The 57,671-nt window shown below is 47.7% G+C and carries 49 protein-coding genes and 1 pseudogene (2 of these 50 cut by a window edge); 39 read left to right on the top strand and 11 right to left on the bottom strand.

All coding sequences use genetic code 11. The annotated features are described in order from the left end of the window. From uvrA to GPK90_RS03135, 9 genes are all read left to right on the top strand, one after another. Nucleotides 1-2,176, top strand: the 3' portion of a protein-coding gene (gene uvrA, locus GPK90_RS03175; protein ID WP_215702134.1) for an excinuclease ABC subunit UvrA. 674 nt of this gene lie to the left of the window's left edge; the window shows 2,176 of its 2,850 coding nt (coding positions 675-2,850); its start codon lies off the left edge, out of view; the stop codon is at nucleotides 2,174-2,176. A 337-nt stretch (nucleotides 2,177-2,513) separates the two neighbouring features. Next, complete coding sequence (gene iadA / locus GPK90_RS03170) at nucleotides 2,514-3,662, top strand: beta-aspartyl-peptidase (protein ID WP_117470439.1); 1,149 nt, start codon at nucleotides 2,514-2,516, stop codon at nucleotides 3,660-3,662. Between the two features lie 373 nt (nucleotides 3,663-4,035). Beyond that, nucleotides 4,036-5,580, top strand: a complete 1,545-nt coding sequence (gene guaA / locus GPK90_RS03165) for a glutamine-hydrolyzing GMP synthase (RefSeq protein WP_215702133.1) — start codon at nucleotides 4,036-4,038, stop codon at nucleotides 5,578-5,580. A 78-nt stretch (nucleotides 5,581-5,658) separates the two neighbouring features. Next, on the top strand, nucleotides 5,659-5,799 hold the full coding sequence (locus GPK90_RS03160) for a hypothetical protein (RefSeq protein WP_215702132.1): 141 nt from the start codon (nucleotides 5,659-5,661) through the stop codon (nucleotides 5,797-5,799). 707 nt (nucleotides 5,800-6,506) lie between these two features. Then, entirely contained in the window at nucleotides 6,507-6,902 is a 396-nt protein-coding gene (locus GPK90_RS03155) for a PDDEXK family nuclease (RefSeq protein ID WP_215702131.1), read from the top strand. Nucleotide 6,903: 1 nt separating this feature from the next. Beyond that, nucleotides 6,904-8,667 carry a Mu transposase C-terminal domain-containing protein gene (locus GPK90_RS03150; protein WP_215702130.1) on the top strand — a complete coding sequence of 588 codons (1,764 nt, stop codon included), beginning with the start codon at nucleotides 6,904-6,906 and terminating at the stop codon, nucleotides 8,665-8,667. Beyond that, nucleotides 8,664-10,175, top strand: coding sequence for an AAA family ATPase (locus tag GPK90_RS03145; RefSeq protein WP_215702129.1), 1,512 nt, complete (start codon nucleotides 8,664-8,666; stop codon nucleotides 10,173-10,175). The genes GPK90_RS03150 and GPK90_RS03145 overlap by 4 nt, the downstream gene beginning before the upstream one ends. Continuing rightward, nucleotides 10,175-11,407 (top strand): TniQ family protein, encoded by a 1,233-nt coding sequence (locus tag GPK90_RS03140; protein WP_215702128.1) that lies wholly within the window; start codon nucleotides 10,175-10,177, stop codon nucleotides 11,405-11,407. Before GPK90_RS03145 ends, GPK90_RS03140 begins: the two co-directional genes overlap by 1 nt. Nucleotides 11,408-11,476: 69 nt before the next feature. Next, entirely contained in the window at nucleotides 11,477-12,322 is an 846-nt protein-coding gene (locus GPK90_RS03135; protein ID WP_215702127.1) for a hypothetical protein, read from the top strand. A gap of 50 nt (nucleotides 12,323-12,372) precedes the next feature. Here GPK90_RS03135 and GPK90_RS03130 read toward each other — a convergent pair whose 3' ends face one another. After that, nucleotides 12,373-13,446, bottom strand: a complete 1,074-nt coding sequence (locus GPK90_RS03130; RefSeq protein ID WP_215702126.1) for a toprim domain-containing protein — start codon at nucleotides 13,444-13,446, stop codon at nucleotides 12,373-12,375. Between the two features lie 982 nt (nucleotides 13,447-14,428). Here GPK90_RS03130 and GPK90_RS03125 point away from each other — a divergent pair. From GPK90_RS03125 to GPK90_RS03065, 13 genes are all read left to right on the top strand, one after another. Continuing rightward, on the top strand, nucleotides 14,429-14,863 hold the full coding sequence (locus tag GPK90_RS03125; protein WP_215702125.1) for a replication/maintenance protein RepL: 435 nt from the start codon (nucleotides 14,429-14,431) through the stop codon (nucleotides 14,861-14,863). Continuing rightward, complete coding sequence (locus GPK90_RS03120; RefSeq protein ID WP_215702124.1) at nucleotides 14,850-15,161, top strand: hypothetical protein; 312 nt, start codon at nucleotides 14,850-14,852, stop codon at nucleotides 15,159-15,161. Before GPK90_RS03125 ends, GPK90_RS03120 begins: the two co-directional genes overlap by 14 nt. Nucleotides 15,162-16,157: 996 nt before the next feature. Next, nucleotides 16,158-20,216, top strand: a complete 4,059-nt coding sequence (locus GPK90_RS03115) for an InlB B-repeat-containing protein (RefSeq protein ID WP_215702123.1) — start codon at nucleotides 16,158-16,160, stop codon at nucleotides 20,214-20,216. Nucleotides 20,217-20,298: 82 nt separating this feature from the next. After that, nucleotides 20,299-20,898 carry a sortase gene (locus GPK90_RS03110; protein ID WP_215702122.1) on the top strand — a complete coding sequence of 200 codons (600 nt, stop codon included), beginning with the start codon at nucleotides 20,299-20,301 and terminating at the stop codon, nucleotides 20,896-20,898. A 28-nt stretch (nucleotides 20,899-20,926) separates the two neighbouring features. Further along, nucleotides 20,927-21,436: a PAS domain-containing protein gene (locus GPK90_RS03105; RefSeq protein WP_215702121.1), complete on the top strand. Its 510-nt coding sequence runs from the start codon at nucleotides 20,927-20,929 to the stop codon at nucleotides 21,434-21,436. Nucleotides 21,437-21,701: 265 nt separating this feature from the next. After that, entirely contained in the window at nucleotides 21,702-21,935 is a 234-nt protein-coding gene (locus GPK90_RS03100) for a hypothetical protein (RefSeq protein ID WP_147353644.1), read from the top strand. A 125-nt stretch (nucleotides 21,936-22,060) separates the two neighbouring features. Continuing rightward, a complete protein-coding gene (locus GPK90_RS03095) occupies nucleotides 22,061-23,110 on the top strand; it encodes a PHP domain-containing protein (protein WP_215702120.1) in 1,050 nt (349 codons plus the stop codon). Between the two features lie 897 nt (nucleotides 23,111-24,007). Then, nucleotides 24,008-24,268 carry a type II toxin-antitoxin system Phd/YefM family antitoxin gene (locus GPK90_RS03090; RefSeq protein ID WP_118297493.1) on the top strand — a complete coding sequence of 87 codons (261 nt, stop codon included), beginning with the start codon at nucleotides 24,008-24,010 and terminating at the stop codon, nucleotides 24,266-24,268. Further along, entirely contained in the window at nucleotides 24,258-24,485 is a 228-nt protein-coding gene (locus GPK90_RS03085; protein ID WP_215702119.1) for a type II toxin-antitoxin system RelE/ParE family toxin, read from the top strand. Before GPK90_RS03090 ends, GPK90_RS03085 begins: the two co-directional genes overlap by 11 nt. Before the next feature lie 477 nt (nucleotides 24,486-24,962). Then, entirely contained in the window at nucleotides 24,963-25,697 is a 735-nt protein-coding gene (locus tag GPK90_RS03080) for a class I SAM-dependent methyltransferase (protein ID WP_118605188.1), read from the top strand. Between the two features lie 155 nt (nucleotides 25,698-25,852). Further along, nucleotides 25,853-26,122 (top strand): hypothetical protein, encoded by a 270-nt coding sequence (locus GPK90_RS03075; protein WP_215702118.1) that lies wholly within the window; start codon nucleotides 25,853-25,855, stop codon nucleotides 26,120-26,122. Between the two features lie 180 nt (nucleotides 26,123-26,302). Further along, the gene (locus GPK90_RS03070; RefSeq protein WP_118530106.1) at nucleotides 26,303-26,896 is read left to right on the top strand and encodes a ClpP family protease; all 594 of its coding nucleotides are present in this window, start codon (nucleotides 26,303-26,305) and stop codon (nucleotides 26,894-26,896) included. A 234-nt stretch (nucleotides 26,897-27,130) separates the two neighbouring features. Further along, nucleotides 27,131-28,501: a type IV secretory system conjugative DNA transfer family protein gene (locus tag GPK90_RS03065; protein ID WP_215702117.1), complete on the top strand. Its 1,371-nt coding sequence runs from the start codon at nucleotides 27,131-27,133 to the stop codon at nucleotides 28,499-28,501. 134 nt (nucleotides 28,502-28,635) lie between these two features. Here GPK90_RS03065 and GPK90_RS03060 read toward each other — a convergent pair whose 3' ends face one another. Next, on the bottom strand, nucleotides 28,636-29,766 hold the full coding sequence (locus GPK90_RS03060; RefSeq protein WP_118530102.1) for a TM1812 family CRISPR-associated protein: 1,131 nt from the start codon (nucleotides 29,764-29,766) through the stop codon (nucleotides 28,636-28,638). Nucleotides 29,767-30,235: 469 nt separating this feature from the next. Here GPK90_RS03060 and GPK90_RS19730 point away from each other — a divergent pair, with 469 nt between their 5' ends. From GPK90_RS19730 to udk, 3 genes are all read left to right on the top strand, one after another. After that, the gene (locus GPK90_RS19730; RefSeq protein WP_405579226.1) at nucleotides 30,236-30,421 is read left to right on the top strand and encodes a YgdI/YgdR family lipoprotein; all 186 of its coding nucleotides are present in this window, start codon (nucleotides 30,236-30,238) and stop codon (nucleotides 30,419-30,421) included. Between the two features lie 99 nt (nucleotides 30,422-30,520). After that, a complete protein-coding gene (locus tag GPK90_RS03050; RefSeq protein WP_118297490.1) occupies nucleotides 30,521-31,441 on the top strand; it encodes a carbohydrate kinase family protein in 921 nt (306 codons plus the stop codon). A gap of 55 nt (nucleotides 31,442-31,496) precedes the next feature. Beyond that, on the top strand, nucleotides 31,497-32,117 hold the full coding sequence (gene udk / locus GPK90_RS03045; RefSeq protein ID WP_118530100.1) for a uridine kinase: 621 nt from the start codon (nucleotides 31,497-31,499) through the stop codon (nucleotides 32,115-32,117). Nucleotides 32,118-32,249: 132 nt separating this feature from the next. Here the strand turns inward: udk and GPK90_RS03040 are convergent, their stop codons facing one another. Next, nucleotides 32,250-33,296, bottom strand: coding sequence for a transglutaminase domain-containing protein (locus GPK90_RS03040; RefSeq protein WP_118321689.1), 1,047 nt, complete (start codon nucleotides 33,294-33,296; stop codon nucleotides 32,250-32,252). 537 nt (nucleotides 33,297-33,833) lie between these two features. Here GPK90_RS03040 and GPK90_RS03035 point away from each other — a divergent pair. After that, nucleotides 33,834-35,237, top strand: coding sequence for a uracil-xanthine permease family protein (locus GPK90_RS03035; protein WP_118530098.1), 1,404 nt, complete (start codon nucleotides 33,834-33,836; stop codon nucleotides 35,235-35,237). A gap of 216 nt (nucleotides 35,238-35,453) precedes the next feature. Here the strand turns inward: GPK90_RS03035 and GPK90_RS03030 are convergent, their stop codons facing one another. The 5 genes from GPK90_RS03030 to GPK90_RS03010 form a co-directional block, all read right to left on the bottom strand. Then, on the bottom strand, nucleotides 35,454-36,524 hold the full coding sequence (locus GPK90_RS03030; protein WP_215702116.1) for an NTP transferase domain-containing protein: 1,071 nt from the start codon (nucleotides 36,522-36,524) through the stop codon (nucleotides 35,454-35,456). A gap of 232 nt (nucleotides 36,525-36,756) precedes the next feature. Beyond that, nucleotides 36,757-37,143 (bottom strand): winged helix-turn-helix domain-containing protein, encoded by a 387-nt coding sequence (locus GPK90_RS03025; RefSeq protein WP_118530094.1) that lies wholly within the window; start codon nucleotides 37,141-37,143, stop codon nucleotides 36,757-36,759. Between the two features lie 132 nt (nucleotides 37,144-37,275). Continuing rightward, nucleotides 37,276-38,256, bottom strand: coding sequence for an ABC transporter ATP-binding protein (locus GPK90_RS03020; protein WP_215702115.1), 981 nt, complete (start codon nucleotides 38,254-38,256; stop codon nucleotides 37,276-37,278). A 5-nt stretch (nucleotides 38,257-38,261) separates the two neighbouring features. Further along, nucleotides 38,262-39,272: a FecCD family ABC transporter permease gene (locus GPK90_RS03015; RefSeq protein WP_215702114.1), complete on the bottom strand. Its 1,011-nt coding sequence runs from the start codon at nucleotides 39,270-39,272 to the stop codon at nucleotides 38,262-38,264. After that, nucleotides 39,232-40,338 (bottom strand): ABC transporter substrate-binding protein, encoded by a 1,107-nt coding sequence (locus tag GPK90_RS03010; RefSeq protein ID WP_215702113.1) that lies wholly within the window; start codon nucleotides 40,336-40,338, stop codon nucleotides 39,232-39,234. The genes GPK90_RS03015 and GPK90_RS03010 overlap by 41 nt, the downstream gene beginning before the upstream one ends. Nucleotides 40,339-40,536: 198 nt before the next feature. On the opposite strand from GPK90_RS03010, the gene GPK90_RS03005 reads away from it, so the two are divergent. The 4 genes from GPK90_RS03005 to GPK90_RS02990 all read left to right on the top strand — a co-directional run bounded on the left by GPK90_RS03005 (nucleotide 40,537) and on the right by GPK90_RS02990 (nucleotide 45,039). Next, a complete protein-coding gene (locus GPK90_RS03005; protein ID WP_215702112.1) occupies nucleotides 40,537-41,322 on the top strand; it encodes an FAD binding domain-containing protein in 786 nt (261 codons plus the stop codon). 113 nt (nucleotides 41,323-41,435) lie between these two features. Then, nucleotides 41,436-41,900 carry a (2Fe-2S)-binding protein gene (locus tag GPK90_RS03000; RefSeq protein WP_215702111.1) on the top strand — a complete coding sequence of 155 codons (465 nt, stop codon included), beginning with the start codon at nucleotides 41,436-41,438 and terminating at the stop codon, nucleotides 41,898-41,900. 95 nt (nucleotides 41,901-41,995) lie between these two features. Further along, nucleotides 41,996-44,404 carry a xanthine dehydrogenase family protein molybdopterin-binding subunit gene (locus GPK90_RS02995; RefSeq protein ID WP_215702110.1) on the top strand — a complete coding sequence of 803 codons (2,409 nt, stop codon included), beginning with the start codon at nucleotides 41,996-41,998 and terminating at the stop codon, nucleotides 44,402-44,404. Between the two features lie 161 nt (nucleotides 44,405-44,565). Beyond that, nucleotides 44,566-45,039 (top strand): type IV pilin protein, encoded by a 474-nt coding sequence (locus GPK90_RS02990; protein WP_118530084.1) that lies wholly within the window; start codon nucleotides 44,566-44,568, stop codon nucleotides 45,037-45,039. Here the strand turns inward: GPK90_RS02990 and citX are convergent. Together citX and citC are read right to left on the bottom strand one after the other, a co-directional pair. Then, entirely contained in the window at nucleotides 44,996-46,531 is a 1,536-nt protein-coding gene (gene citX, locus GPK90_RS02985) for a citrate lyase holo-[acyl-carrier protein] synthase (RefSeq protein ID WP_215702109.1), read from the bottom strand. The two genes, GPK90_RS02990 and citX, sit on opposite strands and share 44 nt — an antisense overlap. A gap of 92 nt (nucleotides 46,532-46,623) precedes the next feature. Then, the gene (gene citC, locus GPK90_RS02980) at nucleotides 46,624-47,655 is read right to left on the bottom strand and encodes a [citrate (pro-3S)-lyase] ligase (protein WP_215702108.1); all 1,032 of its coding nucleotides are present in this window, start codon (nucleotides 47,653-47,655) and stop codon (nucleotides 46,624-46,626) included. A gap of 243 nt (nucleotides 47,656-47,898) precedes the next feature. On the opposite strand from citC, the gene GPK90_RS02975 reads away from it, so the two are divergent. The 4 genes and pseudogenes from GPK90_RS02975 to GPK90_RS02960 form a co-directional block, all read left to right on the top strand. Beyond that, nucleotides 47,899-48,939 (top strand): tRNA dihydrouridine synthase, encoded by a 1,041-nt coding sequence (locus tag GPK90_RS02975; RefSeq protein ID WP_118530078.1) that lies wholly within the window; start codon nucleotides 47,899-47,901, stop codon nucleotides 48,937-48,939. Nucleotides 48,940-48,956: 17 nt separating this feature from the next. Next, on the top strand, nucleotides 48,957-49,424 hold the full coding sequence (locus tag GPK90_RS02970; RefSeq protein ID WP_118530374.1) for an LURP-one-related/scramblase family protein: 468 nt from the start codon (nucleotides 48,957-48,959) through the stop codon (nucleotides 49,422-49,424). A 54-nt stretch (nucleotides 49,425-49,478) separates the two neighbouring features. Then, entirely contained in the window at nucleotides 49,479-49,901 is a 423-nt protein-coding gene (locus tag GPK90_RS02965; protein WP_215702107.1) for a PaaI family thioesterase, read from the top strand. A 33-nt stretch (nucleotides 49,902-49,934) separates the two neighbouring features. Beyond that, nucleotides 49,935-50,645 (top strand): annotated as a pseudogene (locus GPK90_RS02960) (iron-containing alcohol dehydrogenase); the annotation flags it as partial. A gap of 61 nt (nucleotides 50,646-50,706) precedes the next feature. Here the strand turns inward: GPK90_RS02960 and GPK90_RS02955 are convergent. Then, a complete protein-coding gene (locus GPK90_RS02955; protein WP_142411861.1) occupies nucleotides 50,707-51,390 on the bottom strand; it encodes a helix-turn-helix transcriptional regulator in 684 nt (227 codons plus the stop codon). A 464-nt stretch (nucleotides 51,391-51,854) separates the two neighbouring features. On the opposite strand from GPK90_RS02955, the gene GPK90_RS02950 reads away from it, so the two are divergent. The 5 genes from GPK90_RS02950 to GPK90_RS02930 form a co-directional block, all read left to right on the top strand. Then, a complete protein-coding gene (locus GPK90_RS02950; RefSeq protein ID WP_118530071.1) occupies nucleotides 51,855-52,193 on the top strand; it encodes a hypothetical protein in 339 nt (112 codons plus the stop codon). A 37-nt stretch (nucleotides 52,194-52,230) separates the two neighbouring features. Continuing rightward, nucleotides 52,231-53,019: a polysaccharide deacetylase family protein gene (locus GPK90_RS02945; protein ID WP_215702106.1), complete on the top strand. Its 789-nt coding sequence runs from the start codon at nucleotides 52,231-52,233 to the stop codon at nucleotides 53,017-53,019. A gap of 23 nt (nucleotides 53,020-53,042) precedes the next feature. Continuing rightward, on the top strand, nucleotides 53,043-54,377 hold the full coding sequence (locus GPK90_RS02940) for a replication-associated recombination protein A (protein WP_215702105.1): 1,335 nt from the start codon (nucleotides 53,043-53,045) through the stop codon (nucleotides 54,375-54,377). Between the two features lie 455 nt (nucleotides 54,378-54,832). Next, nucleotides 54,833-56,698: a transcription termination factor Rho gene (gene rho, locus GPK90_RS02935; RefSeq protein WP_215702104.1), complete on the top strand. Its 1,866-nt coding sequence runs from the start codon at nucleotides 54,833-54,835 to the stop codon at nucleotides 56,696-56,698. Nucleotides 56,699-56,935: 237 nt separating this feature from the next. Next, on the top strand, nucleotides 56,936-57,671 hold the 5' portion of the coding sequence (locus tag GPK90_RS02930; protein ID WP_215702103.1) for an IclR family transcriptional regulator. Its footprint extends 41 nt past the window's final position; 736 of the gene's 777 nt are visible here — the first part of the coding sequence; the start codon lies at nucleotides 56,936-56,938; its stop codon lies off the right edge, out of view.

The raw sequence follows: 57,671 nt of genomic DNA, 5'->3' as shown, positions 1-57,671 counted from the left end.
GGTGATGAAGCTGTCCGACGGTCTGATGATCGTGGATGTAGCTGGCGGCGAGCCGATCAACTTCAGCCAGAGCTTTTCCTGCCCGGACTGCGGGATCAGCATCGAGGAGGTGGAGCCGCGAAGCTTCTCCTTTAATAACCCGTTCGGCGCCTGCCCGGACTGTTTTGGGCTGGGATATAAGATGGAATTTGATGAGGATCTGATGATCCCGGATAAGTCCTTGAGTATCAACGAGGGAGCGATCGTCGTCCTTGGCTGGCAGTCCTGCGCGAAGCCGGGAAGCTTTTCAAGGGCGATTCTGGATGCCCTGGCGGCAGAGTATCACTTTGATCTTGATACTCCGTTTAAAGATTATCCGAAGGAAGTCCATGATATCCTGATCTACGGAACCGGCGGAAAGGAAGTAAAGGTTCACTATACAGGACAGCGCGGAACCGGCGTTTACGACGTGGCCTTTGAGGGCCTGATCGAGAACGTGAACCGCCGTTACCGGGAGACGTTCTCCCAGGCCAGCAAGGCAGAGTACGAGAGTTTTATGCGGATCACACCGTGTACCACCTGTCATGGACAGCGCTTAAAGCAGTCTTCTCTGGCAGTGACGGTAGGTGGGCTGAATATTTACGAGGCTACGAATATGTCCATCGTAAAATTCAGGGAGTTTATCGATGATCTGAAGCTATCTGAGATGCAGAAGATGATCGGTGAACAGATTTTAAAGGAAATCCGGGCGAGGATCAGCTTCCTGATCGATGTGGGACTGGATTATCTGTCCTTATCCCGGGCGACGGGTACCCTTTCCGGCGGCGAGGCACAGCGAATCCGTCTGGCGACCCAGATCGGCTCCGGACTTGTGGGGGTTGCCTATATCCTTGATGAGCCGAGTATCGGACTGCACCAGAGAGATAACGATAAGCTGTTGAAAACGCTGGAACATCTTCGGGATCTCGGAAACAGTGTGATCGTCGTGGAACACGATGAGGATACGATGCGGGCGGCGGACTGTATCGTGGATATCGGTCCTGGAGCCGGGGAACACGGCGGAAATGTGGTCGCTGTGGGAACGGCAGCCCAGATCATGAAGTGTAAGGAATCGATCACCGGTGCGTATTTAAGCGGCCGGATCAAAATTCCGGTGCCGAAGGAGAGAAGAAGCCCCACAGGCTGGATCAAAATCCGCGGCGCGAGGGAAAATAACCTGAAAAACGTTGATGTGGATGTGCCGCTTGGAATTATGACCTGCGTGACCGGTGTGTCAGGATCGGGAAAGAGCTCCCTGATCAACGAGATCCTCTATAAGGCGCTGGCGAAAAAACTGAACCGCGCCCGGACGATCCCGGGAGACCACGACGGAATCGACGGCGTGGAGCAGCTGGATAAGATCATCGCCATCGACCAGTCTCCGATCGGAAGAACGCCGCGATCGAATCCGGCGACCTACACTGGTGTGTTTGATCTGATCCGTGATCTTTTTGCGGCGACTACCGACGCAAAGGCGAAGGGATACTCAAAGGGACGGTTCAGCTTCAATGTAAAGGGCGGCCGATGCGAGGCTTGCAGCGGTGACGGAATCATCAAGATCGAAATGCATTTCCTGCCGGACGTCTATGTGCCCTGTGAGGTCTGCGGCGGAAAGCGGTATAACCGTGAGACTCTGGAAGTGAAGTATAAGGGAAAGAGCATTTACGATGTGCTGAATATGACTGTGGAGGAGGCGTTAAAGTTCTTTGAGAATGTGCCGTCTATCGCGAGAAAGATCGCGACATTGAACGATGTGGGACTTTCCTATATCCGTCTTGGACAGCCCTCAACGGAGCTTTCCGGCGGAGAGGCGCAGCGGATCAAGCTCGCCACAGAGCTTTCCAGACGCGGAACCGGAAAAACAATCTATATCCTCGATGAGCCGACGACAGGACTCCACTTCGCGGATGTCCATAAGCTGGTGGAAATCTTAAGAAAGCTTTCCGAAGGTGGAAATACGGTGGTTGTGATCGAGCACAATCTGGATGTGATCAAGACCGCAGATTATATTATCGACATGGGACCGGAAGGCGGAGATCGCGGCGGTACTGTGATCGCGAAAGGAACGCCGGAGGAGATCGTGAAGGTTCCGGAGTCTTATACGGGGCAGTATGTCAAGAGGTATCTCGAGAACGGAGATGCCGGTTCAGACGAGTAAAGGTTACTTTTCATGGGTAGGAATTTTCTGAACTGAAAATTCCGTATGATACCGTTATGACCGCGGATTTTGCCGATTCGGAATGCGAAGCATCGGCAAAATCCTGTTACCGTGCGCGGGCATGGAGTGCCCGTGTACGGTAACGAGTAAAGAAATGAAAGTTTTGAATCATCACTTGGAATACTTCCGGCGGTATGTTATACTAAAATAATAAGAAAATCATAATTGCCCGACAGTAATTTCTATTACAGTTCAGCCGTACGCTGGTTTGTCTGAACTGAATTTCCTGTTATCGGGTAGTTATGTAAAACAGGGATCACACAGGAGGAATAAGCCCATGCTGTTAGTAAAAAACGCAAAAGTTTACGCACCGGAATATCTCGGAGTGAAGGATATCCTGATCGCCGGAGGAAGGATCGAAAGAATTGCGGATCATCTGCCGGAGTATGAGGGATGTGAAGTAATCGACGGAACCGGAAAGATCGTGACTCCGGGTATTATCGACCGTCATGTCCATGTGACCGGAGGCGGCGGAGAAGGAAGCTTCCACACTCAGGCACCGCAGGTCCAGCTGTCCAGCCTGATCAAGGGTGGTGTTACAACTGTACTTGGACTTTTGGGAACTGACGGAATCAGCAGAAGTGTGGAGAATCTTTTAGCAAAGGTAAAAGCGTTGAAAGAAGAGGGAATTTCCGCTTATGCGATCTGCGGAGCCTATGGTTATCCGAGTACGACCGTGACCGGAAGCGTCAGCAAGGACATTATGTTTATCGATGAGATCCTTGGAGTGAAGCTTGCGATCTCTGATCACCGTGCGCCGAATATCACGACAGAGGAACTGATCCGTCTGGCCAGTGATGTCCGCACCGCAGGAATGCTGAGTGGAAAACCTGGATTTATCTGCCTTCACATGGGCGGAGACAAGAGAGCATTGAAACCGGTATTTGAGGCATTAGAGCGCACCTCGATCCCGCCGAAAACATTTCAGCCGACTCACGTGGGACGCAACGCGAACCTCTTAGAGGATGCGTTTAAGTTCGCGAAGATGGGCGGAACGATCGACCTCACCTGTGGGGAATCTGAAAGCAAGTTCCACTCTGTTGCAGATGCTGTCAAGAAAGCGAAAAAAGAAGGGGTTCCAATGGAGAAGGTGACCATGAGCTCCGACGGACAGGGAAGCTGGTCTAACTATGATGCAGAAGGAAAACTTGTGGAGATAGGCGTTTCCGATGTGGATACGATCTACCGTCAGATCGTCTACATGGTAAAAGAAGAAAATATGGATTTGGAGGAACTTCTGGCTCTCGGAACTAAGAATCCGGCGATGGCTCTGGAATTATATCCGAAAAAGGGTGCTGTGAAGGAAGAAAGTGATGCGGATATCCTGATCATGAATGAAGATCTCTCTCTTGATACGGTGATCGCTATGGGCGTGCCTATGATGAGAGATGGAAAAATCCTTAAAAAGGGAACGTATGAGAAATAATGTTGCTGCCTGCGCGAGGTGCAAATGTGCCTGACTATGTACAGGAACCTTCATAGTTACTTTTCATGGGTAGGAATTTTCTGAACTGAAAATTCCGCACAATACAGTGGTGGTAGTGGATTTTGCCGATTCGGAATGCGAAGCATCGGCAAAATCCTGTTACAGTGCGCGGGCAAGGAGTGCCCGTGTACTGTAACCCTTCATACTCATTAAAGTACAGGTTTTGAGGGAAAGCACTTGCCAAGTTTCCATGAATCCCTTATAATTAGTTCCAAATAGGAAAATTTATATCTGTCCGGCATTCCGGCACAAATCGATGCGGATTGCCGGGCAGTTATCAAGAAGTACATGCACATATTTCAGGAGGCACCCGATGAATCAGGAAAAAATTATTGTTATCGACTTCGGCGGCCAGTACAATCAGCTGGTTGCCCGTCGTGTCCGTGAATGCCATGTATACTGTGAGATCTACTCCTACCGGACTCCGATCGAACAGATCAAGGCAATGAATCCGAAAGGAATCATCTTAACCGGAGGTCCGAACAGCGTTTATGAGGAAGGTGCTGCTACATGCAGCAAGGAACTGTTTGAGATGGGCGTTCCGGTACTCGGACTCTGCTACGGCGCGCAGCTGATGTCCCACATTCTCGGCGGACATGTATGCAAGGCACCGGTCCGTGAGTACGGCAAGATCGAAGTGACTGTGGATAAGACAAGCAAGCTTTTCGGAGATGTATCCGAGAAGACGATCTGCTGGATGAGCCACAATGACTACATCGAGAAAGAAGCACCTGGATTCAGAATCGTCGCACATACTCCGGACTGCCCGGTTGCAGCCGCGGAATGTGCGGAAAAGAAATTATATGCGATCCAGTTCCATCCGGAGGTTCTTCATACTCAGGAAGGTACAAAGATGCTCCACAACTTCATCTACGAAGTCTGCGGATGTGCCGGAACATGGAAGATGGATGCATTTGTCGAGAACAGCATCAAGGCGATCCGTGAGAAGGTTGGAAACGGAAAAGTTCTTTGCGCGTTATCCGGTGGAGTTGACTCTTCTGTTGCAGCCGTTATGCTCGCAAAGGCAGTCGGCGACCAGCTCACCTGTGTATTCGTTGATCACGGTCTTCTCCGCAAGAACGAGGGAGACGAGGTCGAGGAAGTATTCGGACCGAACGGCCCGTATGATCTGCACTTTATTCGCGTAAATGCCCAGCAGCGTTTCTACGATAAATTAGCTGGCGTTGAGGAGCCGGAGAGAAAGAGAAAGATCATTGGCGAAGAGTTTATCCGCGTATTCGAGGAAGAGGCAAAGAAGATCGGCGCCGTTGACTTCCTGGTACAGGGAACAATTTATCCGGACGTTGTTGAGAGTGGCCTCGGCGGAGAGTCCGCAGTGATCAAATCCCACCACAATGTCGGAGGACTTCCAGATTATGTTGATTTCAAAGAGATCATTGAGCCGCTCCGCGACCTCTTCAAGGACGAGGTTCGTAAGGCTGGTCTGGAACTCGGAATTCCGGAGAAGCTCGTATACCGTCAGCCGTTCCCGGGCCCGGGACTTGGTATCCGTATTATCGGCGCCGTAACACCGGAGAAAGTAAAGATGGTACAGGAGGCTGACGCGATCTACCGCGAAGAGATCGCAAAGGCAGGAATCGACCGCAATATCGGTCAGTACTTCGCAGCACTGACTAATATGCGCTCCGTAGGCGTTATGGGTGATGAGAGAACTTACGACTACGCGATCGCGCTGAGAGCCGTAAATACGATCGACTTCATGACCGCAGAGGCAGCAGAGATCCCGTGGGATGTCCTCGGAACCGTCGCAAGCCGAATCGTCAACGAAGTGCCGCACGTAAACCGCGTACTGTATGACTGCACGGGGAAACCGCCGGCTACGATTGAGTTTGAGTGATGAAATTGTTCTCGTCCCACCCAGACTCATCCAAGTGTCCGAGTGAAAAAGAACATAAAAAATATGAAGCAGAGTCAGATGAATTTCAAAGAAATTCGTCTGGCCCTGCTTCTTTTTTTGCAGCTGCATCCACTCTATGCATCCCGGTTCCAAGCCACCAATCCCTTCTCTTCAATCCAGAAAACAATCGGGAAAACAGGAAAAAGGCTTGGTTTATAAGGCTTAGATCGGATTGCTGAATGGAACAGAGGCAGAAGAGGCTTGGAGGCAGAGACAGACGCAGAGGTCATTGAATCCGAAAACTGAAAGTTGAATATAGAAGAAAATGTTGTAGGATTGCCGCTATGAAAAGGGAAAGAGGCTTGGTTTTTTCTCGTCCCGGAAGGTCGATTTTCGGGTGGACAAGAGGGTGATTCTTGGTGGGACGAGAACATAGTATCTCGAAATAATTGGAATTATTTCGAGAAAATGGCTTTTGGGCTTGGAATCAAATCGAGATTTTGGCTTTTCGGGCTTGGTGGAGAACCAATTTCTGGGAATAAATATGACCGGAAATTCGCTGTAAAGCTAATTTCTGGAAGAAATAGCAACCAGAAACTCGGAGTAAATACTAATTTCCGGGAATAAATATGGCCGGAAATTCCATGGACATCCAATTTCTCGAAATAAATAGGGCGGAATTTCGATGGACATCCAATTTCTCGGAATAATTATGCCTGGAAATTCGATGAATATCCAATTTCTGGAAGAAATAGCGACCAGAAACTCAGAATAAATCCAAAAACTCGGAATAAATATGCCGGGAATTTCGATGTAAATTGCAAAAACTCGAAATAATTCAATGACCGTCTGCGTCTGTCTCTGAAAATTAGCGTCCGAATGGTTTGAATCAATTCAATCTGAATAAACCATAAGGAGAACTGCATATGGAAAAAGCGGGAACGAAACGTAGGGATATCCATTTTAGGAGTGATAAAAATGGAATCGTGGTGTGCGTACACTCAAGGGAAGCCCGGGAGTATGCAAGGTACTTGGAAGCGGCTGCGGATGTTGCTTCTTATGAGGCCGGAACCGTATTGGATCCAGACAAGTACCCATTCATAAATACAATCGGGATCCGAAAAGAATACTTTGACACTCAGTGGACGTCAGACTTTGTGATTCATTTTACAGATGGAAGGACAGGAATCCGGGAACTGACAAACAAAGATGGACTTTCCAAACGGGCAGCCATCGAAAAACTGGAATTTTCCAGACGGTATTGGAGTCCCACAAAAGTTGCAGAGTGGAAGATCGTTGTCATGGAGAAGGGAGAGTGCTGAGATGTTCTTAGAAAGTTGTGGAGAAGTAATTCGGGTATTATGCGGAAACGAAGAAGGGAACTGGGTGATCTCCTATGATAACCCATGCACACCGAAGTTTGTGCTTAGGGATGACCTTAGAACCATGGAACGTATAGAGCCGCCAAAAGATTTCCAGATGAGGATGACACAGGAGCAGACGCCGGGACAGAAGAAGCGGCAGGAGCTGATTTCGGATCTCTTGGAAGAGGAATCCTATGTGTGGGACCGTACTGGACGCAACACAAAGATTCGGGAGATTGCAGCCAGGGAGAAGACGAGTGAACGGAGAATCCGGGAACTGTATTTCCGGGCGTTGGCAGGAAGAGCCTTAGTGGAAGAAAGAAAAAAGGCGGAGAAAGAAGAGACGAAGGAAGAAAAAGACTTCCTATGGGCAATCGACACGTTCTACTATACAGCGAAGAAGTTTTCCCTGCGGAGTGCGTATGATATGCTGCTGCTTTCCAGATACACGGATCCAGACGGACATCTACTGGATGTCTATCCTTCCTGGAATACTTTCCGCCATTATTTCTATGATAAGAACTTCCATAAGAAAGCAAGAAACCTGATCTCCAGAAATGGACTGACCGATTATCAGAGAAATAAGCGTCCGTTGTTTGGAAGTGCATCGGCTTGGAAAGAACAGATAGGAGTCTTTCAGATGGATGCAACGCAGGCTGACATCTACCTGGTGTCACGCCTGGACCGCTCTGAGGTGATTGGAAGACCCTATATTTACTTAGCTGTGGACACGGCAACTCAGCTGATCGCCGGAGTCTATGTGGGAATGGATGCCGGAGAGCAGGCGGTCATTAACTGTCTTTCCAATGCGGCTGCGGATAAGGTTTCCTTCTGCAAACGGTATGGACTGGACATCAAAAAAGAAGAATGGCCAAACACGGGACTTCCGGGAGAAATCATTACAGATAAGGGAAGAGAGTTTATTGGCACCCGGATGAACGAGCTTGCAATGAAGTACGGAATTGAGTTTGAATCCCTGCCGCCATTCCGACCGGATGGAAAAGGTCTGGTAGAGAAATCCTTCGATCTGATCCAACAGCGGTATAAACCGGCACTCAGAGAAAAAGGAGTCATTGAGGCGGACGCGCAGGAGCGATGGGCGGTGGACTATCGGAGTCAGGCGGTTCTGACCTTGGAAGAGTTTACGAAGGTCATCCTCTCCTGCATCCTGTACCTGAACAGCTGCCGTGTGATAGAGAACCGTTTCTGTAAGGACGCAGGCCCTGTGGCGGCCGCAATGTGGATGGAATGCGAAAAAGAAAAAAGATCCCTGGTCATCCCGATCAACAGTGAAGAACTGTATCGGTTTGGACTTCCAAGGACCTCAGCTACATTGAACCGGCGCGGAATCTGTTATCAGGGACTCTGGTATGTGAGTGAGAATTATAAGGAGTTCTTAGAGAGCCATAACATAGGCGAGACCGTGAGAATCTGCTATGACCCAGAAGATGTATCGCGTCTGTTTCTGCTGAATGGGATGAATTACATTCCATTTGAGCTTTCCAGACATTCCAAGCAATATGCCGGAGCAACCGAAAGTGAATATCAGATGAAGCGTAAGGCAGAGCGGGACAGTCGGAAGGAATCGGAACTTAGGGATACCGAAGGACGGATCCGGCTTTTAAAGGATATCGAGTCCGTGGTGAAACAGGCAGAGTACCGGGATAAGAATAAGATTTCAACGAAACGCATGGAGCAGGCGAAGGAGATGGAACGGGTATGAAAAAGTATCAGAAACAGAGTGGAATGACCGTGGACGCAGAATATGGAGAAGAACAGGGAAATCCCTTCTTTGAGGCATTGCCGGAGATCCTTGGAAAAGAAGAGGTGATGAAGCGGCTTAGAAGTCAGATCCCTTATCCAAAAGACATTCAGAAGATGTCACCAGAGGAACGGCGAAAAGAAGTCATGGAAATCTCCAAGTGGTTTTATCCCATGGATTACATGTATACAATCTATGACATGCTTTATTGTGCGATGTCAGCAACCTATCAGACAAAGAACATCGTGGACCATATCCGCCAGATGAATGACCTGTATATGGATTTCCGCACCGGCCGGGAACGGGAGTTTCAGTATGCGACCCAGGCATACACCGGAGCTGTCTTAGGTGTCCCGGGAATTGGAAAGACATCGACGGTCCAGAGATGTCTTTCTCTGATGCCACAGGTCATTGTCCATACGAATTATGGTGGGAAATCCATGTATACCAAGCAGATCAACTATCTGTTCGTGGAGTGCCCGTCTGATTGTTCCGTGAGAACCCTGGCATTCAATATTTTCTCAGCAATTGACCGTGCGATAGGTTCCGACTACTTAAAACAGGCAACCTATCAGAGAGCGGTGGCAGCCAGTGCCACGACAACAAAGCTGAAGATCATCTGCATGAATCATCACATTGGGCTGATCGTCATTGATGAGATCCAGAACGCAATCCAGACGGCGGTCAAGAACCGGCAACTTAAGCCCTTAGTAAAGTTTCTGGTGGAACTTACGAACGAGACATCAACAGGGATCTGCTTCTGCGGAACGATGGAGGCTGAAGATCTCTTTATGAGTCAGGAACACTTGAAGCGGAGAACCAGAGGATTCCGGCTTCTGCCATTAAAATATGATGTGACATACCGGAAGTTCATTACAGAACTCTGGGATTCCCAGGTGGTGCTTCAAAAGACGGAACTCTCCGAAAAGCTGATGAAGCAGATCTATGATCTCTCGGCCGGGATCCCGTCCTACATCGTGAAGATCTTCCAGGAGGCACAGGTCCAGGCAATTCTCACAGGGAAGGAGAAACTTTCCTATGAGGTGCTGAAACAGGCCGTCATGTGTCTTGGAATCGAAGTGCCGAAAACATATGGATGGAGTGGAACTTCCATTTCTGACTTTACGGTGCAGGAAGTAACCGTGAATGAAGAAGCGGTGGAATCCGTGGAGATAGAAGTGCAGACTACCGAAGAAACATCCCTGGAGGGAGACTGCCAGGAAGAGATTTCCTTAGATTCCGTGGATGGTAGAAGGGATAAACTGGATGCAGAAAATATCATGGACGAAGAGATACCAGGGATCGCAGAAAAGACCTCTTCAAAGCGATTCTATGCAGTGAAACGCGGCCGCAAAAAATCCGAGCGCGATGACTCGGATCTTCTGGAACTTTGGGCGGAGAACCCGTCTGCGGATGCGCTGCTTCTGAATCTTGAACAATTCTATATGTTAGAAAGGAGGTGCTTCTGATGCTTCAATATTTTCCAACGCCTTACCCGGACGAACTTTGGTACAGCGTCTTAGGAAGATATCATGTCAGATCCGGCAATCCGAACAGCGCAACGACACTCAGGGAACTATTTGGAGCGGAGAGCGTCGGAGGAATGGGAAACTTCCTGCCAAACTGCGGGATCCGACGAGTGGCTGAGAAACTGCCGGAGGGAGTCTTAGATGAGAGAGATATTGCCTTGCATCACACACTGTTTCTGTATACCTTCCGTTTCCAGGACTTATCAACGAAAGAAAAACTACTGGAACAGGCGTTAAACGAAAAAGTGAAATTTCCAATCAAGCTGCCTAAGCCATACACATCCACGGTACTGAAATACTGTCCGCTCTGCATGAGAGAGGACAGGGAGCGCTATGGAGAGGCTTACTGGCATGTTACCCATCAGATTCCTTATGTGACCATATGCACGAAACACAGGTGCAGACTAAGGATGAAGGATGGCATGAAAAAATGGACACTCAACGATAATCTGTTCCTTCCGATGGATAAAGAGGAGATAGAGGCAGACTTGGACATTACGGAGACAGAAGCAGAACTCTCCGGTATTCTTGTGAAATATCAGGAACTTCCAATAGAAAAAGGACCTATGGAAACCCACAATAACCTTTACGAGGGATTATTGAACTCCGACTATGGGATCGCCCGGAAGGACAAGAACTTTTCCATTGATTACAAGAGCGTGGAGACGGATCTCCTGGAACGCTTCGGAAAGGACTTCATAGAGGAACATTTTGGAACTCCCGTCATGCGGGCCGCAATCTTCGGAAATATCCGCAACTGGAACTATAAACTTCCAGAAAGATATGCGATCCTGTCTACGCTGATCCATCAGGACCCAGAGATTACTTTTTCGGAAGAGCGCTTAGAAAATAAGACGGTCAGCCTGTTTCTGCGGATGAGCAAAGAACCGATGATCCGATCCAAAAAGTATGTTGCGAGATCCCTGGAAATGAAGGAAAAGCACTTGGATATCCTGGCACACAATCTGAACGTGGTCCCATTCTGGGAGCAGAAGCCAGACGCAGAGAGAGCGAAGGAGTACAGAGGGTATGTATGTTTTACGGAGGATGAATGGGCGTATGTTCAAGACTCGGTTTCGAAATATGGGTTTCAAAGTTCGTCTGCGTTCATCCGGTTCTGCGTGGGACAGTATCGGGACAGGGAAAACATGCATTTCATAATAAATGATTGAAAACCAGTTCGATTCTGTATAAAATGAAAATAGAAGCGTACAGAATGAAATGGTGAAGAGGTGAAATGTATGGATTGGTTAGACTATCGGGAAAAACTAGGGATAGGATTTAACGATAAAGGAAAAGTAAAATATTTTTATAACAAAATTTCTAATGTATTGCGCGATTTGCATGGACGCGGAGTATGTATGCTTACCGCAGATGAATACATCAAATTTTGTAACATGACAGGAACTGTTATGAACATGAGTGGAGTTGATGGAGTCTATTTTGTCGATGAATTTGGAGAGATAGTTAAGGTCTTGTTTAATCACATGAAATCGCTGAATGAATTTTTAGCTTTTTATATTGCATTTTTGAATTGCCAAGACAATACAATTGAAAGATATTATTCTCGTGACAATTTTAAAAATTTATTAGTTACTGGTTTAAGAGAAGCACATATCCAGCATGAAGTATTAGAGGACCAGGACGGATATTTTGTATTTCCGGCGGGTGATCCGATGATGGACAAGAATCTGGTTTCCGATGTATTGTCATGGTTAGATAAATACCCAGGTGCTAAGAAAACATATGTCAATGCATTGAAACAATATGCGGATGGCATATATATAAGGGATGCTGCTGATAACCTTAGAAAAGCATTGGAAACTTTCCTGCAAGAGTTTTTACAAAATGATAAGAACTTGGATAATAACAAAGGTGAAATCTGCAAATATTTGACATCACAGGGTGCCGATCCAAGCATAGGTGGAATGTATAAGTCTATAATTTCCACGTATAAAGACATCAATGATAAAACAGTTAAGCATAACGATAAGATTGATGCACGTCTGTTAGAATTTTTATTATACCAGACGGGATTACTGATCCGTATGGTATTAAGAGTATCTGGACAGATAGAGGGCAACTAAATAGTGTTATAAGAGTCAGGAGTCGTAACAGTTTCCCTGACTCTTTTTCTTTACCCATATGTTGGGATTTTTATGTCGATCAATTTTATATTCTTGGAATCCTGGTATGCGGAGTATGAAGTCACGTTTCCCTTTGAATCAAGCAATGCACATACAAAAGAATTATCGCCGTCATCGACTTCCCGCATAGACATGGGCGAGCGGTGAATCTTGCGGAGATCTTCGCTCCAGCTGTTTCCCATTGGCAGGATCCGCTGATAAGGGAGATTCGAACAGACGGCCGGAGTCTGGGATAATGCAAGGATTACTGGACGCGACATAAGATTTTCTGTTGGGAAGGAATGAACCGCATAGTCCAGGTTCTTCGGATCCAGGGACGAGAGAGCAACGTAGATTCCCGATTCCTTTGTAAGTTCATAGAGGCTTATGGCATCCAGAGGTGACTCGCAGATGAAGAGTGGATAGTCATCTTCATAGGTTTCGATGTTAGTTTCCATCATGGAGAAAACGTGATTGATGGAAAGAAAGGTATCGGAGGAGAACCACCAGAATCCTAAAGGATTCTCTGTATAAATAAGCTTCTGAGATCCGCTCTGTTTTGTATTCTGGAGGAGGTAGTAATTTTGATCAGCATTTGCGAAGCAGGCATAGTGACGTCCCACTCCAGGGACTGCCGTGGCATATAACTTTTTCATGTATATCAAATTTCGGAAGATCCGGTTGCTGATGTTACGCTCGTGGATGATATAGTTCTGAAGGGCACTGATGTCGCCAGTGTCCGGCGGAACACGGAAAGTGTGGATGTACGGTTTCAGAGGTGCCGCGGGCTTTTTATATTTGTGAGTGACATCATGACCAAGTGAAAATTCAAGCAGCGAGGAGACGGCATCCGCCCAACCGTATCCCTGGTATTTCGTCAGGTATGAGATGCTGTCGCCGGCTTCATGGAGAGAGTAGCGAAAGTAACTGTCATGATAGATTACCAGACTGTTGTGATTACAGTCGCGGAGGGTTCCGGTATGATAGATGACCCGATCCGGATGTTCTGCCAACATATATTGAATTAAGTCGGCCTGCTTTGCAAGCCGCATATCGTTTTCTGTAAATTTTATGTATGAACTCATAAATAAGCTCCAATCATTTTTGTATTTGAGAAGGTAGAGGAAAGATTTTCTTATAGATATTATGTAAGATCTGAGAAAAAAAGTGCCATAAAATTACAAAAAAGTAAAAATATTTTTCAAGAATAATAAAGCTATACTACTGAGAGTACCATATAGAACAGTACACCATCTTATGATGGAATGTATGATACTGAGAGTAACCAACTGAGAGTGAACCACTTAGAAGAGGATTCCCTTAGAAAGAGGAATACCTTAGAGATTCCACCTTAGAAGGAGAAATATCTTAGAGATTCCATCTTAGAACAGATACCTTAGTGTACCGGCTGAGACACTTAGAACTGAGGTACTTAGCTTTCAACTCTTAGAGTATCCAAGCGGTGAGCAGGCAAGGGATACTTGACGCGAACAAAACCAAGCTCCTCAGGAATAACCAAGAACTGAGTATCCATGCTTGGAAAGATCCCTTGGGTTGTTCATGCGTCCAGTTTTGTGTAACTCACCGCAATTCCTAAGCATCATCTAAGGAATGAAATCTAAGTATCCAAGCACATAAACTAAGCAGCTAAGATCCTTCATCCAAGGTGGAACACTAAGTATAACATTCATATAATCTTCCTTCTGTTAATGAGTAATAAGTTTATTGGTTTACTAACTCAGGGAATAATAGATGGAGAGTAATGTTCCAGTATTTTAATGATATCAGTGTACTTCCAAGAACTAATTTTGAGACAGAAGATATATATAAAATAAAAGGACAAATATTGGAAATCACAAGAAAACCCAGAACTGGTAAGGCTTTCCAGAATTTTACCGGGTATCAGATTTGCCACCGTAAAGTATCATTTCAGTGTTTCAAAATCAGTAATTCCATTCATGCCATCTCTGCCGCAAATCCCACTCAAAAAATTTTTTGAAAAATTTGCAAAAAAAGTTCTTCGTTTTTCCCAAATCTTACATAATATCTACGAAGGAGAGAGAAGAGATGAAAATACCAAGAGAAATTCCGTCAATGCGACGGACAGATAACAGCTTAAAAGAAGTCATGACAAATTTGTGTAACCAGAAAAATTTCCGAAGAGTATTTTTAAACCAGACGATCCCTGTACTGAGTTTATTTGCGAATCAGCCAACTATGGTGCTTTTATATTTTATATATAACGCCGACACCAATAATATGATCTACTGTACTTACGAAGACATCATGCAGGACTGCTCGATCGGAAACAAGAGAACCGTGGCAAATACGCTAAAAACACTTCAGGAGACAAGAGCAATTGTAAAGATCTCTAAGTCTCATTACATGTTAAACCCAGCACTTATGCTTCAAGGGAACAACGAAAAGTTTGGTTTGCTGACATTTGAATTTAATGATTATATTTCTTTATATGAAAAGGAGAAACGCTATGTATCAAAATGACATGAAAGAAAAAGCTAAGAAAGTCAACATTGTTGAATTTTTAAAGAAGAATCATCCGGATATCATATTAGAAAGAAAAGACGGAAGTTTTGCGTATAGTAAAAAACCATCAATGACTTTCTTTGTCGGCCGAGATGGTTATTACCATTATTGTGACAATGCCGCAAAAAAGAGAGGCGATTATGTTTATTCTGGGGATAATATAAAGTTCCTCACAGATTTTGTTGGTGAGTATACATTTTTGACAGCTGTGGATGTATTGGCTGAATTTGCGGATGCTTCACGGAGAGTAGCTTGAGAAGAAGAACCAATTTAGCTGATTTGAAGCAGCAACGTATTTTATATAAGGAAAGAGTGCATATAAAAAATGTGCTCTTTTTTATTTCAAGGAAAATCATGCTGTTTATTTAATAAAGTTTTGCAAACCATTGTAATCACTTGCTTTATTAAAATACAGTGATATAATGTATATATCATGTAAATTTTTAAGAAATTCTTAAGTTAAACGGAAATGATATGGACTTACTCTGGCATGACCGCTCGATAAGAGAATCTAATACTAATTTGCAAATAAAAAGAAGGAGAGACTCCACATGAAACAACGATACTTATCGTTGGTATTGGCAATTAGTATGATCATGGCCTCGGCAAGTCCATTTTCATATGCGAAATATACCCGGTGAAGGTATAGCGAAATACCAGAACGACCACTACAGATGAAACAGAAGAGATACTGCCGATAAAGGCAACAGATTCAGAGGCATCCGATATACGGGAATACCCGTTGGATGACAAAGAACGCATAGCAAGCGCTTCTGATCCCACACTTTTTTCCGCAAAAAAGACGGAACAGAAGGTTAATCTGCCTGATGGTATCTATAGAAGCAGACGGTAATTGCCAATACCACCACATCGACGAATACAACGGAAACGGATCAGACAACCGGCGGCACGGATGAGACAAATCTTCCGGGGACTACGGGTGAAAACAACAAGTCTACCTCTGAGACGGTAGAAACCGATGAAACAAAGCTTCCGCAGACAGGACAGACCTGGTGGCCGGTATGGCTGTTGATGATGGCTGGCGGTGCGCTGATTTTTGCGGGACGGCTGATGAAAAAACGGGAAAAGCAAGGGAAGGAAAAGAAGTGACACCATAAAACACGGTTAAACAGAGAACGGGAACGCGAAAGGAGGAAAGAGAGCCAGGAGACACTAAAAATAGGGAGCATGGAGAAAAGTAAGGATGCAGGTCTGCATCCTTAAACAGACAAAAGAAAGAAGAGCGTGAATTATGAAAAAAAGATTGTTGGCATGTTTGATGTCTGTCAGCATGGTATTTACTTTGATGTATGGAAGTGCTGTGGCCGCAGAAGGCGGTGGACAGGAAAAAATTGAAGAAGCGCAGGAAAAACAGGAGGTCTCGACGCCGAGTGATGCGGATCAGATCGTGGCTACGGGAAGTAATGGAAAACCAGCTGTGAATTTCGCGGCGGCAAAGACGGAGATATCGACGTATGCGGAGAACAGTGGGGAGGTTTATGAGGTTGGAACGACGGATAAACTTGCTGAGGCATTGAACCAGATCGCGACGGATAGTGGGAATACAGAAGCGGTGATTGAATTAACGAGCGATGTCACAGTACCTCATACATCAGAAGATTCGTATATTACGGAATTTGGTGTAGATGGGAAACACGTCACAGTATCCAGTGAGGGAGATACAAAACATAAACTCAATTTTCTAAACAGAGGTATCCTGACTGGTGAATGTACATTTGATAATGTAAACGTAACTGGGGATGAATTGTATTGTAACGGTTACAGGACGATTTTCACCGAAAACGGCGAAATCCATTTAACGGGCACACTGTATGGTGGCGGTTATACGACTACGGTATCCAGTACGCATGTTGTTGTTGCCGCAAGCGGATATATCAATCCTACGAATTATGGTGGTTTACACGATGTTATTGGAGGCTCGTATCAGGGTTCCGTTGAAGGTGACACCTATCTGGAGATTACCGGCAATCTTGAGATGCAGGGAGGAAATCATCTTAATCCGGGATGTGTAAAGGGGGATGGCACCAGTGGTGATGCAAATAACAGTCCGGATGTATATGTTGGTGGTGATGCGACATTAGTTTACGATAATCAAAATGCAAAAACCACTCCGGCGATTGAGGGCACTTATGGCTGTGAGATGAGAGGAAATGTGACTCTGGATATTCGTTCCGGCAGAGCCAATGAAATCTGTGGAACACAGGAATTTGTAGACAAGTCGATCATTCGTGGTGATCTGCATATTATTGCCGGAGCAAAGAAGTATGAGAATACAGACCGCACTTTAAGATTAAATGGAAACTGGCCGATCGTAGGCGCGGGAAACCGATTTGCAACAATGCCTGGTGCAGTTGGCAATTACACAGTTGGCGGAGATATTACAATCGATACTTACGAAAATGTCTGGGGCTGGGATAAAGGATCAACACCTTCTGATGATGCTCCAGAAATTTATGGTGCTCTTCGTGGAAATGTAGGAGGAGATATCACAATTAATGTCCATGGCTCTCATATTGAAAATATCACTGGGGCATCGAATTCTTCTGATGTTAAAGGCAATGTTACCATCAATGCTACAAATGTCGAACTGAAAAATAGTTATTATGAAGATCCTGATTACGATGAAGGTGATATTTTAGCAAATTATAAAAGTACGGTCGATGGTTCATGTGTAGTCAACGTAGATGGCGGTGACATGAATATCATCCAATTGACGAATTACAAGGAACTTAATGATAACTCGCAGATTACAATTGCGGGAAGTCCAAAGATTCGTACTGGTGTGCTTTCTACTACCAATTACACTTCGGCACCTACCAATGCACCGAACGTTACATTAACTGCGTGCAACGCAGAAATCCCATTTATTCAGTCAGCAACAGGAGTTTCAGTAACAGATAATTCTGATGTCACCCTGCATGGTCTATGGTTAGCTGGTGATCTGACAGTCGATGCCGGAAGCAGTCTCAAGACAGAAGACGATATCGTTGAACTGGAAGGTAACGCAGTCATCAATGGCACATGGGAACAGTTTTATGATGAAGCTGATGGTGGAAACTATGATACAGACGTCGCAGGAACAATGGAAGTTGGTTCTGACGGACAGTATATTTCCCATGGAACTACAAGAGTCACGGGTGATGTTTCATCTTCTGGTCTGATGGCCTTAATGAAACCTGCATGGTTTAATGGCGCATACATCGGAAATAATGCGGAACTTCGCCTGCCGGTAGTACAGAGCGGCAAGAACTACAATATTGGAACAATTCCGCTGCGGATCAGTAAACTTGCCGAAGGAAGCACTATTGTAAATACGGTAAAACGTGATGACTGGAGCAGTTTACAGGCACCGATTCTTGGTGATAACTACATTCTGACAAAAAAGGATAATGATATTCCAGCGCAGAGTGTATTCTTACTTGGAAATGAAGATGCTTTACAGAATGAATTGTTCCTTCTTCGCACGAAAGATGCGGCCAATACAGATGATCACTATATGTGGCAGGTAGCTACGGGAGTTTCTGTGATTTTCGATAAAAATGGCGGTGATACCGAAGCTGCACCGCGTATTGAATCCCAGGAAAAACAGGCTGGTGTTGTTAATCACTTTGACTTACCAGCAATAGAGCCGACCCGTGAGGGCTATACCTTTGAGGGATGGAACACGAAAGCTGACGGCACAGGTGATGCGTTTACTGCAACAACAGACGTTACAAAGACCATGACCGTATATGCGCAGTGGAAAACAGATGAAGCCTATTCCGTTACAATTTCACCAATGGATATCACGATCTATGTTGGTGGTGACGGTTATCATGGAGTAATAGGAGAAGATGGCGAATTTGCCGATAATGACCTGCCGGAGATCGGATTTTACCTGACATTGCCGGATGATGTGAATACAATGCTTGGCAGTACTCTGGATGATCCAGTGGATTTGAGCGATAAACTGAGTTTGACATACGATGATGAAAACGGAACGACCAGAAGCTGGAAACTCGAACAGTATGGCGATGAAACGATGAGCCATATCATGGAGAACGGACGAAGAGTTTATATCTACAAGCTGCTTTCCAGTAAGATCAATGATACGCAGGATACTGTTCCGGCCCGTGTGCAGTTTACAGGTGCGGATGGTTCTGTTATGGTAGATTCGGATTTTAAAGCATTGCTGACAGATCAGTTCCGTAATTATAAAATCAGCTTTTATCCGGGACAGCTTGATGAAGCAATTTACAAGGCAACGTTTACGACGACAGATGGAAGAACATTGACACGCCCAATTAAGTTAGGAACAGGAACCTTGAAGGTCCGTGGTAATACAGACCAGACTTACCGTGAAATTTCCAATACTGTTCCGACGGTAGATCCCGCGAACAAGGGCTATATGCTTGCAGGTACAGCACAGGACAACACACAGTATTATGTCAATGATTTAAACGTGAGCGCAGATCCGGCAGGTGTACGTTTACTGGTGGATCACAGTCTGGATGATTCGCTGCTGACTGCTTATATCAACCAGAATAAAAATGCGGATGGAAAATATACATATCAGTTCCGCTATCTTGATCTGGTAGATACCCATAATGGTAATGCGTATGTTACGATGGAGAATGGACAGAAAGTAAACTTATACTGGCCGGTTCCGGATGATGCGAAAGCAGACTCTGAGTTCCACATCATTCATTTTAAGGGACTCGATCGTGAAAGTGATGCGGATATCAATGATCTGCTGACAACGAACATTCCAGAAGAACTGGAATGCGAAAAAGTTACGATTGATGGGGTAGACTTTATCAAGTTCTCGGTTGAATCATTCTCTCCATTTGCGTTATTGTACGAAAAAGGTGGATCTGGATCTCCGGATCAGCCGGTAAACCCTGGAAAACCGGATAATCCAGGAACTCCAAGCACTCCGGACAAGCCAACAACTCCTGTTCAGTCTCCAAGTAATGCAGAAAAGCAGACGCCAAGTAATGCCGGCAGATCCGATTCTTCTGATGATTCTGATGACTCAGGTTCTTCAAGCTCAACAAAGAAGAGTCAGACTGTAATAACAAACACTACATCAACGAATACAACGGAGACAGATCAAACAGCAGATAATACAGAAGAAACGAAGGCTACAGAGACAACAACTGAAAATACTGAAGCAACCTCTGAGAACGTAGAAACGGATGAAACAAAACTTCCGCAGACTGGTCAGACCTGGTGGCCGGTATGGCTTTTAATGATGGCTGGCGGTGCGTTGATTTTCGCAGGACGGTCATTGAAGAAACGTGAGAAGTAAATAAAATGCAGATAGGGAGATCGTATATTTGAGATACTATGCGGTCTCCCTTTTTAAAAAATGAAACATAAAAGAGGCTATCATGAAAAGCAAATTTTTAGTAGGAACTGGCCTAATTATGATTGCGGCGGCGGTGTTTCTCATGATATGTAACGTAAGGGAAGAAAGGAAAGCTGGAGAGACGGCAGAAAATATGGTGATTCAGATGGAGTCATTGGAAGCAGAACTGCCAGAACGGCTTACTTCAGAAAGTGAGGAACTTGTTCCGGAATACAAGAAGAACCCAGAGATGGAAATGCCAACAGTAGAAATAAATGGTCAAGAGTGTATTGGAACGCTTGAAATTCCATCATTAGGATTGAAATTTCCAGTTATTAGTGAATGGAGTGATGAAAAGCTAAAAAAGGCACCGTGTCGTTATAGTGGCTCTGCGTACCTGAATAATCTTATTATTGCCGGACACAATTATCGAACTCATTTTTCGGGGATTAAACATTTAAAATTGGGTGATGAGGTGAGATTCAGCGACACAGTTGGGAATATGTTTTTATATGAGGTCTCTGAAATAGAGACTATCGATGAACATAATATTGGAGCAATGGAAACAGGAGAATGGGATTTAACACTTTTTACTTGCACAAAAGGCGGAAGAGCGCGAGTGGCAGTGAGGTGTACGGAATAAAGATAAAATGGGAGGAGGGATCAAGCGCGTGTGTATAATATCAGAGAAAGAAATCGGGCTGCTATTTGCGGATTTTGCATATGATGAAGAAAAATATGGCGTGATTGGTATCTATTACGAAGACGGATATCCACTTTACTGTGCAAATAAAAAAATGGCGCATATGCTGGGATATGATGATACGAATGACCTGATAGAGGGTATTTCTGGAAAAATCCTTGATATCATTCATCCGGATGATAAAGCTCAGGTATTTCAGGATATCGAATGCGATTCTTGTGAAGGTTCTATATATCACAGCGTTCATCGAATGCGAAAAAAGGATGGGACCTGGATATGGACAATTGATGAAGGGAAGGTCATCAAAATACAATCCGGAAAAATGGTCCTTATCAGTATGTGCTCGGATATGGCAGAATTTATCAGGCGAAAGGATGACCTGGAAAAGAAAATATATACTTTAGATCGGATGATAAAAAAGATGCCGGGCGGATGCCGCAACGATACCGATTATTGCTATGAGGGCGAATGCGTTTGAGAAGGATATAAGAGGAAGCATAGAGGTCGGTCTGAACGCTCATCTGGTGAAACCGATGGACGGGAAAAAGATGATAGATATCATGAGACGGTTCCTGGCAAGCAAAACGAGAAAAATAGAATGATGATTAGTTTTTATTAGAAAAGGCGCAGGCGAGAAGCTTGCGCTTTTTTCTTTCTCTGTATGTATGGATAGGCAGTGCATTTTCGCCTTGCTTATTTTCAATGGTAATGTAAGAGAAGGTCGGATAGTCATCAGGATTTATATGGATAAAAAGTTGGTCATAAGGGTAAAAATTCCACTTTTTCCCAAGCACTTCTTACATAATATTCTTAGAGGAAAGAGGAGGTACGCCATGAAGAAAATATTCAATTATTACATACTGACTGCAAAGGAAATGGATGAGATCCAGTACACCATAGACTGGTATCACAAATATAAAATCTTAGCTGAACTGGAGTGGAAGTCAGATGAAAAAGACGCTGAAGTTCCTGAGTAATCTCATAGGTTTTACCGGCCTATGGACAGCACTTCCCATATATTTCTTAGCAAATCAGCAGATTCTCCCGGTAACAACAAAACAGGCATAGATAGCTATCTTGTATAAATGAGAAGGAGAAGCATATGGCATTAGCAAAATGGTATAAAATAGATTTTCATACTCATACGCCGGAAAGTAGGTGCTTTCCGGACAAAAAAGTGACACCAAAAGAGTGGTTAAAGGCTGCTAAGGATTCAGGGCTTAATGCAGTTGTAGTAAGCGATCATAATTCAGTTGGTTGGGTTAGAAAGATAGAAGAAATAAAGACAGAATTTGAAGATGAAAAATTTAAGATATTCTATGGAATAGAACTTTGTGTTTCATCAGATTTTACACATTTTCTCATCATTTTTGATGATAATAAGATGTCTGTAACTGAAATTGAAGATGCAGTTGTACAATATCTAGGATTAGCAAGAAAAGATTGGGCTGATACGACTGTTAATGTATCTGAAGATAAATTGAAAACATTATGTATGGAATTAAAGGAAAAAATATTTGTAATACCTGCTCATTTTGCATCCAATAAGGGACTCGGTAAAAGTACAGAAAATGCAATTAGAAAATATAAGGAATTTCTTTCGTTCTCAGCTATTGAAGTGAGAAATGATGAAGATGTTAGAGAGTATAGTAATAAACTGAAAAATAAGGCTATTAATAAATATAAAAATGATACACTGAGTTCAATTGTAAAAGTTCTTCCAGAGGATAAATTGCAAATTAAAATTATAGATGAAAATGGAGAAATAGATATTAATGAAGGTTCACCTGGGCAGAAGAGTGCAGCTATTCTTGCATTTATATTAAATAGTGGTGAAAATCCACTGATTATTGATCAGCCGGAAGATGATCTGGATAATAGTCTTATCTACTCACTTGTTGTAAAATCTATAAGAAAGATGAAAAGCAAACGTCAAATTATTATTGTTACACACAATCCTAACATTCCAGTATTGGGGGATGCAGAGGGGATTATTGTTCTTGAACGTAATAATCAGGGAAAAGTTACTTTTAGAAAAAATAAAAAGGCAGGCTGTATTGAGGAAAAACTTATTAGAGAAGGAATTTGTGAAATTATGGAAGGGGGAGAGGATGCTTTCCGTAAACGAGAACAGAAATATCAATACAAATAATAAATATGCTAGATCTATATATTATTTCTTGTAGTTTATTATGAAATACGGGATAATTTTACTTTTGGGATGGTAAAATGCAGTGCTAAGAACTTCAAAAATGAATAGTATTTTATCATGCATTAATGAGTAATATGTTCACCAATAAAAAAGAGTTGCCAAATAGTTTTTTGATGATTATAATGAAGTGGCAACAAATTGGCAACAGAAAATCAGTGAGCCAAAATAATATATGTAACAGAAATAAAATAACGGCAAAAAAGATACAAAACTTAAACAAATATATTTAAGAACATCTTTGGACTTGCCGAGTTTGAATAAAATACTATTGTTAACAGAGGATGCGGGAATATATTTCTGCACCCTTTGTTAATTGTCAGATGAAAGTCTGTGAGTTGAAAAACATTATTATATATTTGCTTATGTAAAAAGGCGATTGATTTATTCAGTCGCTTTTTTGTTTTCAAAAAAGTAACTGAGATTGTTTGCTTTGTGTTGAAATTATTCGTCGTATTGTAACGAACACTTTGGCTTGGTATAGGAACGCTGAATAGTCAGCCCCCTTGCGGGGCTGTGAGTTAAAACAAAAATCAGGTAATCGACTTTTCTGCCGCCCTCAAAGTCAGCCTTCTTGTGGATTGTGAGTTGAGACAATTTTTCTCTACATCTAAATGAAAAACTTAAGCTTTCAGCTGTTCTTGGGAGAATGGAATAAGTGCAGTCGGTGAGGACAACTAAATAAAGCCTCCTGCAATATGATGTCGCAAGCCAAACTCAAAACCAGAGGAGGTGTTCCAAATGAACAATGGAAGTTTATCACATACCCAATGAAATAATATAAAATTGCATACATGGTATAATTATGGTACAATTAAACTACATAAAGGAGGTGCTTTTATGCCGCAAATTGTTCCAATTAGTCATTTAAAAAACACTTCAGAAATTTCAGAAATGTGTCATTCTACAAAAGAACCAATCTTTATTACGAAAAATGGGTATGGTGACATGGTGCTCATGAGTATGGAAAACTATGAACGGATGATGAAGTTGTCAAAAGTTTATAAGGAGCTGGAGGAGTCGGAGAGCCAGATAGAAGCGGGGCAGACGATGAATGCGAGAAAGCAGCTTGCATCCATGAGGGAGAAATATGGGTTATAAACTGGAAATTGCGCAGAAGGCATCTGAACATTTGGATCAGTTGCTGGCTAATCTGTTGAATCCGTTGAAAAGCGATCAGGCAGCCAAACATCTTCTTTCGGGAATCGAAGAAATTTATGATCGTCTGGAAGAAGATCCATGGCAATTTCCAGCATGTATCGATTATGTGCTTCGAAAAAAGGAATACCGGAAGGCAAAAATACCGGGCATGGCATAGCTTATGATTTATCGGGTAAATGAAGATATAAGAACGGTCTATGTCATGGGAATCTTTCATGAATTAGAGAACTATGGAAGCAAGTTATAAAGAAGACCTGAGAGAAATCCGGTTGGATGACAATATATTTCCCTGGATATTACGGTAATGGGAAGAGCCGGACTATTTTGAGATGTTCTGCAAAGAACTAGAAGCGTGTGGGATCACATATAGGCTGAAATCGGAAGGACCGCTGATATTGACACAGATGGCGGAACTTTGGCACTGTGTTGCGGTGGTTCTATGCCGATAGTTGGGGTGGGATTTCTTAGAATCCCGCTCCATTATTGAATTTGGAGCTTTTCCAGATCCTTTGGAGGAAGTTTATAATTACGCACATTTTTTGACATGGAAAAGATTATGATGGCAGATGAAAAAAATCAGCAGTATTCCAGTTGCAAATGAGGTTCACTAGAAAGCGAAAGAGAGAACAATAAAATGAACAACAAGATCGTAGTCTGCCTCGGAAAAGGTGGGCAGAGAGATATGGCAGAGTCTTTTGCCAGAAAAACAGGAGCGCCGATCGTGGATAAGCCAGGAGAATATCTGACGATTCATTTTGATTCCAAGGGAGTGTCACTGTCAGGATTCGGGTTGACTTATCAGGGAGACTTTGCGGAGACAATGATGCATAGAGTCACCAATGGAAGACTGCAGCATGAGATGCTGGTAAAGGCGGCAAGCTCCGAGAAAGAAGGGCGGAAAGCAATTGATGCCACTGCAGGTATGGGAGAGGATGCTTTTTTACTGGCTGCACAGGGGTATGAGGTGACATTATATGAGCAGAATCCGGTGGTCGCTGCACTTCTGAAGGATGCCATCCGTCGTGCAAAAAAGAATCAGATTTTAAAGGATATCGCCGGCCGCATGAAAGTAGTGGAGGCAGATAGTGTGGAATGCATGTCAAAGCTTTTGGATCCGGTAGATGTGATTTATCTGGATCCGATGTTTCCTGCGAGACAAAAATCCAGTCTGATCAATAAAAAACTTCAGCTGATCCAGAAGCTGGAGCCGCCATGCTCGGAGGAAACAGATCTTTTTGATGCGGCACTAAAAGTCGGTCCGTCCAGAATTATCGTTAAGCGGCCATTGAAAAGTGAATGTCTTGCAGGCAGAGAGCCTTCTTATACATTGAAGGGGAAGGCAATTCGGTATGATTGCTATGTGCTGTAAAAACTCCCACTAACAGAAGAATCGCCCGTGCGGTGTGGTCTGAGCAATTTTCCGGGAAATGGGAGATCAATAGTCTTGCAGTCTTAAGGTGCGAATGATATAAAATTTCATGATAAATTGGGCAAAACAAGAAATGCGAACCAATAGATAAAATAGTGGAATCAAGAGTCATAAAGAATAAAACATCACAGACTGATCCGGATGGCAACATTTACTACCTGAATCCGATCTCTGACAACACCAAAGGTAAAATGCAGACCGGATGGTTATGGATCCCGGATGCAAATGGTGTTAAGAGATGTTACTATTTCAACCCGGTTTCCGATGGCTACCGCGGAAAACTGCTGAGAAATACTGTCATTGATGGCAGTGCCGTGAACGCAGACGGTGCATGGACGGTCAATGGAGTGGTGCAGACGAAATAGGGAAGAGCAAACTGATATGTAAGACATCATAATAAAAATATCACAGGCAGGGGCAGATGAAGCAATCGTGTTTCATCTGCCCCTGCCTTTTTGTGTCCAAAAATTGTGAGAGCCTGAGCATAGAATAAGAATCACAGAGCATAACAGAAAACACACTTTACGATATGAAGGAGGACGCATATGAACACATTACTGAAAAGCGCAGGCGGTATCACACAGGTTTCGGCAGATTCCAGACTGCTGTCAAATCGGCTGATCTTTCTGGAGGGAAAGATCGATGCGGGCAGTGCGGGGGAGTTTGTCCGTCAGATCCTGATCCTGAATCAGGAGAGCACGGAGAAGGCGATCCGTGTCCTGGTCAACAGTGCTGGTGGGGAGATCAGCTCCGGTCTCATGATCTACGATGCGATTCAGGGAAGCCGGGCACCGGTCGAGCTCTACTGCATCGGACATGCGTACAGCATGGCGGCCGTGATCGTTGCGTGCGGATCGCATGGAAGATATATCTTGCCGCATGGGGAGATGATGATCCATGAACCGATGCTTGGGCAGCAGGTTGCCGGGAATTCGTCCTCGATCCGTTCCATCTCGGAGGGACTTTTGGAGATGAAGGGGCGGATCAACCGTCTTCTTGCAAAGCACACAAAAAGGAGTGAGGAGGAGATCGAAAAAGCAACTGCCTACGACCATTTTTTCAGCCCGGAGGAAAGCGTCGAATTCGGACTGTGCGATGAGATCGTAGGATTTGAGAAGATCCTGGAACCGATTCTGTAAATGCTCCTCGCCGGAGTTATCTGGGATTCCATAGTACAAGGAAATAAGATTTGCCCGGAGATAGAAGGCAAAGCCATCGGTGCAGCAGATGCGGGATGGTTTTGATCCACGTCTGAGAAAACATGAGACTGTGAACTGCTGCGGCGCAAAAAGGCACGTGCAGGGGGAGTGTACAGGCCGGTGCAGTAAAGATGCAGTTTAAAATTCTGTTACATAGTTTGGAGGTATGCGTATATGAAAAAAGAACGAGTTATTTTAGGAAAGAACTGTTCCTACAGCGCGGACAGCAAAATCACAGGAGTCAACAATAACCGCGTGATCGTCGGCGGTTCCGGATGCGGAAAAACGGTTTCCATCCTGGAGCCGGAGCTTTTGGAGCTTCTGAGAGCCGGATCCTCCAACATGATCGTTGTTGCGACGAAGCGGCGTCTGGTCGACAAGTATAGAAATCCATTAAAAAATGCCGGATATACTGTGTATGACTTGAATTTCGCGGAGCCGGAAAATTCGAATTGCTGCTATGACCCATTAAAATATACAAAAACCGAGGAGGACATCACAGATCTGGCATCTGCGATCGTGCTCGCAAATGCGAAAAAAAGCAACTCGAAAATGGACCCGTTCTGGGATGACAGCGCGATCTCGCTTCTCACTGCGGAGTGTGCAGCATTTCTGGCACTTGGTAAGGACTGCTTTGCCGATGTTGTCCGGTTTCAGAGCAGCATGGGTATCTATTCAGCAGGAAATGCAGGAATCACGACCAGCTTCGATAAGGTGATGGAAGAAGCGGCTGCCAGCCGGCCGGAGTATTGTATCGAAAAATACTGGAATACATTCCGGGAGAATCCGGATCGGACTGCCCGCTGCATTTATACATCATTAAACACTGCGATGGATAAAATGTTCACATCCAGGATCTGCAAAGTGATGAAGACAAGACCGGTTATCGATTTCCAGAATGTGGCGAACGAAAAGAGCGTGATCTTCGTGACGACAAGTCCGGTAAAAAAATCACTCCACGCTCTTGCCCAGATGTTCATCTCCCAGGCGGTGAAAGAGCTGTTTGAGATCGCGGAGAAAAAGCCATCCGGTACGTTGAAGAGGCCGGTCCATATTTCCTTCGACGATTTTGCCACCGGCGGGCGGTGTGCAAACTTTCCGGAGTATATCTCGATTTTCCGGGAAAAGGGAATGTCCTCGACGATCCTTCTCCAGTCGGAGGCGCAGCTCCACCAGATGTATGGGAGCGACGCGATCACGATCCTGGATAACTGCGACAGCTATGTATATCTCGGCGGAAACAATATCGATACCGCAAAGAGCATCAGTATTCGGCTGAATGTCCCGGTAAATGAAGTGCTGCACATGCCGGTCGGGCGGGAGATTGTTTTCCGCAGAGGTCAGCAGCCGGTCGTGACGGAACGGTACGATGTCTTTCAGGACGAGGACTACCGGCGGATCACGAGAGAGTACCAGGAGGAGGTACGGAAAAGTGAAGAGGTGATCGGGAGAATAGAAAATCGGTGCCAGAGTGTCAGACGGGCGAGGATGAACCGGCTGCTGAGCGAGGAGGGCGGCGAGGTGGAGATTAGGGAGGTGGAATAGGCGTATAAAAATATCCCGGTCACGTGGGAAATGTGACCGGGATGTTTTTATACGCTTGCGAAAAGACAAAGATCATTACAGATGACTAGGTACGCCGCGCGGGATGCGGACCGCAGACTTTATATAAGGAGTAATCAAGCCTTTAAATCTTTTTCAATCGCCTCGTAAATCTGCACATAAGATTCCAATGCGTGACAAATGACCGCAATAGAGTGACGGTTGCTGTCGTTGCCGGCATGATTTGTCTTATTTCGTTCATCCTTTAACTGCATATGCAGACGGAGAAGGATATTGATCTTCCGGTAGGATTTCGGATTTTCTGCGATATAATATTTGCGAACCGGAAACGTATTATCTTTTGTATTGAGGACGGATATAACCGGATTAGAGTTATATGCCTCCAGCGCGAGATAATTGGTCCGCTCTTTCAGCGGTACAAATGGGACCTTCTTGGAAGGACGTTTCGTATATCCGACCGCCTGCACAATATAGTTTTCTGCAGATTCCCACCCTTTTTTAGGTGAATTCTTCTGGGTGATATAGCTCAGAAAATCGTCACTCAGAACTGGATCCTTTGATTTTGAATTAAAGATAGAAAAAGCAGTTACTGCTTTTTGACCATTTTTTTCTTCTTTCTGCTTCTCAGAAATTAAAAATCCATTTTTCAGAAATACAGCCGGCATTTTGCTCTCCACCAGAGTAAGAGCCTGCTGAATGAAGCCCTTTTCGGTACACCATCTGATCTCATCAATAACACGGCGGTCTTTGTTATTCAGAAGACTATGACCATAGCTGTCACGGATCAGATCCTGGAACATTGTGAGATAACCGACATTCTGGAGAGAATTATTCTGTTTTCCCAGTTTTGGAAGAGAATCAGAAAGATTCTTTAACCCAGTTTCGAATTTTGTAACATCGCAAAGCTGAATACCTTCCGCAATCGTCTGCATATTTGCTAAAACTTCCTGTTCATCGCTATTGCTGCTTTTAAGAGCAGTATCCGAATGGGATTTTTCCGGTGCGATCGCCTGCTTCAGCGATGCAGTTTGTCCGTAATAGATACATTCATGAATGCCGGATACGAAATTCATGATCTTAAAAATTTCAGAAGCAGAGGTAAAAACAGCGCGAGGTCTGGAGTATTCAATGCTGTGAATATTTTTTTCCGGGATTGTGATGCCTTCCATCTGAAGCAGGGAGAGGATACTGTTCAGAGCTTCTTGATCAGTTCGGATACCACCGTGAGTGTCTACATGAATATCCATATTTGGGTAATGCTTTTTCAGAGAACGAATTTGCTTGACCACTTCGTTGATGAAAAGTACAGTCTTTTGCGTACGCCGCTCCTGGGTGTCAGATGACTTGGGAGAAGTATCTATATCCGTGTGAATTTCCTTATCAGACAATGAAGTGATCGAAGTTATACAATGGCGAAGAAATCAAAACAGACACAGGCGTGACAGAGCTGGAAGAGCAGAGAGTGTCTGGCGGGAGCAAAAGCGGAACAGGCAGGGGATAGATGGACAAAAAATCCATCTGTCCCTTTTTTCGTCAGAAAGAAGAAACCTGTTTACTTTTCCCGAAATCCCTTTTATACTGGGTAAAGCGCATATATTAGCGGCTGTTCAGCGGGGCTGTGCAGTTCCTGCACGGACTGGAAAAAGAGTATGAGTAACGGAGGAGAAGAAGGATGCAAAAATGTAAAAAGGGGCAGCGCTGCTTCTTGCGGCGTCCATGATGACATTTCTGCTTGCCGGATGCGGATCGAACCAGGTGACGACGGAGAATACAGGCAGCTCGGACTACAGACCTGATCGCGGGCTTCCGTATATCATTTCTCTTCTGGTCCTGGCGGTTTCTTCGAAGAAGTCGAGAGCACCGAAGGCGGAAGGAATCCCGTATGATAAGGGACAGAGATAAGATCAGGGAAAAATTTTTGTCTGGGGCAGTCCGGAATGGGAAACTGCCCCAGATGTTGTGAAAGTGTTATGCTAGAGATAAAGGAGAAGAATATATAAGATGGGAATCGTTGTAATCGGAGATGTTTTTATTGATATTAAGGGATATTCCTTATCCCCGTATATCCCGCAGGGAAGAAATGCCGGAACGGTCATTCAGATCCATGGCGGAGTAGCAAGAAATGTGGCGGAGAATATCGCAAACATCGAGTTAAAGCCGACGTTCATCAGCGCTGTGGACAACAACGCGATGGGTGATGATGTGATCGAGAAGCTGAAACGCCATAAAGTTGAGACAAAGTATATGAAAAAGGTTGAGAACGGAATGGGAACATGGCTTGCCGTTTTCGACCATGAAGGAGATGTTGTCGCCTCCATTTCCAAGAGACCGGATCATAAGCCGATCGAGCAGATCCTCGATGAGTATGGGGACGAGATCTTCAAGGACGCGGACAGCATCGCGATCGAGATCGACACGGATAAGGAGATCGTGAAAAAGACATTTGCGTATGCGGAAAAGTATGGGAAAGAGGTCTACGCACTCGTGTCCAACATGACGATCGCAGTCGAGAGACGGGACTTCCTGCGCAGAACAGCATGTTTTGTCTGCAACCAGCAGGAAGCCGGGATCCTTTTTTCCGAGGATTATGAACACATGACAGCGGCGGAGCTCGCGAAGGTCCTTCCGGAGCGCGTTCGCTCAGCGCAGATTGCCCGCATGGTTGTGACCATGGGCGGGGACGGCGCTCTCTATGTGGATAAAGACGGAAGTACCGGGATCTATCCGGCAAGAAAAGTGGATGTTGTCGACACGACAGGCGCAGGAGATGCATTCTTCTCAGGTGTCTGCATCGGTCTGACTTACGGAAAGAGCCTGCAGGATTCCTGCAGGATCGGAACAAGACTTGCAGCGACCGTGATCTGTACTTCGGAGAATATCTGCCCGAGATTTATGCCGGAAGAATTTGGTCTTGTGCAGTAGGATAGCAGCGTACCCGGGATGAACCGGGTACATTCGTTTTATGAGGTGATCAGAAATGAAAAGTGTTATTATCGGAATTGCCGGAGGTTCCGGCTCCGGAAAGTCGACCTTTACGAACAGGATCAAACAGTATTTCGGGGACGATGTGGCAGTTATTTATCATGATAATTACTACCGCAGACAGGACGGAATTCCGTTTGAAGAGCGTGTGAAGGTCAACTATGACCATCCGGATTCGTTGGAGACGGATCTTCTGGTGGAGCATTTGAAGGAATTGAAGGACGGCAGAGCGATCGAATGTCCGGTCTATGATTACAGCCAGCACAACCGCTCAAACGAGATCATAAAGATCGAGCCGCGGCCGATCATCCTGGTGGAAGGGATCCTGCTCCTTGCGGATGAGCGCATCAGGGATCTTCTGGACATCAAGGTATATGTGGAGGCCGATGCGGATGAACGAATTTTAAGACGGATCGTCCGTGACGTGGAAGAGCGCGGCAGAGACTTGAGAGGCATTATCAGCCAGTACCTGACGACCGTAAAACCGATGCACTACATGTATGTAGAGCCGACGAGAGCTCTCGCGGATATCGTGATCAACAGCGGAAAGAACGATGTGGCGTTCGACCTCTTCGTCTCGAAGATCGGACAGCTGTTGGAGAGCACGGGAAAATAAAAATTTCATATGTAGGTATGCGAAAACCGCCTGTTGCCAGTAAAGTTGCTGGCAGCGGGCGGTTTTTTGTAGTGTACTTTCTTGCTAATATTGCGCGGGATATTAGCAAGAAAGTAGAGATTATGTGATAACTTATATGTCAGATAACATGGTACCATCTTCCCCTTCATTCGCCTCGTCCATCGTGACGACAGCCTGTGAAACATCATCAGCGTAGTGGAACCTGAGTACAGCCTGGGGCCAGTTTAGCTGGATGTGGGCGGTCTTATTCTGCTCGGTTCCGGCTTTTTCGATGAGTTCGATCAGCTCTTTTAAGACTTCGCGGGTCAGATAGCCGCCTCGCCAGTGGAAGGTGAAGGTCCTGTTTTTCTTTGCAGTCTGCAGGGCACGTTTGTAGACTTCCTCCTGCTTTGTGAAGGAGAGTTTTTTCTCCTTGTAGTAAAAATGATCGCCGTCGGTGCAGGCCGGAGCCGGGGCAATCAGCGGTTCATGGTCACGGAAGATGGCTTTATCATCGAGATTAAAGTAGTCATATCGGATCTCCGCACCGGTCTCGAAGCATTTTCCGAGGCTGTTGTCGAAGGTTGCATCGAGGTGATAATAAGTTTTTCCAATCTTTACGATATTCCAGGTATGGCGGTATTTGATGCCTTTTTCCGGATTATTCCCGCACAGGGCGATCATGCACCAGATTCCCAGAGCATCACAGAGGATCTTGACGGATTTGGCAATTCCCTCACAGACGCCGACGCCGTGTCCGAGGGGACCGATGATCTCGTGGGAGTACGGCTTTTTCAGCTTATCGTAATGAATGTTTTCACAGATGAAATCGTGGATATATTTTTCTTTCTCGATTTCGGAAAGCTTTGCAGCCGGACGGGCAAGTTTTTCTACCCGAGCATTCATCGCTTTCTGATGATCTTTGATCTTGCTCTTTTCGAAGAGATATTCCGGAATAAAGATCAGATTGGGAGAGTCTGCGTAATATTTATATTTGAAGCTTGCGGCCCAGAAGAGTTCCGGGTGGTCCAGGCGGAGTTCAAAGAAGATGTCGCTCAGCGCATGACCGTCGATCTTCGGGACCTGAAATGAGTCAGCGAGACTCAAAAGTCCCTGGTGCATGGCGCGGTAGACGGACTGGCGTTCCCGGTCCATGTGGTTATAGTAGTATGGTTCCATTGTATGTATAGACCTTTCTTGGTTATCGTGATAAATGATCTAGATGTTGGGGTCAAAAGGTCTTTTGCCCCCTATGATACCGGATTGCTCCGTGCTTTGCACTCCCGCAATCCTCAAAAACATTCATAATCCGCTCATTTTTCTACGAAAAATGGCTACTTATTCATGTTTTTGGCGGGTCAAGAGTTCGAAAATCCTCTCGCAAGCAAGCTTGCATCAGATTTCCGACCTTTTGACCCTGGTATCTGATCAATTTAGGATAGCATATTTGGCCATGATTTACCAGTGCTTATACCAGCAATAAAAACATTGACTCTACAACTGTTGTAAGGTTTAAATGAAATTTTTTTCATTTACGTATTTACATCTTTCAAACTTGTGCTTATAATAACGATGCACTACATAAATACTGCTAATAAGACTGCGGAAATGGGAACCCGACCGCAGATCGTGGCAGAAAAAACAAAAAGAATCCGGTCTCACTGTCTGGCAGAATGATAACAGAAGAACCGGAACTTTACGTAAAGGAGAAAATGTATGAGTGAAGAAAACACATCCAACCGGGCACCCTATGAATTTTATGGAAAAATGCCGTTGAAGCAGGCGATCCCGTTAGGACTCCAGCACGTCCTTGCGATGTTCGTCGGCAACCTGACACCGCTTCTGATCATCTGCGGTGCGTGTGGGATCAGCGGAAGTGAAGAATTTGCACATCTGCAGGTCAGCCTTCTGCAGAATGCGATGTTTGTCGCAGGAGTTGTGACTCTGGTACAGCTCTATGCGATCGGACCGATCGGAGGAAAAGTCCCGATCATCATGGGAACAAGCTCCGGATTCATCGGCGTATTTAAGAGTGTCGCAGATACAATGGGCGGCGGAGTTGCAACATACGGTGCGATCATGGGAGCGTCGATCATCGGAGGTCTCTTTGAGGGAGTTCTCGGTGCTTTTATCAAGCCGCTGCGGAAATTTTTTCCATCGGTCGTAACCGGAACCGTTGTTTTATCGATCGGTCTGTCTCTGATTTCTGTCGGAGTGAATTCTTTTGGCGGCGGGAGCAGTGCAAAAGACTTTGGATCGGCGGAAAATCTGCTGCTGGCGCTGTTCGTACTGATCGTAATCCTCATGGTGAAACACTGGACGAAAGGTCTTGCGAGCAACTCTGCAATCCTCATCGGGATCATTGCCGGATATGCGGCAGCGGTTATTATGGGACTGCTCCTTCCGAATTCAGGGATTACCGCGGATGGAGCAGAATATACAAAAGCATGGGTATTAAACTGGAATAAAGTGGCGGAAGCCAGCTGGATCAGTATCCCGGAATTTCTTCCGGTAAGGCCGGTCTTTGATGTTCGTGCGATCGCACCGATCATCATCATGTTTATCGTGACCGCTGTTGAGACAGTCGGTGATATTTCCGGCGTTATTGAAGGCGGAATGGACCGGGAGGCAACCGACAAAGAACTTTCCGGCGGCGTGATCTGTGACGGAATCGGTTCTTCTTTTGCAGCATTATTTGGAATTCTGCCGAATACTTCCTTCAGCCAGAATGTGGGACTTGTGACGATGACGAAGATTGTAAACCGAACAGCTCTGGCATCAGGAGCAGTTTTTCTGATCCTTTGCGGACTGATCCCGAAGCTTGGTGCGATCATCTCCATCATGCCGCAGGCTGTTTTAGGAGGCGCTGCAGTCATGATGTTCTCCTCGATCGTTGTCAGCGGAATCCAGCTGATTACAAAGGAACATATGACTCCGAGAAATCTGACGATCGTGTCAGTCGCACTCGGTGTCGGATATGGAATGGGAGCGAACACGGCAATTCTTGCGCAGACACCGCAGGCTGTCCAGCTGATCTTCGGCGGTTCCGGAATCGTTCCGGCGGCGCTGGTTGCGATCCTGTTAAACCTGCTGCTTCCGAAGGATGATAAGAACCTGTAGAGGTCAGAGATAAAAAGATAATAGAATGATAAAAAGAAACCGGAGGTGATCCAGGATGAATGTATGTCCTGGATGATCTCCGGTTTTATTTACGCGAACAACGAGCCAAAGTCTGCGCTTGCGCGAGACCCTGGCGACTGTCGCGATAACAAGGGGAAAACTCGTGAAGCGTGTTTTCACTTGTTGTGGTACATGAAGAAAAAACATTAGAGACTTCTAAAAATTTTTCAGATATTCCAATTCCTCCGGTGTATCGGCATCTGCAAGCTCCAGCGGAGAGGCAGCCGGGAAATAACGGACATGTTGCGGATATTTTTTCAGGAGTACATTTCCTCCGGAGTTGTCCGGAAGTGTGAGAAGCTCATTGAAATACCGGCGATCAAAGAGGATCGGGTTCCCGGGGGATTTGACCTCTCCATGCTCCATTGATGCGAGCCGGAGAATTTCGCCGCACGAACGATAAGCTTGAGTAGCAAATGTCAATACCATCGCTTCGATCGTTTCGCGCGAAAGAAGCGGCTGGTCCCCGAGTGCAAATATGCATCCGGCGAGATCTGGATTTTTTCCCAACAGCGCGGAGAGACCGAGTTTTACCGTGTGGTTCCGGTACGGCATCGTGTGGAGCAGGACCGGAATCTCGCGCTCCCGGCAGAGAGACTCGACCTCCGGAGATCTCGTCACGACGATCCGTGCCGCGAAGAGCGGTCCGTCTGTGGCGGACAGGATCCGGGTAATCAGCGGTTTTCCGTTAAAATCAGCCATCAGTTTGTTGGACCCGAATCGTTTTCCAAGCCCCGATGCCATGATCACACAGCCGACGGGGAGAACCGGATGGTCAAGGTCATAGACATAGACATCGTCTCTGGCACGCAGGGCGTCGAGGAACGGCGTGGACTGGCTGCGGAGAACAGCGATCACCCGCTTTGTATCGAACAGGTGGAAAATGGCATCACAGAATTCCGGGCAGGAGCTTTCAAGGTAGCCGAGTTCGTCGATGACGGCGAAAGCGGCGGGAGAGTCGATCGCCCGTTTTATGGAAGCAAGACCGCCGCCGAGAAAACCGTTGAGATCCGGAACCATCTGATTGCCGGAAGAAGCGGATGAAGCCGCCGATTTCCCGGAATCAGAATCTGCCGGAAAGGCATGGAAAGAGAACTTTGGACGGTAAATTCCGATCCGCGAGGTTTCTCCGGTCAGATTGTCAGTCAGCTCAACGCGGTCCTGTTTGAAAGCATGTGTTGTAAAGCCGGGAAACATCTGCAGGCGGGATTCGGCTTGACCAGGCAAAAACGGAATGTCTGAGATATGTCTTCGCAATCCGTGAAACACCGGCAGGCAGGATCCGGGCAGAGAGGAGTCGGCGGAGACAGGATTCCGGAGACTTTCAGATATTTCACTGGAAATCGTATCAGCCGGAAAATCCGGCAATGTCAGAATTTCCCGCAGCAGTGTGCTCTTCCCACTTCTGCGGCTTCCGGTGATGATCAGATGCCGCTTTTTGACCGGAACCGGATCGCTATCAGTTCCCAGGGAATTCTCTTGCGCCGTCTGCGCCGCTGTTGTTTCGGCTATATTTAGAAAAGATCTGAGTATAGAGCTCGCGGCTGCTCTGAATGCAGGCGTTCCGCCAGGTTTCATAATCATGTAAAAACTCCTTTGCTTCCGGTGTCAGGACACTCCCGCCGCCGCCTTTTCCGCCGATCGTTCTGGCGGTCAGTGAAAAACCAAGATTCTTTTCCGCACGCTTCATGAGATGGAGCGCTTTTGTGTATGCCATCCCCATCGAGAGGGCTGCCGCCCGCAGCGAACCGGTCTCCTCGATCAGGTGGAGCAGGCGGCAGGGACCTTCACCGAAGAAGCGGAGATTGTCGTTGTCACATAGAAAGACGCGGATGTCAGATTTCATGAAAAGATCACCTTCTTTCGGGTACATCAGTGGTATGGTGCGCAGGGATCATGAGGAAAATCCAGAGGTTTCCTATGAACAGGATCATGAGCCGGTTTTATGGAAAATACAACCAGGATCACGGGGCTATAGCTATAAAACCGGCAGGAGAACGAGTCGATTCCCTGCGCATTTTGATGGATCAGGAAGCGGAACCAGACGCACCTCCCCGTAGATCTCAGAAAAAGCCTGCTCCATGACGGAGACAGGATCCGTCTTCGGATGCAGCGTGTGGATCAGCGTGCCGTCCTTTAGGAGCAGCAGGATATCACAGTATGCGAGTGCGAGTGTCGGATCGTGGAGACAGAGAATTGCAGTTTTTTCTGTGAGAATTTTTCCGGTTGAGTAAGATAGCCCATCTGGTTCATCGGCGCTACATGCCAATGATGTGCATTCACGCAAAGAGTGAGATTGTTGCAAACAATCGGGCCCAGTGTGAGAATGTGTCGAGACAGGTTCTTTTTTATAGGGAAAAAAGGCAGGGGAAGCAGATCTACCGCCCTGTGCCGCCTGTACGATATCTGCGATCAGCCCCATCATCCGGTACTTATTCCCAAGGTCCAGCGAACTGTCCGGCTCATCAAAGAGCAGGAGCGAAGTATCTTCAATGAGTGTTCTCGCCAGGATCACGAGCTGCTGTTCCCCACCGCTGAGTGTTAAGTAATCCCGATTCGCAAAATCGTCCATTCCGACGGAAGCGAGCGCCTGGAGGGCTGCCTCCCGCATCTTGGCAGACGGCTGTTCGAAGAGTTTCAACCGGGAGTAAAATCCCATGAGCACGATATCCAGCGCACTCATGGAAATGGAGATCCCGCTCTGCTGCGGAATATAACTTACGAGTCCTGCGAGAGCTTTTGGAGAGAGAGCTGTGAGGTCCTGCCCGTTCAGGAGAACATGGCCGCTGTGGGAAAGCTCTCCGCATATGGCCCGCAAAAGGGTAGTCTTTCCGCTCCCGTTCGGTCCGAGAAGCGCGATTATATGCCCGGGATTTTCAACCGAAAGGGAAAGATGGTTTAGGATCTTATGACCGCCCAGAGAGACGGAGAGGTCCTGAATGGAAACATGTTCAGACATAATGATCAGCGCCTCCTTTCCGAGAGGATCAGATAGATCAAAAACGGCGCTCCGAGGAGCGAAGTAAAGATACTGACAGGAAGCTCCACTGCGGCGAGTGATTTTGCAAGAATATCCGCGGTCAGGAGCAGGAAACTCCCGATGAGACCGCTGAGAAAGCATGCGGACTTCCGGTTATGCCCGGTCAGGAGTCTTGCCGTGTGCGGAGCGAGAAGACCGACGAAGCTGATGAGTCCGGTCACACTGACAGCGGCTGCGACGGTGAGTGTGGCGAGAAAAAGAACGAAAAAACGTGTTTTCCGGACAGATACGCCGAGCATGCGGGTCTCATCCTCACGGACCGAGAGTGCCAGAAGATGGCGGTGGAGCAGGAAGACCAGCGCGGAGGAGATCAGGATGATCACGACCGGAAACGGGATTTTTGATGCGGTGACGCCGGAGAGACTTCCCATGATCCAGTATTCGATCGAGGCGAGCTGTTTTTCCGGATCTGCCATGAGCTTTAAGAGCATGAGAACGGTCTGCGCGAGAGCATGGACCGCGATCCCCGCGAGAACGATGGAAGAATGGTCCCGGACCGGGGAGAGAGCGGTGAGCCCGAGGGAAAGGCAGACGGCGAGAAGAGCACCGAAAAATGCGAAGAGCATTGTGGACGGCGCGGCGGCGGAGACGAACAGGATCGCGAAAGCCGCACCGGCACTGGCTCCGGAGGAGACACCGATGATGTCGGGGGATGCCAGTGGATTCCGGAAGACCGTCTGGTAGACAAATCCTGCGATCCCGAGTCCAAAACCGCCGACGAGTCCCATGACAGCGCGCGGCAGGCGGAGAACCGTGAAGGTACGGAGCGCCATCGGATCCCCGGCAGCCAGGCCAGATAATGTGATCGGATATTTTCCGGTACTCAGGGCAGAAACAAAGGCGATGACCATAAAAGTCATCGCCAGTGTTAAGGTTGCCATGGTTCGGTTGGAATTAGTTTGCGCTTTCCGGAGTGAATCCATAGAATGTTTCATAGAAATTCTTCTCTGCTGTCTTGAAATCGTATTCAGTTACAACGTCCGGGTGAAGAACGGAAGCGACGTAGTAGCCTCCTAAAAAGCTTGCCGGGACCGGGGAATCGAGTGCCTCGATGTCGCTCGGGATCTGGTAAACATGTCCTTCTTTTACGGCTGTGCAGTCAGCAAGAGCGGAATCGTTCAGAACGGAGTCCACATCGTAGTCTGCATCAGCTGCGAGAATGATGTAATCCGGGTTCCAGGAAAGGATCTGCTCGTAGGAAGTATCAGCCCAGTAGGTATCTGTGATCTCAGAAGCTGCATTGACGCCACCTGCATGCTCGATCAGAGTGGACTGGTACATTTCCGGACCAGCAGTCTGTAACAGAGCGCTGTTTCCTGCAAGATATACGGACGGAGTTTCTTTTCCCTCGAGAGACTGGACAAGCTCTGCAGTGGTATCAGAGATCCAGTATTCGAGTGTCTGTCCTTTTTCTACTACGTTTGCTGCGGTGGAGATCATGTCGATCGTCTCCATCAGCTTTGCGTCATCCTCCGGATTGACAGCGATCACGGTGAGACCGAGCTCTTCCATTGCCGGGATGGAATCCTTTAATTTCACAGGAACAATTACAAGATCCGGCTTTAATGCTGCGCAGCCTTCCAGATCGAACTCTTTTGCGGTTCCGACGGACGGAAGACTTGTGAGCTCCGGAGCGCTGAGTTTATAGATATTTCTTTTGTCCGCTTTTGCCTCGACGCCAACTAACTTGTCGTCAAGACCAAGCGCGATCATCAGGCTTGTGGAGATATAGTAGCCGCTGACAAAGGATTCTGGCTGCTTCTCGATCGTAACCTCACGGCCGAGATGGTCGGTGATGGTAACCGGATAGGTGACTTCCATGTCGGAGACAGCGGTCTCGGAAGTCTCAGAAGCGGATTCAGAAGCTGCTTCGGTGGATTCTGCGGTCGTCTCAGCGGCAGCAGTTGTTGTTGATGCGGTGTTGCTTCCACATGCAGTTACGCTCACAGATAATGCGAGAGCTAAGAGCAGAGCGGAGAGCTGTTTGAAATTTTTTTTCATAATCTTTTGTCCTCTTTCGATCTTTTTTTGCTGGAATACCGTTGTATTTTTCCGACTATAACGGAATTATAGCAGAAAGTATGTTAAAATAAAAGTAATTTTTGAAGAACGCTTCAGAATACAGGGATTCGGACTTTTTTGAGAGCAGGAAAAGGCGGGAATAACTGCATATTCTGAGGGATCATGAGGAGCAATGGTATGAGAGTCATCAGGGAATATAAAAAAGCGGAAAGCCTGGAAGAGGCGTGGCAGTTAAACCAGAAAAAGAGCAACCGGGTCCTGGGCGGCATGGTCTGGCTGAAGATGGGAAAGATGCAGATCGGTACGGCGATCGACCTGTCCGGACTCGGGCTTGACACGATCGAGGAGACGGAGGACGAGTTCCGGATCGGCTGCATGGTCACATTGAGAGATCTGGAACTTGATTCGGGACTTAACGGGTATACGGACGGCGCTGTGCGGGAGTCGGTGCGTCACATCGTCGGCGTCCAGTTCCGGAATCTCGCGACGGTCGGAGGAAGTATTTACGGAAGATACGGATTTTCCGACGTGCTGACGATGTTTCTGGCGATGGACAGCTATGTGGAGCTTTACAAAGGCGGGATCATTCCGTTGAGAGAGTACGCAAAAATGCCGTATGACCGGGACATCCTGGTCCGGCTGATCGTAAAAAAAGAAGCGGCATCGTTTGATTACCAGTCCGTCCGCAACACGCAGACCGATTTTCCGGTCCTCACCTGTGCCGCGGCAAAGACAGAAGCCGGATACCGGTTCGCGATCGGGGCAAGACCGGGAAAAGCGGTTCTCTTTGCGCTGTCCAATGAGGATATGAAGGACAAAAATGTGGAAAACATCGCGGAGTATGCTGCCAAGTGTGTAAAAGAACAGATCGTGACCGGCTTCAACACGAGAGGAAGCGCGGAGTACCGGAACCATCTGGCCGGGGTGCTGGTGAGACGGGCGGTATGTAAGTTTGGGGAATAAGAACAGACGGATGAAGAACGGTTTGAAAGAAGAAAGCTTTGTCTGACTGAAAGAAACTCAGTCCGTTATGGAGCATAAAGAAACTGGAAACAGATAAAAACGAGGAATCATACATGAACATCACGATAACATTAAATGGAAAAAAGATCTCGGAGGAGATCGACGCAGACCTTCTTCTGATCGATTTTGTGCGGAATCACGGCTGTTACAGTGTAAAGCGCGGATGTGAGACGTCGAACTGCGGGCTCTGCACGGTATTTTTAGATGAAAAGCCGGTGCTTTCCTGCTCCGTTCTTGCGGCGCGGGCAGACGGAAGAAGTGTGACGACGCTGGAAGGACTTCAGGACGAAGCGAAGGAATTCGGCGCTTTTATCGCGGATCAGGGCGCCGAGCAGTGCGGATTCTGCAATCCTGGCTTCATTATGAACGCGCTGGCACTGTTCCGGGAAAACGAATATCCGGATACGGAGAAAATCAAGGAATATCTGGCGGGCAACTTATGCCGCTGCTCCGGCTACGAGGGACAGCTTCGCGGTATCCAGGCATTTCTCGCATGGAAGAAAGAAAAGAACGGGTGACGGTCCGGTGAGGCGCGCGTGTGACGGTCGGACCGTGACAACACGCAGAACAAATGATGTGAGACTGTTACAAATACAGAAAGAGGACGAAAGTTATGAAATATGTAAATAAACCTGTCCGGAAAAAGGACGCGATGCAGCTTGTGACCGGACAGCCTGTATACATGGACGATATCGCTCCGAAGGACTGCCTGATCGTAAAACTCCTGCGCTCCCCGCATGCGAACGCGATCGTGACTTCCTTGAATAAGACGGCTGCGATGAAAGTGGACGGGATCGAGGCGATCTATACCTGGGAAGATATCCCGCAGGATGCGAAGCGGTACACGCAGGCAGGACAGACATATCCGGAGATGAGTCCGTATGACAGACTCTTGCTTGACCGGCATGTCCGCTACGTCGGGGATGTGGTCGCGATCGTTGCCGGTCGCGATGAAAAATGTGTGGACCGGGCATTAAAGCTCATTAAAGTCCAGTACGAGGTCCTGGAACCGCTCCTTGATTTCAGGAAGGCGAAGGACAACAGGATCCTGGTGCATCCGGAGGACAACTGGGAGAGTCTTGTTCCGGTCGGGGCGGACAATAAGAGAAATCTGTGCGCCCATGACGAATCGGGAGAGGGAGATATCGAGAAAGTATTGAGGGAGAGCGATGTTGTGATCGACCATGTCTATCACACGAAGGCATGTCAGCAGACGATGATGGAGACATTCCGGACGTTCTGTACGATCGACGCTTACGGACGCCTCAACGTGGTCAGCTCCACCCAGATCGTATTCCACTGCCGCCGGATCATCGCCAATGCGCTCCATATCCCGAAGTCCATGATCCGCGTCAGCAAGCCGAGAATCGGAGGCGGATTCGGTGCGAAGCAGACATCGATCAGCGAGGTTTATCCGGCTTATGTGACCTGGATGACAAAGAAACCGTCAAAGATCATCTTTACCCGCGAGGAGAGCATGACCGCCTCTACACCGCGCCATGAGATGGAAGTCCATGTGCGTCTCGGTGCAAGTAAGGACGGGGTCGTCAACGGCATCGACATGTACACGCTGTCCAACACGGGCGCTTACGGGGAACATGGTCCCACAACGGTCGGACTTTCCGGGCATAAATCCATCCCGCTCTACGGGAAGGCGAAGGCATTCCGGTTTGTGAGTGATGTTGTATACACGAACGTGATGTCTGCCGGGGCGTACCGTGGATACGGGGCGACACAGGGACTGTTCGCGGTGGAGTCCGCGGTGAACGAACTTGCCGCGAAGCTTCACATGGATCCGTTTGAGATCCGCGAGAAGAACATCATCAAAGAGGGCGACGTGATGCCGGCCTATTACGGTCAGGTCAATACGAGCTGTGCGCTTGATCGCTGTCTTGCGCGTGTGAAAGAGATGATCCACTGGGACGAAAAATATCCGGTCCGCGATATGGGCAACGGAAAGGTCCGCGCGGTCGGCATGGGAATGGCGATGCAGGGATCCGGTATTTCGTCCGTCGATGTGGGAAGTGCCACGATCAAGGTGAACGACGACGGATTCTACACGCTGTCGATCGGTGCAGCCGATATGGGAACCGGCTGTGATACGATCCTGGCGCAGATCGCGGCGGAGGTTCTCGAGTGCTCTGTCGATGAGATCACGGTGTTCGGCGCGGACACGGATACTTCGCCGTATGATTCCGGTTCCTACGCGTCCAGTACGACGTATGTCACGGGAAAAGCGGTCGAAAAGTGTGCACTGCAGGTTCGGGAACAGATCTGCAAACTCGGTGCACAGATGATGAACTGCCCGGAGAATGAGGTCGTGTTTGACGGGAAGGTTGTACGGAGAGAGAGAAAGAGAGCAGCAGGCAGCAATGTTCCGGGCAGGAGTGAAGAAACAGACATAAAAACTGGTGCTGAGCTGGCTGCAAAAGACGGTGCTGGTAGTCCGGAAAATAGCGGATCCGCGGAATCCTCAGAAACTTCGCAGGTTTCCCTTGCAGATATCGCCACCGCCTCCATGTGCGGAAACGGGATCGCTCTCGAGGCGACCGTGACGAACAGCTCCCCGATCTCTCCGCCGCCGTTTATGGTCGGAGCCGCGGAGGTCGAGGTGGACCTTGAGACAGGTGAGACGAAGATCATCGATTATGCCGCCGCCGTCGACTGCGGAACGCCGGTGAACCCGAATCTTGCGAGAGTCCAGGCGGAAGGCGGGATCCTGCAGGGAATCGGAATGGCGCTCACGGAAAATATTACCTACAATAAACTTGGAAAGCTCGCGGAAAATTCCCTGATGCAGTATAAGATCCCGACCCGCGTGGATATCGGAAAGATCCAGGTCGATTTTGAGTCGAGCTATGAGAATGAGGGACCGTTCGGCGCAAAATCGATCGGTGAAGTCGTGATCAACACCCCGCTCCCGGCAGTGGCGGACGCGATCTACAATGCAACAGGGACAAGATTTTATGAGCTGCCGATCACGCCGGAGAAGATCGCGATGGCAGTGCTGGAATCGAAATGATTGACGGAATTCGGACAATAGAATGCGATATGACCATATGTTATAAACAAACTGTAACGATGAAGATCAACCGGGGCGAGAACATGAAAGAGCAGGTTTCGTGACAACAGAATAGGCGCGTCATCGGATTGCTCCGGGCAGAGAGAAAGCAGGGGCAGAGTATGACGAAGAAAATATGGGATTTCAGAAACTTCAGAGAACGAAAGAAAAAAGATCAGGGCGGATATTCCCTGGTGGAACTGATGGTAGTCATCGTCATCATGGTGATCCTTGCATCTGTGAGCATCGGAGTCTACAATGGATATGTGGAGCGCGCGAAGAACGCGGTAGCTTATGAAAAGGGACACCGGATCGCGGAGGCACTGAAGATCTGCGAGGCGGAGTACGGTCTTTCCGGAACAATCAGCCTGGATCGCCTGTCAGCGATTTCGGGAGATCTGATGAAGAAACCGAATGATCCGGACAGTCTCCTCTACGAATATGTGGGAGAGGACACGGATGACTGTACGGATTTTACGGTTTCCTTAAAGAAGATCGACACTGCATCGGTGGAGATCCAGGGATTCACTTACACAGCGGACACCTACGAGATCACATGGACGGAGGACGACGGTGTGGAAGTGACGATGAAATAACAGGGCTGATCATCCCGCATGTTTCCAGAAAATGGAACATCAGGCTGACGGCCAGGAGATCAGCACATCCGCCGGGACTTAAGTGCATGGCGATGTACTGTTCGTCCAGTGAAGACAATATTTCTTTGAATGAATCATTCGTGACAGCAGAGAGCAGGTGTTTTGCCTGCTCTTTGCTTTTTTTTGCGAGCTCCGGACCGCCGCGGTGCACCATGTTGGTGTCATCGACCTCCGAGATCAGGGTGAGGAGTGCCATGGCGGCCGCATCATTTAAGGAAAAACCGGCGGCAAGCCATTTTTTGAGTGCCGGAAGTCCGATCCGGACAGCGGAAGGAAAACCAGCAGCAGCCTCTCCTCTGGCTCCCTGGATTCCGTAGGCGGAGAAGATTCGCTCGCCGTTCGACAAGGCGGATGGTTCAGCTTGTGGGGGATGATTTTTGGTGTCCATCGGCATAGAACCCCGGCTATCCTGCGAGTTCACATCAATGGAAGAAGCGTGGGACAGCTTGTTCTGATGATTGAAAAGTTTTGCCAGATCACCGAGGGAACAGCTTCCAAGCTTCCTGCATTCGCTGAGAACTTCCTCGTCCGGAAGCGGCAGACTCTTTCCTGCATGGACTTTTCCCAGCGCCCCGCAGAGGATCGCAGAGGCGAAGACAAGACCTTTGTGGGTGTTGATCCCGTGCGTGGCGGAGAACATGGCGGTCTCCGCGCGCTGCCCGGCATAGCGGAGCCGCTCAAAGATCTGTTCGTCCGCCTCGTCTGCATGGTCCCACCCGAGACAGAAAAATTCCCGGAACCATGGGATCAGGGAAGCGCTGCTGTCCAGAAATGTAAAAAAGTCCATATCCGAATGCGAACCGGAATTATTCCGGTCTACAAGTCCCGGCTTCGGGGTTGTTGAGACCTCGTAGAGCAGCCCGCGGACCGCCGCGGAGGCGGCAAGATCTGCCGAGCGGTCCCTGAAATGATCGTTAAAGAGTTTTGCCGTCTGCCACTGGATGAGTTCCATGGAATGGCGTTTTTGGGCCAGGCAGGTATTCGCATCCCCTCCGCACACCAGACAGGTGCGGGGAAGGAGATGAAGATCCTGCCGCTTTACGGAAACTCCGTCCAGTCCGCATACATCGAGATTGAAGAGACGGCCGAGCGGATGACTCTCCTCGATGGAGACGAGAAACTGTTTGACCGGGATTTCCGGGGAATCCAGGAGAAAAAAGGCGTGATCGCCGGTTGGCTCTTCACAGATCTTTGTATTTTTTATGGAGAAGCGGCCGAGTTTTTCCTGCAATTCCCGGAGTTCCTCGCGAAACGCGGCACGGGCGAAAGGAAACACTTTCACCGCTCCGGCAATATTTAAGGAAAATTCCACAAGGCAGGAGCCGTCTCCTGCGGAGAGCAGCTCCCACTTTTTCAGTATACGCCGGTCTCTTGCGGCGCGGAGTTCTTCGGAAGTCACCGGAGTGCCGGTGATCACGTCGGTCAGGTTCATGGATACCTCCCATGTTGTAAAAGAAGTAACTGTTCAGTAGGTCTGAAGGCAAAAATCCCGTCTGCGCAGCCGATTTGAAACGGATTCCTGCCTTAGTGTGTACTTTCAGCAGAAAACTTTTCTTTCAGATACTTCGCAGTACATTCCGGCACCAGGGAAAGTACTTCATCCGTTACGCCATGCTCGGCGAGGAGCTTGCGGACGCGGGAAGCGCTGATAACTTCCGGTTTTCCGTCCGGGTCTTCGGTGGTGATCCGGTCGATCTTTATGAAGGAGATCCCATAGCGGGGCAGGATCCGGATCATGGCTTCGTTATAATTTCTCGTCACCGGATCGAACGGTTCTTCCCCTGCAAAGCGCTTTTTAATATGAAGAAGCGGTGCGATCCGGGAGGCGAACAGGGTGATATCGAGCTCACTCTGGATCTTTGCGGCGTCTTCGCCTTCCTTTAAGAAATAGGTCGGGAAGGTCGCATTGGAGATCATATATGGGCCGGACGGATGAACGATGACGTTCGCAAGGTGGTCGGTTCCTTCGCGGACAAGGCGCAGGCGGTCCGCAAACGGGAACTGGGAGCGGTTTTCCTCGACCACAAAGATGTGGAGCAGGTCGCAGGCTCTGGCCGCGTAGGTGATCAGTGCAAGATGGCCTTTTGTGAACGGATTGCAGTTCATGACGATGCAGCCGATGTTGTCGGAATCTTCGGTTCCGGCAAGAAACTTTTTATAGAAATTGTCGAGTCCATTTTTCTTGTTTTCCAGCATCAGAACGGACTCTGTCTCCGCTAACGGATAGAATCCGCAGGAGGTAAAGAGTACCTTATTTTTCGGCCGGGTGATGACAAAAAGATCGTAATGACCGGCGGCAAAGCGGTTTTCCACAAGGCGGGAGACGAGACTTCCGAGCGCATTCTGCCCGCGCAGACTTTCATCGACCGCAAAACATTTCAAAAGATTCCCGGCACAGCATCCGCAGCCGGTCAGATTCTCATCGGCATCGAACACGCCGAATGCCGCCTCGATATCATCCTCATAATTTAAATGATGCTTTGCGAGAAAATCGGTCAGCATCTGTTTATCGTGAGCGAATCCAAGGGATAATTCATGAATACTTAAATCTGTCATAACGAAAACACCTCCAAAAATATTCAAGCCAAGCGCATGTTGCCATAACAGTTCTGCGGAGGTTGCTCAGGAAAGGTCCGCAGAAGGAAAGTGCTGTGGTAGCGGAAAGATGATCTTTCCGTGTACCTATAGTATAGTGGAAATGGGACAGGTTTTCCAGAGAAAAGGAGAGAAATTTGCCTGTAGCAATAAAATGTGGTACGATAATGAAAAATCAAACGAACGATACGAGGAACATAAGACATGCATATCTATTTTGCCCCGCTTGAGGGGATTACAACCTATCCATACAGAAACCTGCACCACAAATATTTTGGCGGTGTGGAGAAATATTTTACCCCGTTTCTGGCACCGGGACCGGAACAGGGGATGAGCGTGAAGGAGATGAGGGATGTATTGCCGGAAAACAATGCCGGGATACCGATCGTTCCGCAGATCCTGACAAACAGGGCTGGGGATTTTCTTCTTGCATCGAAGAAACTCTCAGAGATGGGATACCGGGAGATCAACCTGAATCTCGGATGTCCGTCCGGAACGGTCACGGCAAAGAAGAAAGGTTCCGGATTTCTTCTCTACCCGGATGATCTGGACCGCTTTTTTGATGAGGTGTTTTCGGATGCTGCAGTGCGGAATGGTGAATTCCTCGTTTCGGTAAAGACACGGATCGGGAAGAATGAGGTGGAAGAGTGGCCGGAACTCATGCAGGTTTATAACCGCTACCCGATCCATGAACTGACGGTCCATCCCCGGATCCAGAAGGAATTTTATAAAGGAACCCCGCATCTCGATGTGTTTGCGGACATTTTGAAGGAGAGCAGGAATCCGGTCGTGTATAACGGGGATCTGTTTACCGTGGAGAAGGTAAAAGAATTTCGGGAAAAGTTTCCAACAGTCGGGACGGTCATGATCGGGCGTGGACTGATCCGGAATCCGGCGTTGGCGGAGATGATCTTGCAGGAAGAGACGGAAGCTTGTACGGATCGTCTTGAAAACGGAGTTAGGATTTTTGAAGCAGATGGGCAGTTACAGACTCAAGGGAATAGAAACAAAGGGGACATCCTGCCGAGGATCCGCGAGTTCCATGACGCCCTCTTTGAACACTACCGCGAGACCATGTCCGGCGACCGGAATCTTCTGTTCCGGATGAAAGATCTCTGGAGCTACATGCTGGCAGAAGTGCCGGACAGCGAAAAACTCGCCAAAAAGATCCGTAAATCGCAGCATGTGCCGGAATATCTGGCGGCGGTGGAGGAAGTGTTTGCAAGATGGGATGCAAACAGATAGTCGGAAAGGAGGCCACTATGCAGTTACTGATCAAACAAAGAGTTTTCTCATGGACCGATACCTATGACGTCTATGATGAACATGAGAACCCAAAGTATTTCGTAAAAGCGGAATTTTTTGCGCTGGGGCATCAGATCCACGTGTATGATAAGAGTGGAAAGGAAGTCGGCATGGTGAAACAGCGGCTGTTTGCGGTTTTGCCGTGTTTTGATATCGAAATCGGAGGAAAAGAGGCCGGAAGTGTTCAGAAAGAATTTTCCTTTTTCAAGCCGCGCTATGAGTTGGATTACAACGGATGGCGGTGTGAGGGAGACTTTCTGGCGTGGGAATATGATGTCTATGAGGCGTGCTGTGTGGCGGTCCATATTTCAAAAAAGCCGTTTCAATGGGGCGATACCTATGTGATCGACATCGTGGATCCGAAGGATGAGGTCATGGCGCTCATGCTGGCGATCGCGATCGATGCGGCGAACTGTACGAAATAGATGAGATCATGTCATTCAGCACAAAAATACGAAGAGAGCAGCAGGAGGAATAAGATGGATACAGAAAAACAGCCAAAAGAAACATTCGTAGAACAGATGGAGCGCGTAAACCGCACCAATCCATTCATGATCCACAACAACATCCGCGCAGTCGCTTTGTCCGAGGACGCAGCCGAAGTGTGTGCGGAGGTTACGGAGGATTCCTTAAATGCCATGCAGACAGTCCACGGCGGACTGATGTTTGTGATGGCGGAGATCGCAGCAGGACTTGTGACGAGGAATGACGGAAGAAAATACGTGACACTGGACAGTTCGTTCCGGTTCCTCCGCGGCAGCAGCGCGAAGAAGCTCCGCGGAGTCGCAAAGATCACGAAGCGAGGAAAAACCGTCTGCTTCACAAAATCCCAGGTGATGGAGTCGGAAACCGAGAAGGTGCTGGCAGAGGGAGAGTTTACGTTTTATTGTATGGGAGAGTAAGACAGAAGCAAGAGAAAGATGTGACTGTGATATGTCTTCCGGGAGAACGGATGTGATTCCATCATCCCCCTCGGCGGCGGTTCCTCCCACGACTGTGCGAAGGCGATCGCCCTGGTTGCCTCAAACGGAGGAAACATCAGAGACTACGAAGGTGTCGACCGCTCCAGCAATCCGTTATGCCCGATGATCGCAGTCAACACAACAGCCGGAACTGCTTCTGAGATCACCCGTTTCTGTATCATCACCGATACAAGCCGGCATGTAAAGATGGCGATCGTTGACTGGCGCGTGACTCCGCAGATCGCGATCAACGACCCGAACCTTATGGTCGGAATGCCGCCGGCCCTGATAGCAGCAACCGGAATGGACGCCCTGACCCATGCGATCGAGGCGTATGTCTCCACAAATGCAAACCCGCTGACCGATGCGGCAGCACTGATGTCGATCACGATGATCACCCAGTATCTCCCGAAGGCAGTTGCAAACGGAGTTTACATGAAGGCCCGCGACAAGATGGCTTACGGACAGTATCTCGCAGGTATCGCATTCAATAACGCATCCCTCGGATATGTCCATGCGATGGCACATCAGCTCGGCGGTATGTACAATCTCCCGCACGGTGTCTGCAACGCGATCCTTCTCCCGCATGTGGAAGAGTTCAACCTGATCGGCAATGCGAACCGCTTCCGCGACATCGCAAAGGCCATGGGCGAGATTACGGAAAATAAGCTCTTGCAGGCAAGCTTGCATCGGATTTCCGACTTTTGACCCTGCTATCTTAAAATGCAGATAGAATCTGAAATAATTACTGTGAATCATCAGCAGTATTTCGGCTGCTTCTCGCCTCCTCAAGATAATTATAAAGCGTGTATTTTGAAACCTTCAGCGTCTCACAGAGGAGTACGCTCGTCTTGGAGATCTTGAAGACACCTTTCTGGTCGAGATAATCCAGGGCGCGGATCTTTTCTTCTTTGTTCATGAGTCCCATCGGCTTTCCGACGAGGAGTTCTGCCTGATTCATATAATACTGAAGGATATCGTCCACATTCTTGGTCGCAAGCGCGTCTTTGTCGCTCATCGGTGCATGGTGGGTCATCGGATACTGGACGAACGCATGGAGCGCACGCTGGGCATTTAAAAAGTCGGAGACATCGAGATTTACGCAGACAGCTCCGATGATCTTGCCGTTCTCATCCGGGATCAGGGTCGTGAAGGATTTGTAAAACTGATCTTTCTGACCGTTTGAGAAAGTCTGGAGACTGTCCTTCAGAGGTTCGATATCTTTTCCGAACTGCGTGATCATTCCCCCTTTCGGAGAACCGCCGACATCGCGTCCGCTGAGCGCAGCGTTTAAAGCATAGACGATCGTATGATCGTAACCTTTCCGGTAGTCGTGAATTAAGATCTCACTGTTTTCACCGAGAAATTTTTGGAGACCTTCCAGAAAACGGATCAAAAAGTCGAAATCAAGATACTTGGAAATTTCCATAAATGCACCTCCATGGAGACAGATACCGGATCAGGCATTCCCCCCGAAATGCACCGCCGGAACACTACGTGAAAATATTAACAAACCAGAGGCGAACAAACCTCTGAAACTTTTAACTGGTCTCAGAATATCATATAACAAACTGTTTGTCAATTATATAACATTTTTTCATACAAAAAGTTTGAAATGATGATTGACATTCTATGAAGCATGGCCTATAATAAAAACACAAAGACAAAAAGGAAGATAAACAAACTAATTTTTAGTTATTGTACCCATCCTTTTCCGGACCCGGGATCCACTCACAGGGATCCCGAGCCCACCCACTTGGACAACGACGTCCGGCTTTTGAAAGCTGCAAAGTTGTCTGGCTGAATTTGCAGATTCCCCCACTTTGATAGATTCACATCGTGGTGGATGTGATAAAGACCGGTTTTTCTGCGGAATGGATGCCCGCAGGAGAAATGGAAGGCCGAAGGGCCCGCTGCCTCGCCACAGCGAAAAAATCCGCATTTCCGGCCGTGATCCCCATAAGGGAAAAGATGATACATATTGAGCGCAGAACCCCTGAGGCAGACGATCCCCAATATCGCTGTTTCAGGGGTTCTGTCTGTTTTGAGGTGTCATGTGCATTTTCTGGTGGGAGAGGAAAGGAAAACGATCATGCGCATATATTTATAGAAAGAAGAGGATGGTTTGCCTCCTCCGCAGGCAGAAAGTTTCTGGATGGAACATTCCATATTACACAATATCGGCGGATTTTGAGGATTTCATTCGTTCTTTTTAAGACGGCAGATCAATGAAAAATGAGATGGAAAAACAGATGGTCGGGAGGTATTAATGAAATTCAGACAGAACATCATTCTGTTTCTGGCAATTTTGGTTGTGGATCTGATCCTGTGCGGCGTGACCTTGCGGATGTGGAAAGGAGAAGATGGGGAAAAGGATTTTAAGGGAGACGTGTATCATAAAAGAAATGAAGAAGGGAATGAGTCAGGGGTGCAGGAAAATCGAAAAGACAGGAACGTCATGTCGAGGGAATCGGACATGGTACGGGAGAAGGAGACCGATATGAGAAAATACGTGGCGCTCACATTCGATGATGGTCCGAATTCCAGATACACAAAGCCGCTCCTGGACGGTCTCAGGGAACGCGGGATCCGTGCATCCTTTTTTCTTGTCGGCGAGTGCATTGACGGAAAGGAAGATCTCGTAAAGCAGATGGCGGAGGATGGCCATCTGATCGGTGTCCATTGTATGACACATAAGGATCTCACGAAAGAACCGCTTTCGGATGCCAAAAAAGAAATCTGTGAAACCGGGGAGAAGATCCGGGCAGTGACCGGAGTCATGCCGGAGTACGTCCGCCCGCCATACGGAAGCTGGAATGCGAAGCTGGAGGAGGCAGTGGACATGATCCCGGTATTCTGGGATGTCGATTCCATCGACTGGCGTCTGAAGAACACGGAAAAAGTGACCGCAAAAGTCTTAAAAGATACGGAGGACGGGGACATCATCCTGATGCATGATGAGTTCCGGACATCCGTGGAAGCTGCGCTCCGGATCATTGACAACCTTACGGCGAAAGGGTATACTTTTGTTACAGTAGACGAACTGATGGTCGATTAAAACATTCGGGAAAGGCAGTTTTCATGGATTTATTTGATTATATGAGACAAAATACGATGGAGAAGGAATCGCCCCTCGCGTCCAGAATGCGCCCGACGACTCTGGACGAGGTGGTCGGTCAGAAACATATTATCGGAAAGGATAAACTCCTTTACCGTGCGATCAAGGCGGACAAGCTGGGATCGGTGATCTTTTACGGACCGCCCGGAACAGGAAAGACGACGCTCGCAAAGGTAATCGCGCATACGACAAGTGCGCGCTTTGAGCAGATCAACGCCACTGTTGCCGGAAAAAAAGATATGGAAGAGATCGTGAAAAATGCGAAGGATGCGATCGGCATGTACGGACAGAAGACGATCCTTTTCGTGGATGAGATCCATCGCTTTAATAAGTCGCAGCAGGATTATCTCCTGCCGTTCGTGGAGGACGGGACGATCACGCTGATCGGAGCGACGACGGAGAATCCATATTTTGAGGTGAACAACGCGCTTCTTTCCAGATCCAGGATCTTCGAGTTAAAACCGCTGGAAAAGCAGGATATCCGGGAACTGGTAATCCGGGCTGTCTATGATACGGAAAAAGGGATGGGAACTTATGGAGCCGATATCACGGATGAGGCGGCGGATTTCCTTGCGGATGTGGCAAACGGGGACGCGAGAGCGGCGTTAAATGCGGTCGAGCTCGGAATTCTCACGACGGACAAGTCGGAGGACGGAAAGATCCATATCACGATCGATGTCGCGGCGGAATGTATCCAGAAACGGGTGGTTCGCTACGATCATGACGGGGATAACCACTACGATACGATCTCTGCATTCATCAAGAGCATGCGTGGATCGGACCCGGATGCGGCGGTCTATTACCTGGCCAGAATGCTGTATGCAGGTGAGGATGTGAAGTTTATTGCCCGCAGGATCATGATCTGCGCTTCCGAGGATGTCGGAAATGCGGATCCGAATGCGCTTGTGGTCGCGGTGAGCGCGGCGCAGGCGGTGGAGCGGATCGGAATGCCGGAGAGCCAGATCATTCTCTCCCAGGCGGCCGCCTATGTCGCGACGGCTCCGAAGAGCAATGCGGCCTATGTGGGGATCCAGAATGCGATGAAGGCTGTAGCGAATATGCGGACGATGCCGGTTCCGGCGCATCTTCAGGATAAGCACTACAAAGGCGCGGAGAAGCTGGGACATGGACTCGGCTATAAATATGCACATGACTATCCGAATCATTATGTCACCCAGCAGTATCTGCCGGACGGGATGGAAGGAATGAGATTCTATGAACCGTCGGAGAATGGGTATGAAAAGAAGATCAGGGAGCATATGGAGTTTATAAAGCGGGAAGCTACTTTTCACGGGTAGGAATTTTCTGAACTGAAAATTCCGTATGATACCGTTGTGGTCGCGTATTTTGCCGATTTGGAATGCGAAGCATCGGCAAAATCCTGTTACAGTGCGCGGGCACTGGAGGACCCGTGTACTGTAACAGAGGGAAGCCGGAGAGATGGAATAAGCAGGATCAGGGAAAGAGGAAATTGTGAAATTTCCTCTTTCCATTTTTTTATGTGTGCGTTATAATGAGATATACTCATCAGAACAGCCTGGGAGGAAAGTATTGGAAACGATACTTGCTTCTTTGCTCCCGGGCAGTTTCGAAAAAGTCCTCCGATATCGCTGAAATGCGGTGATCCGATCGGAGAAAAGTTTCAAATCTAATGGTTCCAAGGCAGCGGATCCGGAGACGGGGAGGCTGTTATGATCTTTTTTTGATTCCCAACGAGATGATAAAACCGGAATAAGGATGAAGGAGTATTATTATGCGTGAAAAATTAGCAACATTACCGCTGACCCAGTTAAAAGAGCTGGCAAAGAGCCAGGGAATCAGGAATATCAGCGGCTTGAGAAAAGCAGAATTGATCGATCGCCTTTGTGAGGCGGCGGAAAGTGCCGGCGGCGCAAAAGTACCGGCAGAAAATAATGAAAATAGAGAGAATACGGCAGCACCGATGCAGGCGGCAGCGCAGAAAGAGAAAGCGCCGGCTGCTGGAAATGTTTCCGGAGGTGCGGGACAGGAGAAAATGGCATCGGAGAGACCGGCGGTCTTCCAGGACCGCACGGGGCGTCCGGAGAAAACCGAGCGTGCGGAACGATATGAGAGAAATGACCGTCAGGAGCGTGGGGAGCGCCAGATGAGAAATGACCGGCAGGGCAGCTACCAGAGCCGTCAGAACAATTACAGAGATCGCCAGAGTAATTACCAGGATCGTCAGAGCAGCTATCAGGACCGTCAGAGTGGTCATCAGGATCGCCAGATCAGTTACCAGGACCGCCAGAGCAGCTACCAGGACCGTCAGAATGCTTACCAGGGGCAGTCATCTGCGCAGGATTCCCAGACTCAGGGAAACTATCAGGACCGCCAGACTCAGGGCGGCATGCCGGATGCCCAGGAAATTCAGGAGAGCTCAAGAACCTATCAGACTGGTTACCAGACAAGAAACCAGGGTGCTCAGAGTTATACCGCGGAACCGAAGGCAGATCTTCAGGATCTCGACAGCGGGATCGAGGCAAACGGAATTTTAGAGGTCATGCCGGATGGCTTCGGATTTATCCGCTGTGAGAACTTTCTTCCGGGAGATAACGATGTCTATGTGGCACCTTCCCAGATCCGCCGCTTTAACATGAAGACCGGCGATATCATCCGCGGAAGCCGGAGAGTGAAATCCGCGACAGAGAAATTTGCGGCACTTCTCTATGTAAAGACGATCAACGGCTATCCGACGAGTGTTGTGGAGCACCGCCCGAACTTTGAGGATCTGACCCCGATCTTCCCGAACCAGAGACTGAATCTGGAAGTCAGAGGTGGAAAAAATACGACAGCGATGAGAGTCATGGACCTCCTTGCTCCGATCGGTAAAGGCCAGCGAGGTCTGATCGTATCCCCGCCGAAAGCAGGTAAGACAACCTTATTAAAACAGGTTGCAAAAGCAGTTACGACCAACTATCCGGATATGCATATGATCATTCTTCTGATCGATGAGCGCCCGGAGGAGGTTACAGACATTAAGGAATCCGTTGTAGGACCGAACGTGGAAGTCATCTACTCTACGTTTGACGAGCTCCCGGAGCGCCACAAACGTGTCTCTGAGATGGTCATCGAGCGCGCGAGACGTCTGGTAGAGCATGGGCGTGATGTCATGATCCTCTTAGACAGTATCACAAGACTTGCAAGAGCCTATAACCTGGTTGTTCCGCCGAGCGGACGTACTCTTTCGGGTGGTCTTGATCCGGCGGCACTCCACATGCCGAAGCGTTTCTTCGGAGCAGCGAGAAATATGAGAGAGGGCGGAAGCCTGACGATCCTTGCAACCGCACTTGTCGATACCGGAAGCCGTATGGATGACGTTATCTACGAGGAATTTAAAGGTACCGGCAATATGGAGCTTGTACTCGACCGCAAGCTCTCCGAGAAGCGGATCTTCCCGGCAATCGATATCTTAAAGTCCGGTACACGCCGCGACGATCTCCTGCTCACAAGCGAGGAGGCGGAAGCTGTGGATATCGTCCGCAAGGCGACAAACTCCATGAAAGCGGAGGAGTCCGTGGAGAAGATCCTGGACATGTTCGCACGAACAAGAACGAACAGAGAGTTCGTGGAAATGACAAAGAAAACACGATTCATATAAATGACGGGCCGGTGCTCGGAATCCGTTGGTCATTTTTCAGACCGGGTTCCGGACACAGAGTCTTATTAAGAAAAATCGTAACTGTGAGGGTACTGAACGTTACTTTTCACGGATAGGAATTTTCTGAACTGAAAATTCCGTATGATACCGTTGTGGTAACTACTGAACAGTTACAGGGAAGCGTGTAAATACCTGACAGAAAACTGAACTGTCGGGGTAGATAGGAGAACAGAAAGAATGGAAGAAACAGGAAAAAATCCGATCCAGGTCGCAGAGCGCCTGTTCCAGGTGATCGAGTGTCTGGCGGAGAATGGTCCGATGGGGATCATGGATCTGAGCGCGCAGCTCGGACTCCATAAGAGCACGACGCACCGGCTCGTGACTTCCCTCCAGTATATGGGCTATATCCGGCAGGACGAGGAATCCCTGAAATACGCGCTGTCTCTGAAGTTTCTGGAGATCGGAGGCAAGATCCTGGAACAGACGAACATGGCTTCTCTGGTTCATCCGTCACTGAAGAAACTGTCGGAGCAGACCGGGGAGACGGTCCATCTCGTCCGCAGAGAGGGAACGGAGGCCGTGTATATCGATAAAGTGGAATCCAACGTCAGCTCGATCCGGATGGTATCGAGAGTCGGAAGCCGGATCCCCCTGTACTGCTCCGGCGTCGGCAAGGCGCTGCTCGCGGAGCTGCCGGATCCGGAGATCAGAGAGATCTGGAACAGCTCAGAGATCGTGTCCCTGACACCGTACACTGTAACAAAGTTTCAGGATCTCATGGAACGGATCGGGACAGTGCGGAAGGTCGGATATGCGATGGATGATGAGGAGAATGAGGAAGGCGTCCGCTGCATCGCGGTCAGCATTCCGGATTACCATAAAGAACCGGTCTACGCCCTGAGCATCTCCGCACCGGTGAGCCGGATGACGGATGCCCGGATCGCGGAACTTGCCGTGGATGTGCTGGCATTTA

This window comes from Clostridium sp. MCC344 (assembly GCF_018785365.1).
Taxonomy (GTDB): Bacteria; Bacillota; Clostridia; order Lachnospirales; family Lachnospiraceae; genus Pilosibacter.
This window is presented reverse-complemented; position numbering and strand designations above follow the sequence as displayed.

Coding starts and splice junctions, on each gene's coding strand:
- guaA (WP_215702133.1), top strand. CDS start 4,036: ATGAATCAGGAAAAAATTATTGTTATCGACTTCGGCGGCCAGTACAAT.
- GPK90_RS03160 (WP_215702132.1), top strand. CDS start 5,659: ATGAATTTCAAAGAAATTCGTCTGGCCCTGCTTCTTTTTTTGCAGCTG.
- GPK90_RS03150 (WP_215702130.1), top strand. CDS start 6,904: ATGTTCTTAGAAAGTTGTGGAGAAGTAATTCGGGTATTATGCGGAAAC.
- GPK90_RS02975 (WP_118530078.1), top strand. CDS start 47,899: ATGCATATCTATTTTGCCCCGCTTGAGGGGATTACAACCTATCCATAC.
- GPK90_RS02965 (WP_215702107.1), top strand. CDS start 49,479: ATGGATACAGAAAAACAGCCAAAAGAAACATTCGTAGAACAGATGGAG.
- GPK90_RS02955 (WP_142411861.1), bottom strand. CDS start 51,390: ATGGAAATTTCCAAGTATCTTGATTTCGACTTTTTGATCCGTTTTCTG.
- GPK90_RS03040 (WP_118321689.1), bottom strand. CDS start 33,296: ATGGAACCATACTACTATAACCACATGGACCGGGAACGCCAGTCCGTC.
- GPK90_RS03070 (WP_118530106.1), top strand. CDS start 26,303: ATGAACACATTACTGAAAAGCGCAGGCGGTATCACACAGGTTTCGGCA.
- GPK90_RS03035 (WP_118530098.1), top strand. CDS start 33,834: ATGAGTGAAGAAAACACATCCAACCGGGCACCCTATGAATTTTATGGA.
- GPK90_RS03085 (WP_215702119.1), top strand. CDS start 24,258: ATGGGTTATAAACTGGAAATTGCGCAGAAGGCATCTGAACATTTGGAT.
- GPK90_RS03130 (WP_215702126.1), bottom strand. CDS start 13,446: ATGAGTTCATACATAAAATTTACAGAAAACGATATGCGGCTTGCAAAG.
- GPK90_RS02950 (WP_118530071.1), top strand. CDS start 51,855: ATGGAAGGCCGAAGGGCCCGCTGCCTCGCCACAGCGAAAAAATCCGCA.
- GPK90_RS03020 (WP_215702115.1), bottom strand. CDS start 38,256: ATGTCTGAACATGTTTCCATTCAGGACCTCTCCGTCTCTCTGGGCGGT.
- GPK90_RS03095 (WP_215702120.1), top strand. CDS start 22,061: ATGGCATTAGCAAAATGGTATAAAATAGATTTTCATACTCATACGCCG.
- udk (WP_118530100.1), top strand. CDS start 31,497: ATGAAAAGTGTTATTATCGGAATTGCCGGAGGTTCCGGCTCCGGAAAG.
- GPK90_RS03010 (WP_215702113.1), bottom strand. CDS start 40,338: ATGAAAAAAAATTTCAAACAGCTCTCCGCTCTGCTCTTAGCTCTCGCA.
- GPK90_RS02970 (WP_118530374.1), top strand. CDS start 48,957: ATGCAGTTACTGATCAAACAAAGAGTTTTCTCATGGACCGATACCTAT.
- GPK90_RS03060 (WP_118530102.1), bottom strand. CDS start 29,766: ATGGATATTCATGTAGACACTCACGGTGGTATCCGAACTGATCAAGAA.
- GPK90_RS03005 (WP_215702112.1), top strand. CDS start 40,537: ATGAGAGTCATCAGGGAATATAAAAAAGCGGAAAGCCTGGAAGAGGCG.
- GPK90_RS19730 (WP_405579226.1), top strand. CDS start 30,236: ATGATGACATTTCTGCTTGCCGGATGCGGATCGAACCAGGTGACGACG.
- GPK90_RS03025 (WP_118530094.1), bottom strand. CDS start 37,143: ATGAAATCTGACATCCGCGTCTTTCTATGTGACAACGACAATCTCCGC.
- GPK90_RS03145 (WP_215702129.1), top strand. CDS start 8,664: ATGAAAAAGTATCAGAAACAGAGTGGAATGACCGTGGACGCAGAATAT.
- GPK90_RS03120 (WP_215702124.1), top strand. CDS start 14,850: ATGTATCAAAATGACATGAAAGAAAAAGCTAAGAAAGTCAACATTGTT.
- GPK90_RS03090 (WP_118297493.1), top strand. CDS start 24,008: ATGCCGCAAATTGTTCCAATTAGTCATTTAAAAAACACTTCAGAAATT.
- GPK90_RS02945 (WP_215702106.1), top strand. CDS start 52,231: ATGAAATTCAGACAGAACATCATTCTGTTTCTGGCAATTTTGGTTGTG.
- GPK90_RS03050 (WP_118297490.1), top strand. CDS start 30,521: ATGGGAATCGTTGTAATCGGAGATGTTTTTATTGATATTAAGGGATAT.
- GPK90_RS03065 (WP_215702117.1), top strand. CDS start 27,131: ATGAAAAAAGAACGAGTTATTTTAGGAAAGAACTGTTCCTACAGCGCG.
- GPK90_RS03000 (WP_215702111.1), top strand. CDS start 41,436: ATGAACATCACGATAACATTAAATGGAAAAAAGATCTCGGAGGAGATC.
- GPK90_RS03125 (WP_215702125.1), top strand. CDS start 14,429: ATGAAAATACCAAGAGAAATTCCGTCAATGCGACGGACAGATAACAGC.
- GPK90_RS03140 (WP_215702128.1), top strand. CDS start 10,175: ATGCTTCAATATTTTCCAACGCCTTACCCGGACGAACTTTGGTACAGC.
- GPK90_RS03080 (WP_118605188.1), top strand. CDS start 24,963: ATGAACAACAAGATCGTAGTCTGCCTCGGAAAAGGTGGGCAGAGAGAT.
- GPK90_RS03100 (WP_147353644.1), top strand. CDS start 21,702: ATGGATAAAAAGTTGGTCATAAGGGTAAAAATTCCACTTTTTCCCAAG.
- GPK90_RS03135 (WP_215702127.1), top strand. CDS start 11,477: ATGGATTGGTTAGACTATCGGGAAAAACTAGGGATAGGATTTAACGAT.
- citC (WP_215702108.1), bottom strand. CDS start 47,655: ATGACAGATTTAAGTATTCATGAATTATCCCTTGGATTCGCTCACGAT.
- GPK90_RS03015 (WP_215702114.1), bottom strand. CDS start 39,272: ATGAAACATTCTATGGATTCACTCCGGAAAGCGCAAACTAATTCCAAC.
- citX (WP_215702109.1), bottom strand. CDS start 46,531: ATGAACCTGACCGACGTGATCACCGGCACTCCGGTGACTTCCGAAGAA.
- GPK90_RS03110 (WP_215702122.1), top strand. CDS start 20,299: ATGAAAAGCAAATTTTTAGTAGGAACTGGCCTAATTATGATTGCGGCG.
- GPK90_RS02940 (WP_215702105.1), top strand. CDS start 53,043: ATGGATTTATTTGATTATATGAGACAAAATACGATGGAGAAGGAATCG.
- GPK90_RS02990 (WP_118530084.1), top strand. CDS start 44,566: ATGACGAAGAAAATATGGGATTTCAGAAACTTCAGAGAACGAAAGAAA.
- GPK90_RS02995 (WP_215702110.1), top strand. CDS start 41,996: ATGAAATATGTAAATAAACCTGTCCGGAAAAAGGACGCGATGCAGCTT.
- GPK90_RS03155 (WP_215702131.1), top strand. CDS start 6,507: ATGGAAAAAGCGGGAACGAAACGTAGGGATATCCATTTTAGGAGTGAT.
- GPK90_RS03115 (WP_215702123.1), top strand. CDS start 16,158: ATGAAAAAAAGATTGTTGGCATGTTTGATGTCTGTCAGCATGGTATTT.
- iadA (WP_117470439.1), top strand. CDS start 2,514: ATGCTGTTAGTAAAAAACGCAAAAGTTTACGCACCGGAATATCTCGGA.
- rho (WP_215702104.1), top strand. CDS start 54,833: ATGCGTGAAAAATTAGCAACATTACCGCTGACCCAGTTAAAAGAGCTG.